Source organism: Sphingobium anseongense, assembly GCF_037725245.1.
In the GTDB taxonomy this organism is placed as follows: Bacteria; Pseudomonadota; Alphaproteobacteria; order Sphingomonadales; family Sphingomonadaceae; genus Sphingobium.
The window spans coordinates 113,492-171,162 of record NZ_JBBJUL010000006.1; the positions used below are offsets into that span (position 1 = coordinate 113,492).

At 63.2% G+C, this 57,671-nt stretch carries 43 protein-coding genes (2 of these 43 running past the window's edge); 18 read left to right on the plus strand and 25 right to left on the minus strand.

The window, feature by feature from the left end:
- The 9 genes from WG908_RS10285 to WG908_RS10325 all read left to right on the plus strand — a co-directional run.
- On the plus strand, positions 1 to 1,764 hold the 3' portion of the coding sequence (locus WG908_RS10285) for a CHAT domain-containing protein (protein WP_340186493.1). It extends 1,308 nt beyond the left edge of the window; the window shows 1,764 of its 3,072 coding nt (coding positions 1,309-3,072); its start codon lies beyond the left edge, outside the window; the stop codon is at positions 1,762 to 1,764.
- Between the two features lie 10 nt (positions 1,765 to 1,774).
- Positions 1,775 to 3,775 (plus strand): CHASE2 domain-containing protein, encoded by a 2,001-nt coding sequence (locus tag WG908_RS10290; protein ID WP_340186494.1) that lies wholly within the window; start codon positions 1,775 to 1,777, stop codon positions 3,773 to 3,775.
- Complete coding sequence (locus WG908_RS10295) at positions 3,762 to 4,520, plus strand: hypothetical protein (protein ID WP_340186495.1); 759 nt, start codon at positions 3,762 to 3,764, stop codon at positions 4,518 to 4,520. The genes WG908_RS10290 and WG908_RS10295 overlap by 14 nt, the downstream gene beginning before the upstream one ends.
- 184 nt (positions 4,521 to 4,704) lie before the next feature.
- Positions 4,705 to 6,468, plus strand: a complete 1,764-nt coding sequence (locus WG908_RS10300; protein ID WP_340186496.1) for a ShlB/FhaC/HecB family hemolysin secretion/activation protein — start codon at positions 4,705 to 4,707, stop codon at positions 6,466 to 6,468.
- On the plus strand, positions 6,468 to 12,659 hold the full coding sequence (locus WG908_RS10305; RefSeq protein ID WP_340186497.1) for a hypothetical protein: 6,192 nt from the start codon (positions 6,468 to 6,470) through the stop codon (positions 12,657 to 12,659). Before WG908_RS10300 ends, WG908_RS10305 begins: the two co-directional genes overlap by 1 nt.
- 72 nt (positions 12,660 to 12,731) lie before the next feature.
- On the plus strand, positions 12,732 to 14,126 hold the full coding sequence (locus tag WG908_RS10310; protein ID WP_445326700.1) for a multiheme c-type cytochrome: 1,395 nt from the start codon (positions 12,732 to 12,734) through the stop codon (positions 14,124 to 14,126).
- Positions 14,127 to 14,245: 119 nt separating this feature from the next.
- A complete protein-coding gene (locus WG908_RS10315) occupies positions 14,246 to 16,129 on the plus strand; it encodes a heme-binding protein (protein WP_340186593.1) in 1,884 nt (627 codons plus the stop codon).
- A gap of 2 nt (positions 16,130 to 16,131) precedes the next feature.
- Positions 16,132 to 17,964, plus strand: a complete 1,833-nt coding sequence (locus WG908_RS10320; protein ID WP_340186498.1) for a hypothetical protein — start codon at positions 16,132 to 16,134, stop codon at positions 17,962 to 17,964.
- Positions 17,964 to 21,920 (plus strand): LVIVD repeat-containing protein, encoded by a 3,957-nt coding sequence (locus WG908_RS10325; protein WP_340186499.1) that lies wholly within the window; start codon positions 17,964 to 17,966, stop codon positions 21,918 to 21,920. Before WG908_RS10320 ends, WG908_RS10325 begins: the two co-directional genes overlap by 1 nt.
- Positions 21,921 to 22,006: 86 nt before the next feature.
- Here WG908_RS10325 and lpdA read toward each other — a convergent pair whose 3' ends face one another.
- Both lpdA and WG908_RS10335 read right to left on the minus strand, forming a co-directional pair.
- Entirely contained in the window at positions 22,007 to 23,422 is a 1,416-nt protein-coding gene (gene lpdA / locus WG908_RS10330; RefSeq protein WP_340186500.1) for a dihydrolipoyl dehydrogenase, read from the minus strand.
- Positions 23,423 to 23,514: 92 nt separating this feature from the next.
- Positions 23,515 to 24,819: a pyruvate dehydrogenase complex dihydrolipoamide acetyltransferase gene (locus WG908_RS10335; RefSeq protein ID WP_340186501.1), complete on the minus strand. Its 1,305-nt coding sequence runs from the start codon at positions 24,817 to 24,819 to the stop codon at positions 23,515 to 23,517.
- 143 nt (positions 24,820 to 24,962) lie between these two features.
- On the opposite strand from WG908_RS10335, the gene WG908_RS10340 reads away from it, so the two are divergent.
- Positions 24,963 to 25,418 carry a universal stress protein gene (locus WG908_RS10340; RefSeq protein ID WP_340186502.1) on the plus strand — a complete coding sequence of 152 codons (456 nt, stop codon included), beginning with the start codon at positions 24,963 to 24,965 and terminating at the stop codon, positions 25,416 to 25,418.
- Here WG908_RS10340 and WG908_RS10345 read toward each other — a convergent pair.
- From WG908_RS10345 to thiS, 12 genes are all read right to left on the minus strand, one after another.
- Positions 25,411 to 26,223, minus strand: a complete 813-nt coding sequence (locus WG908_RS10345) for a phosphotransferase family protein (protein ID WP_340186594.1) — start codon at positions 26,221 to 26,223, stop codon at positions 25,411 to 25,413. The genes WG908_RS10340 and WG908_RS10345 overlap by 8 nt on opposite strands.
- Positions 26,220 to 28,607 (minus strand): glycosyltransferase, encoded by a 2,388-nt coding sequence (locus WG908_RS10350; protein ID WP_340186503.1) that lies wholly within the window; start codon positions 28,605 to 28,607, stop codon positions 26,220 to 26,222. The genes WG908_RS10345 and WG908_RS10350 overlap by 4 nt, the downstream gene beginning before the upstream one ends.
- Positions 28,608 to 28,628: 21 nt before the next feature.
- Positions 28,629 to 29,831: a KpsE/RkpR family capsule polysaccharide export protein gene (locus WG908_RS10355; protein WP_340186504.1), complete on the minus strand. Its 1,203-nt coding sequence runs from the start codon at positions 29,829 to 29,831 to the stop codon at positions 28,629 to 28,631.
- Complete coding sequence (locus tag WG908_RS10360) at positions 29,828 to 30,640, minus strand: ABC transporter permease (RefSeq protein ID WP_340186505.1); 813 nt, start codon at positions 30,638 to 30,640, stop codon at positions 29,828 to 29,830. The genes WG908_RS10355 and WG908_RS10360 overlap by 4 nt, the downstream gene beginning before the upstream one ends.
- A 214-nt stretch (positions 30,641 to 30,854) precedes the next feature.
- Positions 30,855 to 31,973, minus strand: a complete 1,119-nt coding sequence (locus tag WG908_RS10365; RefSeq protein ID WP_340186506.1) for a mannose-1-phosphate guanylyltransferase/mannose-6-phosphate isomerase — start codon at positions 31,971 to 31,973, stop codon at positions 30,855 to 30,857.
- An 80-nt stretch (positions 31,974 to 32,053) separates the two neighbouring features.
- On the minus strand, positions 32,054 to 33,358 hold the full coding sequence (locus tag WG908_RS10370; RefSeq protein ID WP_340186507.1) for a capsule polysaccharide biogenesis protein: 1,305 nt from the start codon (positions 33,356 to 33,358) through the stop codon (positions 32,054 to 32,056).
- On the minus strand, positions 33,351 to 35,009 hold the full coding sequence (locus WG908_RS10375) for a capsular polysaccharide export protein, LipB/KpsS family (RefSeq protein ID WP_340186508.1): 1,659 nt from the start codon (positions 35,007 to 35,009) through the stop codon (positions 33,351 to 33,353). Before WG908_RS10375 ends, WG908_RS10370 begins: the two co-directional genes overlap by 8 nt.
- A gap of 13 nt (positions 35,010 to 35,022) precedes the next feature.
- Entirely contained in the window at positions 35,023 to 36,327 is a 1,305-nt protein-coding gene (locus WG908_RS10380; RefSeq protein WP_340186509.1) for a glycosyltransferase family 4 protein, read from the minus strand.
- 70 nt (positions 36,328 to 36,397) lie between these two features.
- Positions 36,398 to 36,838, minus strand: a complete 441-nt coding sequence (locus WG908_RS10385) for an HIT family protein (RefSeq protein ID WP_340186510.1) — start codon at positions 36,836 to 36,838, stop codon at positions 36,398 to 36,400.
- 9 nt (positions 36,839 to 36,847) lie between these two features.
- Complete coding sequence (locus WG908_RS10390; protein WP_340186511.1) at positions 36,848 to 37,498, minus strand: CoA transferase subunit B; 651 nt, start codon at positions 37,496 to 37,498, stop codon at positions 36,848 to 36,850.
- A gap of 2 nt (positions 37,499 to 37,500) precedes the next feature.
- A complete protein-coding gene (locus tag WG908_RS10395) occupies positions 37,501 to 38,211 on the minus strand; it encodes a CoA transferase subunit A (RefSeq protein WP_340186512.1) in 711 nt (236 codons plus the stop codon).
- 78 nt (positions 38,212 to 38,289) lie between these two features.
- Complete coding sequence (gene thiS, locus WG908_RS10400; protein ID WP_340186595.1) at positions 38,290 to 39,291, minus strand: sulfur carrier protein ThiS; 1,002 nt, start codon at positions 39,289 to 39,291, stop codon at positions 38,290 to 38,292.
- 152 nt (positions 39,292 to 39,443) lie between these two features.
- On the opposite strand from thiS, the gene aroQ reads away from it, so the two are divergent.
- The 5 genes from aroQ to WG908_RS10425 all read left to right on the plus strand — a co-directional run bounded on the left by aroQ (position 39,444) and on the right by WG908_RS10425 (position 43,001).
- Positions 39,444 to 39,884, plus strand: a complete 441-nt coding sequence (aroQ, locus tag WG908_RS10405) for a type II 3-dehydroquinate dehydratase (protein ID WP_340186513.1) — start codon at positions 39,444 to 39,446, stop codon at positions 39,882 to 39,884.
- 74 nt (positions 39,885 to 39,958) lie between these two features.
- Positions 39,959 to 40,435, plus strand: coding sequence for an acetyl-CoA carboxylase biotin carboxyl carrier protein (accB, locus tag WG908_RS10410; RefSeq protein ID WP_340186514.1), 477 nt, complete (start codon positions 39,959 to 39,961; stop codon positions 40,433 to 40,435).
- 13 nt (positions 40,436 to 40,448) lie between these two features.
- Complete coding sequence (gene accC, locus WG908_RS10415) at positions 40,449 to 41,801, plus strand: acetyl-CoA carboxylase biotin carboxylase subunit (protein WP_340186515.1); 1,353 nt, start codon at positions 40,449 to 40,451, stop codon at positions 41,799 to 41,801.
- The gene (arsC, locus tag WG908_RS10420) at positions 41,798 to 42,142 is read left to right on the plus strand and encodes an arsenate reductase (glutaredoxin) (RefSeq protein WP_340186516.1); all 345 of its coding nucleotides are present in this window, start codon (positions 41,798 to 41,800) and stop codon (positions 42,140 to 42,142) included. Before accC ends, arsC begins: the two co-directional genes overlap by 4 nt.
- 109 nt (positions 42,143 to 42,251) lie before the next feature.
- On the plus strand, positions 42,252 to 43,001 hold the full coding sequence (locus tag WG908_RS10425; protein WP_340186517.1) for a ParA family protein: 750 nt from the start codon (positions 42,252 to 42,254) through the stop codon (positions 42,999 to 43,001).
- Positions 43,002 to 43,021: 20 nt separating this feature from the next.
- On the opposite strand, the gene WG908_RS10430 is transcribed toward WG908_RS10425, so the two are convergent.
- Complete coding sequence (locus WG908_RS10430; protein ID WP_445326701.1) at positions 43,022 to 45,343, minus strand: putative bifunctional diguanylate cyclase/phosphodiesterase; 2,322 nt, start codon at positions 45,341 to 45,343, stop codon at positions 43,022 to 43,024.
- A 120-nt stretch (positions 45,344 to 45,463) separates the two neighbouring features.
- On the minus strand, positions 45,464 to 47,197 hold the full coding sequence (locus WG908_RS10435) for a fatty acyl-AMP ligase (protein WP_340186518.1): 1,734 nt from the start codon (positions 47,195 to 47,197) through the stop codon (positions 45,464 to 45,466).
- 187 nt (positions 47,198 to 47,384) lie between these two features.
- Between WG908_RS10435 and WG908_RS10440 the strand changes: the two genes are divergently transcribed.
- Both WG908_RS10440 and WG908_RS10445 read left to right on the plus strand, forming a co-directional pair.
- Positions 47,385 to 47,921 (plus strand): regulatory protein RecX, encoded by a 537-nt coding sequence (locus WG908_RS10440; protein ID WP_340186519.1) that lies wholly within the window; start codon positions 47,385 to 47,387, stop codon positions 47,919 to 47,921.
- Positions 47,918 to 48,856 (plus strand): tetratricopeptide repeat protein, encoded by a 939-nt coding sequence (locus tag WG908_RS10445; protein WP_340186520.1) that lies wholly within the window; start codon positions 47,918 to 47,920, stop codon positions 48,854 to 48,856. Before WG908_RS10440 ends, WG908_RS10445 begins: the two co-directional genes overlap by 4 nt.
- 137 nt (positions 48,857 to 48,993) lie before the next feature.
- On the opposite strand, the gene WG908_RS10450 is transcribed toward WG908_RS10445, so the two are convergent.
- The 8 genes from WG908_RS10450 to WG908_RS10485 all read right to left on the minus strand — a co-directional run bounded on the left by WG908_RS10450 (position 48,994) and on the right by WG908_RS10485 (position 55,549).
- Entirely contained in the window at positions 48,994 to 49,605 is a 612-nt protein-coding gene (locus WG908_RS10450) for a F0F1 ATP synthase subunit B family protein (RefSeq protein WP_340186521.1), read from the minus strand.
- The gene (locus WG908_RS10455; protein WP_340186522.1) at positions 49,598 to 50,092 is read right to left on the minus strand and encodes a F0F1 ATP synthase subunit B family protein; all 495 of its coding nucleotides are present in this window, start codon (positions 50,090 to 50,092) and stop codon (positions 49,598 to 49,600) included. The genes WG908_RS10450 and WG908_RS10455 overlap by 8 nt, the downstream gene beginning before the upstream one ends.
- 69 nt (positions 50,093 to 50,161) lie before the next feature.
- Entirely contained in the window at positions 50,162 to 50,389 is a 228-nt protein-coding gene (locus WG908_RS10460; protein WP_006961951.1) for a F0F1 ATP synthase subunit C, read from the minus strand.
- Positions 50,390 to 50,434: 45 nt separating this feature from the next.
- Entirely contained in the window at positions 50,435 to 51,220 is a 786-nt protein-coding gene (locus WG908_RS10465; protein WP_340186523.1) for a F0F1 ATP synthase subunit A, read from the minus strand.
- A gap of 47 nt (positions 51,221 to 51,267) precedes the next feature.
- Positions 51,268 to 51,588: an AtpZ/AtpI family protein gene (locus tag WG908_RS10470; RefSeq protein ID WP_340186524.1), complete on the minus strand. Its 321-nt coding sequence runs from the start codon at positions 51,586 to 51,588 to the stop codon at positions 51,268 to 51,270.
- A gap of 147 nt (positions 51,589 to 51,735) precedes the next feature.
- Positions 51,736 to 52,137, minus strand: a complete 402-nt coding sequence (locus WG908_RS10475; protein WP_340186525.1) for a YdbL family probable chaperone protein — start codon at positions 52,135 to 52,137, stop codon at positions 51,736 to 51,738.
- Positions 52,134 to 52,337 carry a YnbE family lipoprotein gene (locus tag WG908_RS10480; protein ID WP_340186526.1) on the minus strand — a complete coding sequence of 68 codons (204 nt, stop codon included), beginning with the start codon at positions 52,335 to 52,337 and terminating at the stop codon, positions 52,134 to 52,136. The genes WG908_RS10475 and WG908_RS10480 overlap by 4 nt, the downstream gene beginning before the upstream one ends.
- Positions 52,334 to 55,549 (minus strand): intermembrane phospholipid transport protein YdbH family protein, encoded by a 3,216-nt coding sequence (locus WG908_RS10485; protein WP_340186527.1) that lies wholly within the window; start codon positions 55,547 to 55,549, stop codon positions 52,334 to 52,336. Before WG908_RS10485 ends, WG908_RS10480 begins: the two co-directional genes overlap by 4 nt.
- 113 nt (positions 55,550 to 55,662) lie before the next feature.
- Here WG908_RS10485 and radC point away from each other — a divergent pair, with 113 nt between their 5' ends.
- Positions 55,663 to 56,358: a RadC family protein gene (radC, locus tag WG908_RS10490; protein WP_340186528.1), complete on the plus strand. Its 696-nt coding sequence runs from the start codon at positions 55,663 to 55,665 to the stop codon at positions 56,356 to 56,358.
- Positions 56,359 to 56,365: 7 nt separating this feature from the next.
- Here the strand turns inward: radC and WG908_RS10495 are convergent, their stop codons facing one another.
- Positions 56,366 to 57,671: the 3' portion of a DEAD/DEAH box helicase gene (locus WG908_RS10495; RefSeq protein ID WP_340186529.1), read on the minus strand. Its footprint extends 62 nt past the window's final position; only the last 1,306 of its 1,368 coding nucleotides appear in the window; its start codon lies off the right edge, out of view — the gene reads right to left on this strand; the stop codon is at positions 56,366 to 56,368.

Sequence of the window (57,671 nt, forward strand, 5' to 3'; positions counted from 1 at the left end):
GCGATGAACGGGGCGCAGGCGCGGGTCGCATCCTTCCTGGTACGGCACGGGCGCAAGGATGAGGCGCTGGCGCTGTATCGCGCCATCATCGCTTCGACGGTGGAAAACCAGTCGTTGCTAACCGGCCTGACAAACCAGCTTCAGCCTTATTTCGCGCTGTTGGCGGCCGAGATTCCGGCGCGCCCGGAATTGATCGAAGACCTGTTCACGGCCAGCCAGACGCTGGTACGACCCGGTGCGGCGGATTCGCTGGAGCAACTGTCGCGTAGCCTGGCTGCCGGGCCGGGCGATGCATCGCGCCTGTTCCGCCTTTCGCTTTCGCTCGGTCGCGATATCGAGCGCACCCGGATCGCCATCGCGCAGGCCAGTGATCAGGCGAGCCGTGATCCTGCGGCGGCGGCGCAGATCCCCGGATTGCAGCAGGCATTGAGCGCGCTGACGACCGAACAGACGCAGACGCTGGCGGCGCTTGGTGCCTATCCGCAATATCGCGCCGTATCCAAGTCGATCCTCTCGCTGGCCGACCTGCGTACGACCTTGCAGCCCGGCGAGGCCTATATGAAGCTCGCGCAGCTTAGCGATGGCATCTATGCGGTCTGGGTCGATGGCGATGGCGCGACGGGGTATCGCGTGCCGTTATCGACGGCCGATATGGCAGCTAAGATCGCGGGCCTTCGCGCCACCATTTCCACCGTCGAAAATGGCGCGCGGACGACCTATGCGCTTGACGTGCCGCTGGCGCGCGGGCTGTTCGTGGATCTGTTCGCCCCGGTCGACGAACGGCTCGCAAAGGTCCGGCATCTGATTTTCGAACCGGACGGCGCGATGTTGCAATTGCCGGTCAACCTTCTGATCGCCAGTCAACCGGGCGCGGACGCCTATATCGCGCGCATCGCCCGCCCTGGATCCGACGAATTCGACTTTCGCGGGATTGACTGGCTCGGGCGCAGTCGTGCCGTCAGCACGGCGCTGTCTGTGCGCGCGTTTCGCGACAGCCGGATTGCCAGTTCTTCGGCGGCGGCCAATGCCTATCTTGGCCTGGGCGAAAACGCCCGACCGCTGCTGACGCGCCCGGCCGCGCTGACGGCACCGGCGCCGGGCACGATCGATTGCAACTGGCCGCTCGCGCAATGGAACAGCCCGGTTTCATCGCGGGAGTTGCGTACGGCAGCATCGCAATTCAGCGCTGGCCAGGCGCAATTGCTGACTGGCGGCAGCTTCACCGATACCGCGCTGCTCGGCCGTAGCGATCTCGATTCATTCCGCATCCTGCATTTTGCAACGCACGGACTGGTGACTGCGCCGCGCCCGGTGTGTCCCGCCCGCCCAGCCCTGCTCACGTCCTTTGGCGCCGCGGGCCAATCAAACGGGCTGCTCGACTTTCAGGAAATCTTCAACCTGCGGCTCGATGCCGATCTGGTCATTCTGTCCGCTTGCGACACCGCCGGCGCCGCGAGCGCGAGCGAAACGCGCGCGGCGGGCCTGTCGGGCCGGGGTGGCGCGCTCGACGGGCTGGTGCGCGCGTTCATCGGCGCCGGGGGGCGTTCGGTGATTGCCAGTCACTGGCCCGCACCGGACGAATATAGGGCGACCGAGCGGCTGATGACCGGACTGTTCGCCGCTCCGCGTGGTGCGTCGATGGGAGAGGCGCTGCGCCGTGCGCAGGTCGTGCTGATGGACCAGCCGGAAACATCGCACCCTTTCTACTGGTCGGGATTCGCTCTGATAGGCGATGGCGCGCGGCCGCTGATCGCCACCCAGTGACGCTTTCCTGATGGACTGGCTGCGCCACTGGCCCCGCCGGATCGCTCGCATCGTCAATGATGCGGGGACACTGCGGCTTGTGTTGACCGGTTTCCTGCTCGTCGCCGCGCTGATGGTAGCGCGCAGCAGCTGGGATCTGCCGGTGGCCGGCGACGCCGAGGCGGGCCTCTACGACTTTCGCTTGAAGGCCCTTGCGCCACGCGTCGATCAGGATCCACGCATCGCGATGGTCGTCTATAATGACGACACGCTGCTGGCGACGCGCAAGCGGTCGCCGCTCGACCGGGCGATACTGGCGCGGGCACTGGCGTCGCTCGACGGCATGGGCGCAAAATCGATCGGCATCGATATCCTGTTCGACCAGCCGCAGGATGAGGATGACGCGCTGATTGCGCAATTGCGAGCGATGCGTACGCCGACCTGGATCGGCTATGCCGAGATCGCGGGCAATGCTGACCAGATCAGCTGGAACCAGCAAGAATTTCTCGAACAGTTCATCAAGCGCGCGGGCACCATTCGCACCCGGCCGGCGAGCATCCGGTTGATCGCCGATCCCGACAATGTGATGCGCCGCTGGCCCGACCATAACAGCGACCTGCCGCCGATGCTGGTGTCGGCCATGTCGCCCCGGCATGCGCTGATGGGATATCAGGGCGGCATCCGCTATCGCGAGCCGCTCGATCCTGATCGCGACGTATTCCTCAAATTTCCGATAGATACGGTGGCCGATCCTGAACTCGCGCCGATCTTTACCAGCCAGTTTCGCGGGCGGCACGTACTGATCGGTGGCGACATCGTCGATATCGATCGCTTCGACACGCCGATGAGTCCCTATAGCGGCAAGACGATGATCGGGCTGGAGGTCCATGCCACGATGCTGGCGCAGGCGCTGGACGGCGCGCGGCTGCCGGACCTTCCCGGCTGGTTGCTCTGGACGATCGCGCTGTTGGTCGTCGCCCTGGCGATGCTGACCAGCCTGGCCGAATTGCGCTGGTGGCAATTGGCGCCGTTATTGTTGGTTCAGGCGGCGCTGTTCGGCATATTCCCCTTCTGGTTGCAGGCAAAAGGTTGGGACACGCTGGAACTGCCCGCGATCGGATGGGGGGCGGGATGGGTGCTGGCCTTCGCCGCGACCGGATCGGCGGCGCGCGCGGTCGGCTCGCAGCAGCGCCGGTTCGCCCAGTCGGCGCTCGGCAAATATCTGCCGCGGGCGATCGCCGAACAGATATTGGCTGACCCGGCGCAGCTTGCGCTTCACGGCGAAAATCGCGAGATCTTTGTTGTGTTCACTGATCTGGAAGGCTTCACCAAGCTGAGCCACGCCATCCCCCCGGCGCAGGTGGCAACGATCATCAATCGCTATCTCGACATCATGAGCGACATCGTCCTCAATCATGGCGGAACGATTGACAAGTTCGTGGGCGATGCGGTCGTCGCATTCTGGGGAGCACCGATCGCCGATTCGATGGACGGGACCAACGCCGCCAGGGCCGCTTGGGCGATGTACCAGGCGGGCGAAGAGTTTCGCGTCACTGCGTCGGCCGACCTGCCCGAAGGCGTGCCGCCAATCGGGAAGACGCGGGTGGGCCTGCATTTCGGGGAAGCGACCGTCGGCAATTTCGGCGGCAAGGGACGAATGCAATATACAGCGCTTGGCGACAGCATGAACACCGCGTCCCGGCTGGAGGCGGTGAACAAGATATTGGACAGCGGCATGATCGCCAGTCGCGAGGCGGCCGACCGGTCCGGGCTGGACTGGTGGCGACCGATGGGACGCATCGTCGTGCGCGGTCGCGCCAAGCCTATCGAAATCATGGAACCGGCCCCGGATTTTCCCGCCAGTGACATGGATCACTTACGCGCGCTGATGGCCGCGCTAAAAGCAGGGGACGGAACGGCGATGGCCGGTCTGGCGGCGCTGGCGGGGCGACATCCCGCTGATGCCGCGCTCCAGAATCTGCTATATCGGCTGAACGCGCAAAAGGATGGAAATGCTTATGTTACAGGGTAGAAGACTGGCGGTCTTGCTGGCCGCCCTTTCATTGGGCCAAGTTGTCCCCGCCGCCGCCGAGAGCCTGGTCGTGCGAGCGTCCGGCCCGTCGGCCAAGGCCTATCCAGCCGGCGCAAAACTTGCCGATGCCGCGCGCATCACGCTTAAGGCCGGCGATGTCCTGACATTGCTCGACGGACGAGGCACGCGCACGCTGCGCGGGCCCGGCAGCTTTGCGGTGGCCGGGCCAGTCTCCGCCGGCACCGACAGCCGCACCAGCCTGTCGTCGCTGCTGGAAACCAAGCGCGTGCGCCGCGCCCGTACCGGAGCGGTGCGCGGAACAGACGGCGCGGGCCAGCCGTCGCGCAATCCCAGCATCTGGTATGTCGACGTCAGCCAGTCGTCGACCATCTGTGTCGCCGATCCCGCCAATCTGCGCCTGTGGCGCCCCGACAGCGTAAATGCCATCACGCTGACCGCGACCCCGTTCGCCGGAGGAAAAGCTGGCTCCATCCTGTTCGGCGCGGGCGAAGCGACAACTGCCTGGCCCGCGAGCCTGCCGGTCGTCGACGGCGCAGCCTATCGTCTTGGCTGGCCCGGTGCCAAGCAAGCCGTGGCGATCCGCTTTGCCCTGATGAACTCTGCTTCGGAAGGCCTGGAGGACACCGCCGCCACGCTGATCGAACGCAAATGTGACGCTCAGCTCGACTTGCTGGTCGAAACGGTGGCGCTGCCCGATCCGGCTCCTGCATCGCCGGGCGGTTGAGCGTCCGGCTTGTCAGTCCGGCAACGGCCTGATAAGCCCGAGGGATATAATGAAACGCCGTTAAAGGGCGGTAAAAACAGGCAATCTGGTCGTATATTTAACGGCTCCGGCGCGAGCCGGTTGCACTTTACGGACGGCGGGGGCGACGCTGTTTTCATGCTTTGACGCGACCAGGGGGTTTGGAGTGTTCAACAGGCGTTCGACTTTGGCTCTGGCGATGTTGATGCTGCCGGCAGCGTTGCTCGTCCCCGCGTCCGCACTGGCGCAAGGAGCGCCAACGCGCGAGGAACTGCGCCCCGACGAGCGCTTGCCTGAACCCGCCGCCCGACCCGGCCGGTTAACGGTCGATGGCGACATGGAGCGGGCGGCCTGCCCGCTTGACGATCCGCGCTATGCGGCCGTCACCATGAATTTCGCCGATGTCCGGTTCAACGGCCTTTCGGTGCTTGATCCCGCAGCGTTGCGCGACAGCTGGACGAACGAGGCCGGCCGCGACGTTCCCGTTGCCACGGTCTGCACCATTCGCGATCGGGCGGCGACGGCGTTGCGGGCGATGGGCTATCTCGCGGCGGTGCAGGTGCCACCGCAGCGCATCGACAAGGGCGGCACGATCGTCCTCGACGTCCTGATGGCAAAGCTGGTCGCGATCGAGGTGCGGGGTGACGCCGGCAATGGCGAGCGGCTGGTCGCCGCGCATCTGGAGGCCTTGAAGGCGCAGCCGGTGTTCAACGTGCATGCCGCCGAACGCCATCTGCTGCTGGCCCGCGACCTGCCGGGCTATGACGTCCGACTGTCGCTGCGCCCGGCGGGCACGGCGCCGGGCGAAGTTGTCGGCACGGTGCAGGTGACGAGGCAGCAGGTTCAACTGGACGTCAACATCCAGAATTGGGGGTCGCGAGCGGTCGGCCGGTTCGGCGGGCTTGCGCGGCTTCAGCTGAACGATCTGACCGGGATGGGCGATGCGACCACGCTCGCCATCTTCAATACGTTCGACACGCGCGAACAGACCGTCTTGCAGGCGGGTCACAGCTTTGCGATCGGGGCGAGCGGGCTGCGCGCTTCGGGAGATTTCACCTATGCCTGGAGCCGGCCGGACGTGCTTGGCGGCGGGCTCAAGTCTGAAACGATGATCGTCACCGCCGCGCTCAGTTATCCGCTTGTCCGGCGGCAAGCGAGCAATGTGGTGCTGTCCGGCGGGTTCGACCTCATCGACCAGGATGTCGAGGCGCTGGGCGCACCGCTCAGCCGCGACCGGCTGCGCGTGTTGTTCGCGCGGGCCGAAGCTGACCTGATCGATTCCGCCAGCCTCACCAGCACCATCGGCTATTCGGCGTTCGAGCCTCGCTGGCGGCTGGGCGGTCATATCGAAGTGCGTCAGGGGATTTCCGGCCTGGGGGCAAGCGAGCGTTGCGGCCCCGCGCCTACCTTTGCCGGATGCCTGCCCCCCGCCACGCCGACCAGTCGCATCGGCGGCGATCCGAGCGCTTTCGTCCTGCGCGCGGGTGCCGCGGCGGAATTCCGACCAATCCCGAACATTACGTTCAGCCTGTCTCCTCGGCTCCAGTATAGTCCCAGCGCGCTGTTGACCTATGAAGAAGTGAGCGCGGGCAATTATACCGCCGGACGCGGCTATGATCCCGGCACGCTGACCGGCGACAGCGGCGCGGGCTACAGCTTCGAACTGCGCTACGGATCGCTGATGCCGCGTTCCATCAACGATGTGGCTCTCCAGCCCTTCGCCTTTTTCGATGCGATGTGGATATGGAATGAGGATGGGCCGGACAACCGGCTCTATTCGACGGGCGGGGGTTTACGGGCCCAGTGGGGCGCGCACGGGCGCATCGACCTGACCGCCGCGACGCCGCTTCGACGAGTTGCGGGCTACGACCGTGGCGACTGGCGCGTGCTGCTGTCGATTACCGCTCAACTCTTTCCGTGGAACCGCTGATGCCCGGCTTGCTCCCCCGCTCGACCCGCCGCCCCCTGTCCCTTCTTGGTGGCAGCGCGGTCGCCGCCCTGGCCGTGGCGCTCGCCGCCGCAGCGCCTGCCTCGGCGCAGGGACTGCTGGGCACTGGCATCGTGGTGGGCGGCGACGCGAACGCGCAGATCTTTACCTCGCCGAACCAGACCAACATCCTCGTCAACCAGAATCAGGCGATCATCGACTGGACGCCCACCGACGCAGGGTCCGCCGGCCCGATAGATTTCCTGCCTGCCGGCAACAGCGCCTTTTTCGACGCGAACAGCACAGTCAGCGACTTCACCGTTCTCAATCGCATCCAGCCCCGGGCCGGCAGCACCGGCGTCCCGGTGGACCGGCTGATCGAAGTGAACGGGCTGGTCCAATCGCGAACCGGCAATGCGATCGGGGGCAATGTCTGGTTCTACTCGCCGGGCGGCATATTGGTCGGATCGACCGGCGTGTTCGATGTCGGCGGCCTGGTGCTGACCAGCAACGCGATCGACGTGACCGGCGGCCTGTTCGGTGCCGATGGCGAGATTCGATTCCGGGGAGCAGCCGACAGTAGCGCCAGCGTCACCATAGCCGGCGGGGCGCAAATCAACGCCCCGGCAAGCGGTGGTTATGTCGCGATGGTCGCGCCGCGCGTGACGATGAGCGGGACGGTTCGGACCAACGGATCGACCGCCTATGTCGGCGCTGAGCAGGCCGACCTGCGGATCAATGGCGGATTGTTCGACATCACCATGACCGTTGGCACGACCGACGCGCATGGCGTCGTGCATGACGGTACGACCACCGGTCCCGCGTCGGCACCTGTAGGATCGCTGGCCGATCCGCAGCGCATCTTCATGGTTGCGATGCCCAAGAATCAGGCAATGACCATGCTGCTGTCCGGTGCCATGGGCTATACGCCAGCGGCTTCGGCATCGCAGGAGGGCAGCGCGATCATATTGTCGGCCGCGCATAACATCGCTGGTGGCGACATCGTCGAAACCAACGACAACTCGCAAGAACCCAGCGCGCTTGTCATAGGCACCACCGACTTTTCATCGGCGGTCACGGGCCGAGCGTCGGGGGCCATTACCATCGATCCCGGTGCAGGCGGCACGACGCTGTTCCGGTCGACCGCCGGCTTCACCGCACAAGGACCGATCAGCCTGACCACCGCGTCGGCAGAGACCGTGCGCGCGCAGGAAGGATTGTCGCTCACATCCGTCAGGCCGACCGGCGGCGGAACGATCGCGGTGACATCGGCCGGAACGATCGACCTGGGCGCGACGACGCTGACGCTCAACGCCCGTGACGACAATGCAGATCTGTCGGGCAACAGCATCGGCGGCAATATAGCGGTAACGGCTGCGGGCGGCACAATCACCGCGGGACGGATCGACGCGGATGCGACCGCATCGGGCGGCGGCGGAGTCAATACGCGGGGCGGGACGGTCGATATCGGGGCTATTTCCGGCGGATCGATCACGATCGACAAGCTGGTCGCCCGCGCCAGCGGCGATGCCCTGTTCGATACGAGTTCGATCCCGGTCAATGGCGGCAACGCGGTGGGCGGAACGATCCGCATCACCGGCGCTGGCGGCACGCTGACGCTGGGTCAGGTCGAACTGACCGCGCAGGCCACCGGCGGCCTGTCCACCTCAGGACAGGGCGGGTCCGCGACCGGGGGCAATATCCTGGTCGATATATTGTCCGGCAGCCACCAGTGGTCGAGCCTGTTCGCGGACACCAGCACGTCCGCCGGCTTTGCGGACAATGGCGGCATCAGCGGCGGCGCCGGGGGTGGCGTCGACGGCATCATCGTGAATGTTACCGGCGCGAACACTTTGCTCGACATTACCGGGTCGGTGTCGGCCTATGCCAGCGCCAATGCCTTTGGCGGCGGAGCCACCCCCACGGTCGTGCGCGGCGGAGCGGTGGCGTTCAATGCCGATAGTGGCGGCACCTTGCGCGTTGCTCGCGACCTTTATGCCGCGACGCGCGGACAGGGCGACTTTTTGAGCGCCGCCAGCACAACGCCGGTGACCCCCAACAGCTTTGGCGGAACGATCGCGGTTCATGCCCGAAATGGCAGGATAGAGGTCGGTTCGCTTTTCCTTGATGCTGGCGCGGCGGCGGGCTTTGGCGATAGCGTGGCCGGACCCGCTCAGGCTGGCTCGATCGAATTGTTCGTGCGCGGCGATACCGTTTCACCCGGTGCAGTGGTCATGGGCGATTGCGTTAATTCCGCCTGTTCTCTGCTGGCCTCAGCCGTCGGAGGGTCTGGCGCGGTCGGCTCCGACGCGACAGGCGGGACGATCACCATCCGCAACGAAGGCGGGTTGTTGTCCGCGCCCGGTACGTTCAATGTCGAAGCGGACGGTCGCGCCGGCCGCGCGAACGGATCGGGCATGGGCGGAAACGGCCAGGGTGGCGTCATCGCCATCGAACAGACGGGCGGCCAAACGCTGTTCGGCGATGTGTTCGTCCGGGCAATTGGCTCGGCGTCTTCGGTCGGCGAAGGCACATTTTTCGATATCGGCAATGGCGGCACCGGCACCGGCGGCCAGATCGACATCGGCCTGGCGAGCGGCAGCCTTCGTGCGAATATTTTGCGCGCGTCGGCGGATGGCGAAGGGGGCTATGCCGGCACGAATTGCATCGGATGCAGCGCGAGCGACATCCCCTATGTCGCGGGGGACGGCTTTGGTGGACGGACCGAATTCGCGCTGACGGGCGGCACGGCGACTGTCGATTTTGTCCGCCTGTCCGCCGATGGTTTTGGCGGGTCCGCGGGCGCTGGCAACGTCATGTCGGGCGAAATCCCCGGCGTCACCGGCGCTGCCACCGGGGGTACAGTCATTTTGACGGCACAGGGGGGCAGCATGACATCCCCCACAATCACGCTGCACGCCAACGGCATCGGCGGCAGCAGCGTGTTTACAGGCGGGAGCGGTCAACGCGGCAGCTCTGTTCCAGGCGGAACTGGACGCGGCGGATCCGCCAGCTTCGTCATGAACGCGGGCGGCGATGCAATGATCGACTCCAACGACCTGACGGTCGAGGCCGAAGGCGTGGGGAGCGTTTCTGAAAGTGGCGGCGACGGCGTTGGGGGCGCTGTCAGCATTGCCCTGCGCAACGGCAGACTGGTCGCTGCGTCCATTCAGGCAAGGGCCTCGGGGCGCGGTAGCGACGGCGCGGACCTATATGCAGGCGACGGCGGCGATGGAACGGGTGGAACGACAAACATTGTCATTGCAAATGGCAACCATGGCATCGCTTCAATCGAGACCTATGCGGAGGGAAGAGCTGGTGAGGGCGGATCTTCCTCCATCGGCGGTGTCGCGGATGACGCAGGTGGCACTGGCGGGAACGGCCTTGGCGGCGCTGCATCCGTACAAATTAGCACGGATATCGAGCTTGCTCAGCTTGCAATCAGCGCCGATGGGACAGGATTTCACGGCGGCGATGGCCTTGTCAGGGGTGGAGCCGGCGGCGACGGCCGGGGCGGCAGAGCGAATCTCGATGTTATCGGGGGGAATGTAACCATAGGGACCGTGGCGGTCGTCGCCAGGGGAACCGGCAGCCATGATCGTAACGGTTTGGGTCCCCTGTCAACGCCCCACGATTCGGCCTTGGGCATTGGCGGCGAAGCTGGTGCGCTGGTAACCGGCGCAAGTACATCTCTTGTTGTCCAGTCCCTGGAAACTTCTGCCGACGGAATGAGCGGCGTGCCAAATTCGTCCGGCGCATCTACCCAGCCGAGCGGATCGCGCGGCGGCATCGCCCGGACGGAAATCATGTCGGGCGGATCGCTATCGGCGGCGACGTTGCTTAGCGTATCCGCACAGGCCGGTCAGATGCTGGACCCGCAAAGCGCCGATTTCGAAGCGATAGGTGGCAGAGCATCTTTCGTTGTCGACGGCGGGACCGTTCGATCGCAGGCAGGCGCGCAACTGACAATCAGCAGTTGGGGATCTGGCTTTCAGGCAAGCGGGGGCACGAGCGAACTGCTGCTCAACGATGCCAATATCTCGCTACCTGCAGTTTCCCTTTACGCCAACGCGAGGGCGAATGCTTCGGGAACGGAAACGGCCGGCACCGTTCGCATACGCAATGAGGGCAGTTCATCAGTATCGCGCCAGGCGGCGTCGATCCTGGCTGAGTCCTCTGCCGTTACTCATGGAACCGCCGGCAGCATCAGCCTGGCCGACACGGCGGGCGCGCCGTTGACGCTGAGCGGCGCTTTGGTTCTGCGAAATGCCGGCACGGTCGATGCGAATGACAGCTTCATCGATGTCAGCGCGAGTCAGGGTGCAATCACGGCCGGGAATATTGCCATCGACAGCAGCGGTCCGCTGACCTTGCGCTTTGCGAACGGCGGCGGCTTGCGGACGAGCGGTGACGCCGACCTCGCAAGCAATCGCGCCATTGCGCTCACGCACGGCGACCGCACGGCAGCAAGCGATTCGCTGGCCGCTGGCGACCGGTTGCTGATCGTCGCCCAGGGTAACGTGACCGGCGGCTTGAACAGCCAGATCCGCGCGGGCGGATCAGCGGTGGTTGAATCGCAAGCAGGGTCGATCAGGCTCGCACGGCTCGCTGCGGGTGGCGACATCAACCTGCGGGCGCTTTCAGGCGAGATTTCGGTCAACGAAGACCTCGCCGCCGGCGGGCTGGTGGATGCCAGTGCGCCGCTTGGCGTGGCATTGCGCGCGCTCGGAAACCTGCGCGCGGCAACGACCGCCGGGGCGAACGGCGCGATCACCGTTCTTGCCGATGGCGCTTTGACGCTCGATCGGGCGGAAGGATCGGCGCTGGCCGCGGAAGCGGGAGGCGACCTGATCGTCCGGAACGCGACCGTTGGCACAGAGGATATCCGCGCGACCAGCCGCAGCGGCTCGGTCAGCCTGACCGATGCGACCGCAGCGAAGGACATCGTCGTCCGCGCGGGCGCCGATACAGCCATCGGCGGCTCCGTTCGTGCCCCCGCGCTGGTCGATATCGCCGCTACTGGAACGGCGAGGGTCGACGGCCAGTTGACCGGCGGCCGGGTCATCATCGGGTCAGGCGACATCATCCTATCTTCAGGCGGCGGCGTCCTGGCGGCTGTCGATGCGCCCGGCACCACCGGCGTGCTGACGCTCAACGCCACTGGCGCCGGCACGACATTTATCGGCGGCCCCGACCGCGCTGGCAGCTACAGCTTGTCGGGAACGGAAATGGCCGCGCTTCGCGGTGAGCGGATCACGATCAACGCGCCGGGCAATACAGAAGTCGGTAGCTTCACGATGGCCGGGGGCGCGAATGGCAACTTCGCCGATGGCGGTGTGCTGTCGATCATCACGCCCGACACTATACGGATCAATGGAGCGGTGCGGCTGAACGCAATGCAGCGCGAAACGAAGTTCGTGCTGGAAGCCAACGAGCGCATCACCATGGATCCCGCGACAGGTTCGATAGACTTGCGCCTGGACGACACGGGCGCGCTCGGCGGGCATCTGTCGATGCGCTCCAATGGCATTTATGTCGCCACCGACGCGGCGATTGCCGCAATAGCCGGACAGACCGACACCCGCGCGATCGACGCGCGGCTGGCGCGGAATGACGGCATCGTTCGGCCCGACAATATAGTGCGCGCAATCGATATCACGCTCGATGTAAATGAAGGGGCCTATGTCCAGAATGTCGGCGCGGGACTTGCCCATGTCGACCGCCGGGGCTTCCTGTCGACCGGCAGCACTCTTGAGATCAACACCGCCAGTGCCGCCACGCGGATCGTCATCAATGGCCAGTTGGAAGGTGACGGCACGCCTGCGCCGATCCTGAGCGGACTGGACGTGACGCCGATCATCATGGTCAACGGTGTGCGCGGACCTGTAGATGGGCTGTTCGACCAGCGATCGACCGTCAACGGCTGTCTGCTGGTCAATCCGGGCAGCTGCCGCGCGTCCTTCCGCGATGACAGGGGCGGCGGCCAGTTGGTTCGCGATACATTCGATCTGGTTTTGGATACCGATCCTTTCACCCGATTTGCGCCGCCCTTCGCGATCGCCGAGATCGAACTGCGGGATGTGGAGCCGCGCGGCTACCCGCCACTGATCGACGAACCGGTGACAGGCGCGGGCAACGACGATCTGTGGCAATGCGACCGTGACGAACCGGCGTGCCCGGCGCCCAAACCGTAACGAAAATCCTGACCATCCGCCAATATGGGGCTGTTCCTTCACAGGGCATTGGCGCAAGAAGGGTCCGGGGGCATGGACATGAGAATAGCGCGCTTGACCCGCTATACACGGATGGCGACTGCAGGCGTGCTGCTGGCGTTGATTTGCCTGTACGCGATGTCGGCTGACGTGCCGGGTCGCACGAAATCAGCCATTGCTGCCCCAACCGCAACAGCCGCTTATCAGGGTGTCGCCTCCTGCGCAGGCTCGACCTGTCACGGCAGGATGGTGGGCGACGGCAAGGCCGTTCGCCAGGATGAACTGGCGCGGTGGCAGGAGCCGTCCACGCCGGGTGGCGCCCACAGCCGGGCCTTTGCCGTGCTGGCCGGCACACGCGGTCGCCAGATCGCGGCGACGCTGGGGCTGGGCGATCCGATGCGAGCGAAGGAATGCCTGGGCTGTCACGCCTCTCCCACAGCCGGTTCGCAAGGCGCGCGCTTCCGCATAGAGGACGGCGTGGGTTGCGAAACCTGCCATGGTCCATCAGGCGGTTGGATCGCATCGCATTATGCCGCCGGCGCATCCCACGCAGCCAATATCGCAGCCGGCATGATTCCGTTGGAACGACCGCAGGCGCGCGCGGCGGTGTGCCTGGATTGCCATTATGGCAGTGCCCACGCCGGGCAGTTCGTCAGCCATGGCATGATGGCGGCGGGCCATCCGCGCATCAGTTTCGAATTGGACCTGTTTTCGACGTTGCAGGCGCATCATGCCGAAGATGGCGATTATATCGCCCGCAAGGGACGCAGCGACGGGGTCGCGCTATGGGCGGTAGGCCAGGCGATGGCGCTGGAACGGGCACTGACCCTCTATGCCGGGCCGCGCGGGACCCAAGGGGTATTTCCCGAATTTACATTCTTCGATTGCCACAGCTGCCATCGCCGCATTTATGATCAGGCGGACCGGATGATGACCTGGGAAGTCAACCCCGGTCGCCCGATCCCTGCCGGGATGCCGCCGTTCAACGACGAAAATGCGATCCTGCTGCTCGCCGCGGCAAAGGTTGTCGCGCCCGCGCTCGCGGCGCGGCTCGACAATGACAGCCGGATATTTCACGCCGCGCTCGCTCTTGATCGCCCCGCCGCTGCCGCCGCCGCCCTTCGGCTGGCGGGGACGGCACGGATGCTGGCCGACGCGCTGGCCAATGCGCGCGGCGACATGGCATTCGCGATCACCGACCAGATAGCGGGAAGCGCGATCGGCCCCCGCTTCACCGACTATGCAGGATCGGCGCAGGCGGTGATGGCGGTCGACACGCTGCTCAATGCGCTGGTGCGATCGGGCCGCGTGACGGTAGGCGCGGCAGCGGGGATCCGCGGCGATATCAACCGCGCCTATGCGGCGGTGCGTGATCCCAACGGCTATCGGCCGTCCGATTTCCGGGCGGCACTGGGCCGTGCGACGCAAGCCATAGGGGCGCTGCGGTGAGCCAGCACGGAAAGCGCGCGCCCTTCGGCCTTTCAAGCGGCCCTGTCCCGCCAGGGACGGACAAGGCTTCGAATAGCGTGGCGCGAACGGGATTCGGCTTTGTGACACTTGCCGCCCTCATGCTCGCATCTTGCGGCGGCGGCGACAGCGCTTCATCCCCTACCCCGGCACCGACGCCTGCGCCCACTCCCGCCCCCGCCGGCGTCTATGCCGTTCCGGCGCAGGAGGCGCTGAGCGTCGCCGATGTCGAGAGCATAGTCGCACGCGCCGCCGCAGAGGCGCAGATTCGCGGGATGCCCGCCGTCATCGCCGTCAGCGACCGGGTCGGCAACATTCTTGCCGTCTTCCGCATGACAGGCGCGCGCGCTACAGCGACCACCAGCGCCGCGCCCAACGGCGCCAATATGGATGCGCAAAACCTGACCGTGCCAGCCGAGGCGGGCGCGATCGCCAAGGCGATTACCGGAGCCTATCTGTCGAGCGGCGGCAACGCCTTTTCGACCCGCACCGCCAGCCAGATCGTGCAGCCCCATTTCCCGCCGGCCCCCACCACGGCCGGGTTGGAAAGCGGCCCCCTGTTTGGGGTGCAGTTCAGCCAGCTCCCCTGTTCGGACCTTGCTACGCGCTTCGTTTCGTCGGGCGCGACTGCGATGATCGGGCCGAAACGGTCCCCGCTCGGCCTTTCCGCTGATCCCGGCGGCTTTCCGCTCTACAAGAATGGCGTGCTCGTCGGCGGCATCGGCGTGATGGCGGACGGCCTCTATGGCTTCGATGCCGACACGCTCGATATCGATAATGATGCGGAGGAGCATATCGCGCTTGCCGGCACGGTCGGCTTCGAGGCGCCCGAAGCCATTCGCGCCAACCGGATCACGGTAGACGGCGCGTCGCTCCGCTACAGCGACGCCGATTATGCCGCGCTGCGTGCCGCTGGCTCACCAAGTTATGCCGCGACCACTCCGGCGCTGGGCGCTCTCGTCGCGGTGCGTGGCTATTATGGCGATCCTGCCCCGGCGATCATCGCGGGGGCAGCCTATGGCGCTGAAACATCGGGCGTCCGAAAGGCGCGCGCCGCCGAGTTCTCCAATATCGACGCCTTCATCCTGAGCGACGGTGCCGGCGGCAATCGCTATCAGGCTCGCGCCGGGACCGATGGAGGGCTGAGCGCCTCCCAATCCGCCGCATTGCTGGAAGAAGCGTTCAAGGTCATGGCCCGTGCGCGCGCGCAGATACGCCAGCCGCTCGACAGCCGCGCGCAGGTATCCATATCGCTGGTCGATACGCGCGGCGCGGTACTGGGGCTGGTGCGATCTCCCGACGCACCGCTGTTCGGCATCGATGTGGCATTGCAAAAGGCACGCACAGCCGCCTTCTTCTCTGGCCCCACCGCCGATGCCGACCTGTCCGCGCATCCGAGCGCAGATGTGCGCGGCTTCGTGCGCGCGCTCGAAGACTTTCTTGCTGAGCCCAACAGCCTGAACGGCAAATTCGCGATGACCGCGCGCAGCATCGGCAATCTCGCCCGGCCCTATTTTCCCGATGGGGAGGTTGGCAGGCCGCACGGCCCCCTGTCGCGCCCGATCGCGCAGTTCAATCCTTTTTCCACCGGCCTGCAATCGGCGCTGGTCGTCGGCGATATTGCCGCGCACCTTGCTTTCGTCACCGGCGCCTCGGCAACCGATACGGCCCAACGGTGCGCGGCCCAGGACAAACTTGCCAACGGTATTCAGATATTCCCCGGCGCGGTGCCGGTCTATCTGGGGGACCGTTTGGTTGGCGGCCTGGGCGTCTCGGGCGATGGCATCGATCAGGACGATATGATCAGCTTTCTGGGCCTGGCCAATGGCGGACAACGCGTGAATGGGCCGTCCAACGCGCCTGCCGCGATCCGCGCCGACCAGATCGTCGTTGCGGTCGGCGCCGGAGTGCGGCTGCGCTATGTCAGCTGCCCCTTCGCGCCCTTGCTCGACAGCAGTGCCAACAATGTCTGTCAGGGGCTATAGCGGTGGCCGTGAACGCTTTCCTGCCGGTGATCGCGGCATTGGCTGCCCAGCCCCCCGAACCGCCGCCCCCGCCGCCGCCCGACAATTGGGAAGAGATTCTTCAGGGCGATGAAGATGGTTCGATCGATGGCCGCCGCCGCCCCGGCTATGAAGCCGACCTGCCCGATCGGGTGACCCAGGACAATGTGGGTGCGATCATGGCCCCGCCGCCCGAAGCCTTTCCCACCGATCAGGTCCCGGTGCCCGACCGCTGGCGGCTGATCGAAAGCCTGGGCGTCGTCAAGGAACGCTGGTTCGATCCCTATAACCAGAATAGTCTCAAGGGCGATCGGCCGATCGACCGGGCGAAGGCCAAATGGTTACCGATCAAGGGCGACGACTGGTTCCTTGTCGCCAATGCGGTCAGTGACACGGTGCTGGAGCCGCGCACATTTCCGATTCCGGTAGGCGTCCAGACCACGCAGCGCCCCGGCAGCCTCGATGTGTTCGGCAAGGATGCGAGTTTCGTCGCTTCGCAAAGCTTCATCGGCGGCGTCGCGCTGATCAAGGGGGCGACCGCATTCAAACCGCCTGATATCGAATATCGCCTGACGCTCGCCCTCAATGCCTCCTATGTGAACGTTCCCGAGCGACGCGTGCTGTTCGTCGAGCCGTCAAGACCCAGTCACAGGACCGATCATTTCCTGGGCGTACAGGAAGCGTTTATCGACAAACATCTGGGCAACAGTTCGGACCGCTATGATTTCTATTCAATCCGTATCGGCATCCAGCCGATCCAGTCGGATTTTCGCGGCTTCCTGTTCAACGACCAGCAGCTTGGCATCCGCCTGTTCGGCAATCGCGACAATAACCGGTTCCAGTTCAACCTCGCGGCTTTCTGGCGACTGGAAAAAGACACCAACTCGGGTCTCAATTCGGTAGTGCAAAGCCCACGCGACGATTTCGTGTTTCTCGCCAATCTGTATCGGCAGGATTTCCTGATCCCCGGCCTCACCAGCCAGGTGACGGTAGTTTACAACATGAATCGCGAAAAGGGCGATGTGGAGATAGACGATAATGGCTTTCCGGTCAGACCGGCATTGCTCGGTACGCTGCGCGGGCGCGCCTATGACGTCGTCTATCTGGGCTACAATGCCGACGGACGGATCGGTCGGTTGAACCTGACTGCGTCGGCCTACGCCGCATTGGGACAGGATCGCGACAATTTTTTCACCGGGCGCAAGGCGGATATCCGCGCAGTCTTTGCAGCGGCGGAGTTGAGCTACGATGTCGACTGGATGCGTTTTCGCCTATCGGGCCTCTATGCCAGCGGCGACAGCAATCCCTATGACGACAAGGAAACCGGGTTCGATGCGATCTTCGAAAATCCGGTCTTTGCCGGAGCGGACACGAGCTACTGGATACGCCAGAGCATTCCCTTCGCCGGCGGCGGGCGCGTCATTGGCGTCAACGGACGCAATGGCGTGCTCAATTCGCTCCGATCGTCCAAGGAACAGGGCCAGTCCAATTTCAACAATCCCGGTACGATGCTGGTCGGCGCGGGCGCGGATTTCGACCTGACGCCAACGCTGCGCCTGTCGGCCAACGCCAACCACCTGTGGTTTCAGAACACCGCCACGCTCAAGGCGCTGCGGGTCGAGGGGAGCATTCCCAAGGCAATCGGCTGGGACCTGTCGACTGCCGCGATCTGGCGCCCCAGCGCTATTCAGAATATCGTCTTTCGCCTGTCGGCTGCCGCGTTGATGCCGGGCAAGGGATTCAAGGATCTGTTCGACAATCGCGACCGCAACCGCGCCTATTATTCGGTGCTGGCCAACATCGTGCTCAGCTACTGATGCGCTGGCTGCTCCTGATCCTCGCCGCGCTGCTGGTGCCCGCCGCAATTCTGCGTGCATCGGGCGAGGAGAAGCCCGTTTCCCGCGCATATATCACCGCTCCGCCCGCGCCGATGAGCCAGACCGCCGAACAGGTCGCGGCGAAATCCTCCGGCTGCACGTCCTGCCATGCCCAGACCGACGAGCCTTCGATGCACGCGACACCGGCGGTAATGCTGGGATGTACCGATTGTCATGGGGGCGACGCCAATGTGCGCGGCGACCCGGCGCACGGCTTTACCGATCCGACCTATGTCGCCGCACGCGACAGGGCGCATGTGCTGCCGACCTATCCCGCAAGCTGGCACTACCCGTCATCCGCAAACCCCGCGCGCACCTATGCGCTGCTTAACAAGGAAGCGCCGCAGTTCGTGCGTTTCGTCAATCCCAGCGACTATCGCGTGGCGCGCGAGGCCTGCGGATCATGCCATATGCGGACCATCGAAGCGGCGGAGCGGTCGCTGATGGCATCCGGCGCCATGCTGTGGGGCGGGGCAGCCTATAACAACGGCATCGTGCCCTTCAAAAACTATATCTTCGGCGAGGCCTATACCAAGGACGGACGGCCCGCGAAGATAGTCTCGCCCGGCGCCCCAACGGGCACCGTGACGACGGAGCAGAAGGCAAGGGGCGCTCTGGCGGAACTCTATCCCCTCCCCACCTGGCAGGTGATCCCGCCCGGAGACGTTTTCCGCGTGTTCGAGCGCGGCGGGCGCAATATCGCGACGCAATTTCCCGAGATCGGCCTTCCCAGCCCAACCGGCTCCATCCAGCGGCTGGAGGAACCGGGCCGCCCCGACCTCAAGCAATCGAGCCGTGGCCCCGGCACCGGCCTGCGCGTCGCCATCCCCGTGCTCAACATTCACAAGACCCGGCTGAATGATCCATTCATGTGGTTCATGGGGACCAATGACCAGCCCGGCGACTATCGCCATTCGGGCTGTTCGGGTTGCCATGTCGTCTACGCCAACGATCGCGAACCGCGCCACAGCCTGACCTATGCCCCCTATGGGCGCGACGGCCAGACCGCGACGATCGACCCGACCATCGCCGGCAAGATGGCGCATGGCGCGCTCAAGACGGGGCACGCGGCGGCGGATGCCCATCCGGTCGGCGCGGTCAAGGAAAGCGGCCACCCGATCCGCCACGCCTTCACCCGCGCCATCCCCACCGCCCAGTGCATGACGTGCCACATGCATCAACCCAACATCTTCCTGAACTCCTATCTTGGCTACACGATGTGGGACTATGAGTCCGACGCGCCGCTGATGTGGCCGGAAAAGCAGAAATATCCGACCGCCGCGGAGGTTCACAAGACGCTGGAGCGCAATCCGGAGGGTGCGGCGCCGCGCGGCAACTGGTCGGACCTGGATTTTCTGCGCAACGTCTATGATCTGAACGAGAAGGCCAAAGACACCCAGTTCGCCGACTATCACGGCCATGGCTGGAATTTTCGCGGCGTGTTCAAGCGGGACCGAGAGGGCAATCTGCTCGACGCCGATGGAGAGCGCGTTTCTTCCGATGATCCAGAGAAATGGCGCAAGCAGGGCGAGCCGAAATTCGTCCAACCCGGCGTCAATCCCGGCAAGACCGTCCATATGATGGACATCCATGCCGAAAAGGGACTGCAATGCGCTGACTGCCATTTCGCGCAGGACAGCCACGGCAATGGCATGATCTATGGCGAAGTCGCCAATGCGGTCGAAATCGGCTGCAAGGATTGTCACGGCACCGCCGATGCCTATCCCACGCTGCTGACGTCGGGGCCCGCTGCGCCGCCATCGGGCAACAACCTGGCGTTGTTGCGCAACCCGGACGGCAAGCGGCGGTTCGAATGGTATTATGACGCCAGCGGCAGCCGCCGTCTGATCCAGCGTTCGATCGTCGACCCCAAGCTGGAGTGGGAGGTCAGCCTGGTCAAGGACAGCGTCGACCCCGCCAATCCGCATTTCAACGCTCGCGCCGCCCGGTCGAAACTGATGAGCAAATCCGGCGCTGAGGATGGCAGCTTCGTCTTCGGTCCCGGCGTGGCGATGGACGACCGCGCCCATGACCCGGACCAGATGGCCTGCTTCACCTGCCACCTCAGTTGGACCACCAGTTGCGGCGGCTGCCATCTGCCGATCGAAGCGAACTGGAAGACCAGCGTCCACAAATATGAAGGGGGCGAGACACGCAACTTCGCCACCTACAACCCGCAGGTCGCGCGAGACGAAATGTTCCAGCTCGGTCGACACCAGACCACCAAGGGCAACCAGATCGCGCCGGTGCGCTCCACTTCCGCGCTGGTGCTGTCCTCCACCAACATCAACCGCGAGCGCATCTATATCCAACAGCCCCCGATCAGCGGGATCGGCTTTTCGAGCCAGGCCTTCGCGCCGCATTTCCCGCATACCGTGCGCAAGACCGAGACCAAGACCTGCACCGACTGCCACCTGTCCGACAAGGACGACAACAATGCGATCATGTCGCAACTGCTGCTGCTGGGCACCAATTTCGTCAATTTCGTTGGTCTGAACGCCTGGACCGGACTGGAAACGGGGTTCGAAGCGATCCGCGTGACCGAATGGGACGAACCTCAGGCGGTAATCGGTTCCTATCTCCAGAAATATGCCTATCCCGATTATTGGCGGATGCATGTCGAACAGAATGGACGCGAACTGAAAAACTGGACACGCGGCCGCTTCTTCGACGCCAAGGGGTCGGGCGAGACCCAGCCGGTCGAGGAATTTCGCAACATCGTTCAGGGCACGCGGGGCCGGGTCGGTTGCCTGCAACTGCGCGGCGAATATATGTTCGTGGCGGAGGGCAGCGGCGGCTTTCGCGCTTATGACGTGGCTTCGGTGGCCAACAAGGGCTTTTCCGAAGCGATTGTGGGCAGTCCTTTTTCCGCGCTTGGGCACGATACGCGGGTCAAGTCGCGCAATGCGACCTGCGTTGCGCTGCCCACCAACCAGCCAATCAATCCCCTGCGATCGACGCCGGAGCTGCGCGCGATCAATCAGGAACAGCCTTTCCTGCCGATCTACAATTACGCGGCCGTCACCGACAGCGTCGAAGGACTGATCCTGGTCGACATCACGACCTTGGCCGACGGGGAGTTCCGCAACAATTTCTTGCGGCGCGCCGTCACCTGGAACCCGCAAGGCGTGCTCGATGGCGCACGGCATATCCATCTGGCCGGACAGGTCGCTTATGTGACGGCAAAGGTCGGGCTGGTCGTCATCGACCTTGCCGATCCGCTTCGTCCCCGCCTCGCCGCCGTCCGCCCGATGCGCGATGCCCGCGCCAGCGCAATCCAGTTCCGCTATCTGTGGGTGACCGATGCCGATGGACTGAAGCTGTTCGACGTCACGCGGCTCGTCGATCCCGTGGCCATCCCCGCCGCGGCTGTCCCGCTGGCCGATGCTCGGCGTGTCACCATCGCGCGCACCTACGCTTATGTCGCGGCGAAAGGGGATGGACTGGTCATCATCGACGTGACCAACCCGACCAAGCCTGTCATCCTTGCCCGCGAAAGCTTCGGCGGCGCGATGAACGATGTCGAGGATGTGGCGATCGCGAGCACCAATGCCTCGCTGTTCGCTTATGTCGCGGACGGACGAAACGGGCTAAAGATATTGCAGCTGACCAGCCCTGCCAGCCAGCCCAATTTCTACGGCTTCTCACCCACGCCCAAACCCGAACTGATCGCCTGGGCGCGCACCCCATCGCCTGCCCTGTCGCTGTCGCGCGGGCTTGAGCGGGATCGTGCGGTGGACGAAACCGGCGGCCAGATGGCAGTGTTCGGTCGGCTGGGGTCCCGCCCCTTTACGCGGAGCGAAATGGAACGGCTGTTCCTCAATGCGAAGGGCGTGCCCTACAAGGTCAGCGACGGCGTGAATATGGCGGGCTGGCGACCCCCGCTTAAGCGGTGACAGGGCAGATGTCGCGCGACGTTTACAGACGGCATGACTGATCAGGCGGCGCGCCCGGACAAGCACGCCGCCCCTCGTTCAGTCGGTCAGATATGCAGCGCGCGCCCGTAGGCCGCGAGGACGCTTTCATGCATCGATTCCGAAATCGTCGGATGCGGGAATACCGTATGCATCAGTTCCGCCTCGGTGGTCTCGATCGTCTTGCCAATGGTGAAGCCCTGGATCATCTCGGTCACTTCCGCGCCGATCATATGGGCACCGAGCAGTTCGCCCGTCTTCGCGTCGAATACGGTCTTGGTGAAGCCTTCCTGTTCGCCCAGCGCAATGGCCTTGCCGTTGCCGATGAACGGGAACATGCCGACCTTTACCTCATAGCCGGCTTCCTTCGCCTTGGCTTCGGTCAGGCCGACGCTGGCGATCTGCGGATGGCAATAGGTGCAGCCTGGAATGTTGTTCGGGTCCATCGGGTGCGGATGGACGTCGCCATTGCCCAGCGCCTGCGCAATCGCTTCGGCGACGATCACGCCTTCGTGGCTCGCCTTGTGCGCCAGCCATGGCGGCGCGGTGACATCGCCGATCGCCCAGATGCCATCGACATTGGTGCGGCCATATTCGTCGGTCTTGATATGGAAACGCTTGTCCGGCTCGACCCCCACATCCTCCAACCCCAGATTCTCGACATTGGGAACGATGCCGATCGCGACGATGACATGGCTGTATTCAGCCTCGATCGCCTTGCCGGTCTTGTCCTTGATCGTCGCGGTGACGCTCGAATCGCCAGCCGCGATCGCTTCGATCTTCGCGCCTGTCAGCACGGTCATGCCCTGCTTCTTCACCGCCTTTTCAAGGAAAGCCGACACGTCGGCATCCTCTACCGGTACGATGCGGTCCAGCATCTCGACCACGGTTACGTCGGCACCCATGTCGTTATAGAAGCTGGCAAACTCGATACCGATCGCGCCCGATCCGATGACCAGCAGCTTGGTGGGCATTTCCGGCGGTGTCATCGCGTGGCGATAGGTCCACACCCGCTTGCCGTCGGCCTTCAGCTTGGGCAGATCGCGCGCGCGCGCGCCGGTGGCGATGATGATATGCTTGGCGGTCAATTCCTCGGCCTTGCCGTCGCCGGTCACGGTCAGCTTGCCGGGTGCGGTCAGCTTGCCCTGCCCCATATGGACCGTGATCTTGTTCTTCTTCATCAGGCCGGTGACGCCCTGGTTGAGCTGCTTGGCAACGCCCCGAGACCGCTGCACCACCGCCGAGATATCGGCGCTGATCTTGTCGGCGGCCAGGCCATAGTCCTTGGCATGTTTCATATAGTGGAAGATCTCGGCTGACCGCAGCAGCGCCTTGGTCGGGATGCAACCCCAATTGAGGCAGATGCCGCCCAGGCTTTCGCGCTCGACGATAGCGGTCTTGAGGCCAAGTTGGGCGGCCCGGATCGCCGCGACATAGCCGCCCGGACCCGAGCCAAGGACGATGAGGTCGTAAGTATCAGCCATGGTCACTCTCGTTTCCTGTGGAATTGGAATTCAGTCTTGGATCGGGGGCAGGCGTTGAAAGGCCATCGTCGAAGGCCTTTCCTGCCCGACCGTCAGGTCAGCATCGCAAGCGGATTTTCGACCAGCTGCTTGAACGCCGCCATCAGCTTCGCGCCGTCCGCACCGTCAATGGCGCGATGGTCGAAGCTGCCGGTCGCGCTCATGATAGTCGCGATCTGGAGCGCCCCATCGACGACATAGGGCCGCTGCTCGCCTGCCCCGATCGCCATGATCATCGCCTGGGGCGGATTGATCACGGCTTCGAACTGCTTGATGCCGAACATGCCCATATTGCTGAGCGAAGCGGTGCCGCCCTGATATTCGTCGGGTTTCAGCTTGCCGTCCTTGGCGCGTGCGGCAAGGTCCTTCATCGCGATAGATATCGCCGCGACGCTCTGGCTGTCGGCGCCGGGGATGATAGGCGTGATCAGGCCGCCGGGAATGGACACGGCGACGGAAATATCCGCGCGCTGAAATTTGAGCAGCGTATCGCCCGCGAACTGGACGTTACATTCGGGCACCTGCATCAACGCGACGCCGAGCGCCTTGATCAGCAGATCGTTGACCGACAGCTTGACCCCGCGTGCCGTCAGAGCGGCATTGAGTTCTTCGCGCAGTTTGAGCAGGCGGTCGAGACGGATGTCCACCGTCAGATAGATATGGGGCACCTGCTGCTTGGATTCGGTCAACCGCCGCGCGATCGTTTTGCGCATGCCGCTCAATTTGACCGCTTCGTGCGGGATACCGAAATCCTGTCCGGCAGAAGCAACCGGGGCTGATGCCGGCTTGGCGGCAGCGGCGGCTGGTTTCGCGGCGGCCGCAGACGGCGCTGTAGCCGGCTTTGCGACGCCTTCCTTCGCACCTTCAAGGTCCGATTTGACGATGCGCCCCTTGGGACCCGACCCGGCAATGGAACCAAGGTCGATCCCTTTGGCATCGGCCAGGCGGCGGGCAAGCGGGCTGGCCTTGATGCGATCGCCCTGCGCGCGCGCGGGCACGGGATCGGCTTTCGGCGCAGGTTCAGCCTGGGGCGCAGGCGCGGTTTCCAAGGGCTCCGCTTTGGCCTTGGGAACAGGGTCTTCAGCCTGCGAGGCCGGACCGGCTCCCGCATCCTCGCCATCCACGATCAGCACCGCTATCACCGTCCCGACCTTCACCCCCTGCGATCCCTCGGCCACCATGATCTTGCCGATGGTCCCTTCGTCGACCGCCTCGAATTCCATCGTCGCCTTGTCAGTTTCAATTTCCGCCAGCAGATCGCCCGAAACGACCTTATCGCCTTCCTTTACCAGCCATTTAGCCAGCGTGCCTTCCTCCATGGTCGGCGACAAGGCGGGCATCTGGATATTGATACTCATGCGCGTAGGGCCCCTTTCGTCTGGGTGTCGGCCGCGACCGTTACGAACGCCGTTTCCACCGTTTGGCGGAACGGGTCAAGGCCGCGACTTGCGTAAGGAGGCAGAATAGATCACATTTCCGCCACCTTTGGGGGAATGGGCGCGTGCGGACATATCTGGTCGTGGTCGACGAAACGCAGGAAGCCGAAACCGCTTTGCGCTTCGCTGCTCGCCGCGCCGCCAAGACCGGCGGGTCGGTTCGCATCCTGGCGTTGATTCCGCCGTCCGAATTCGTCCAATGGGGTGGCGTCCAGGCGACGATGGAAGATGAAGCCATTCAGCGCGCGGAAGCCCTTGTCACGAGCGCGGCAGGAACGCTTACCGAGGAATCTGGGATTCGCCCCAGCATCACCGTGCGCCAGGGCGATGCCGTCTCCGTGGTAAGGGCCATGTTGGAAGAGACCGACGATGTCGCCGCCCTGGTGCTAGGCGCGGCGGCGGTTGGGCCGCCCGGCGCCCTGGTGTCGCACTTTGCGGGCGTAGATGCGGGCCGAACCCCCTGCCCGATCATGATCATTCCCGGCGGGCTGGACGCCGAAACGATTGATCGGCTCAGTTGATGTGCCGCTCACGCGCAATTGCATCGATATAATCGGCCAGCCCTGCGGCCCGCAGATCGGCCTGCCCCTTGTACCAGGCGACAGCGACGGGCAGATGCCAGGCCCTGATCGTGCTGTCCTTGACGCCTGACAAGCGGCTATAGCAGAACCGATACCAGCGCGCCGTCAGCGCCCGCGCGAACCGCATCGGGGCGGGGGTGCCGCTTTGCCCGCCATGGCCGAAACGGATGAGCAGTTCGGTACGCGCAGCGTCAGCCGCGGGGCTGCCGATCATCGCCTTGGACCAATCGATCGCGAACAGCCCCGTTTCGCCCAGCACGATATTGGCGGGATGAAGATCCCCATGGCATAACCTCCTTTCCGTCCCCAGGCTGGCGAGGCGCATCGACGCACGTGCCTGAACATCGCGCCCGGCCCCCGACCGGGCTATTCGATGCGCCATGACCGTTGGCATGTCCGGTATCACGTCGACAGTGCCCGGCACTTGCCCGTGCAACGCCACCTGATAGCGTGCCAGCGCTCGGATCAGCGGCCACATGCGATAGGGACGACGGATCATTTCCGCGAACATGGTCGGGCCGGTCACCCGCTCGAAGATGATGCCCAGCCGGCCCTCTTCCTCCACCCTGGCGAGCGGGCGGGCCACCGCCACGCCAATGTCGGATGCCAAGCTGGCGGCCGCATATTCCAGTGCGACGGGAATTTCGATGACGCCGGGATGGAAGAGCTTGAGCACGCGGGAATCATCGATCCCCCAGACATCGGCGCTGGAGCCAGTCCCGATCAGGTCACGCCCCGCCGTTATGGCCGAGGCTCTCGGTTGAACGCGATCTGGTCCAGCGACCCGAGCGCGACCGCTTCGAGAAAATCGAGGCGCGCGTGCATGTCGTCGGCGCGGCTGAAGTAAAAGCCGGCGACGCCCAGTGCGATTACGCGAGGATCAAGACCGGCGGTGCGTTCGCGTATGTCGACAGAGTTGGAACCGCGAACGATGAGGCGCAACCCCTCCGCGGGCACAGGATGGGGCAGGTCGAAGGATATCCAGCGCTCTTCGCCAGGCTTCATGATGCCCGTGACCAGGATATCGAATTCGGGGGAAGAAACCGTAAAGTCGGAAGGGTTGTCTGGCGGCGCATGTATCCGCACAAAAGCCCGCAATGGCCCGGAGTCGGTGAAACGGAACGCCAGCTCCCCGCCCCTCGGCTTCGTCCAGCATCCCCAGTCGTCCGGCCACCACCAGCCCGTGCCGCTGCGATAGATTTCCGCCGAAGCAAGGCCCGGCCATATCCGGGTTTGAAGGTTTCGGCCAAGCGGATAATAGACGCCAAGCTTGACCGGCTCGTTCAAGGTCGTGGCCTTTGGCACTTGAGCCTGAGCGCCGCGCGCCAGAAATAGCCCGATCTCGCTCGAAATCTGGTCGGCGATATCTTCCCACTCGCGGGGTTCGAATTCCGCCGCGATCTTCGCCTCGAGCCGCTGAAGCTCCGCGTCGTCGAATATCAGCAGTTCGGCTTTGGCGATCAGGTCATCGGTCGAGCCTGCCGGAAAATAGACCGCGAAATCGCCCCCGGCCTCTGGCAGCGAAGACGAGTCCGAAATCAGCGGCACCTTGCCATAACAGAGGGATTCGGTGACCGGCAGGCCCCAGCCTTCGTAATTGCTGGGATAAAGAGTGAAGCGGCATGTGCGATACAATAAAGCCAGTTCATCGTCCGACAGCCCCTGGAGCATGACGACATGCTGGCGCAGCAAGGCCGATTGTTCGATCCGCGCATAGACCGCGTCATTGAGCCAGCCACGATTGCCCAGGCATACCAGCTTGGGCACGTTGTCGATCCCGTGGCGCTTGATCAGTTCGACCCAGGCATCCAGCGCACCAACATGGTTTTTGCGCGATTCGATCGTCGACACGAACAGTATGAATTTGCCGGGCGCCAAATTCCATCGATCCAACCGATCGACGGGTGCCGTTTTTGCCTCTGGTGATCCGAAACGCGCGTTGAGGGGGATGACCGACACCGATTGGGGATCGACATCATGCCCCAATATGCCGGCGACTTGGATCAGGTCGCGCTTGGTCGCTTCGCTGTTCGCCAGAAAGAAGTCAGCATGCTGATACACGCCCAAAGCCCAACTGATGAAGTCCTGTGTGAGTTGCTTGATGCAATGTTCGGGCGTTTTGATCGGGATGAAGTCATGGACGAAGGGCACATAGCGGATATTGTGTAGCCGCTTGGCCTCACGCACGAACATGAAATAATTCTGCAGCCACCATGACGTGCCCAGATTGATCAGAAACGCTTCGTCGGGAAAATCGAAGGGCGGTGCCAGCGCAATTTCCAGCTTAAGCTGCACATATGCGTCCAGCCATTCCGGGTCGGTCCGGTCGCCGCTGACGACCGCCAACGCGCATATTCGCTCAAAGCCGTCGACAGGCACCTGAGTCCAGCTGTCGCCCTGATCCGAAAAGCAGCAAACATACACGCTGCCGGCGGGGCGATTTTTCAAGGCGCCGGCGATTGTCGCGATCTGCACGCGCTGAATGCCGGTAGGCAGCCGCGCATTGCCAAAATAGGATATGAGATCGGAAGCGTCGAAGACCAATGCCTGATCATGTTTGGCAGAAACGCTGTGCGCGAGGGCGCCGGGCGAATGCACCACGGGATCGTCATCGCTTGCCACACCGCTCTTGAGATTGCGTCGCTCTCCGGCCGCGCCGTCGCCCTGCAATATCTTGATCAGAGATTCCCGCGACAGATCGTTGCCGCGCTCCACCAGCGCCAGCAGTTCGCGCAGTGCATTCGGGTCGTTACGGTTCTGCTTGTGCGCGCGGAGGAAATGCCGCGTCGCTTCCACGCCCAGATGCCGCAATTTCGCGACATGACCCTGCTGAACGGCCGCATCGCTGTCATCGGGATTCAAGGCCTCGGCCTGAGCGTAGGCGGCGGCGGCTGGCTCATAAAAGCCCTGCTCTTTCAAGGCATGGCCAAGCTGGATCCAGATATGGCTCAACGAATGATCCCGATCCAGCGCCTTCTGATAGAATTCAGCCGCGCGGGGCCAGTTCTCGTCTGAACGGGCTGTGTTGGCGATGGAAATGAGGCGGTGCACGTCGGCCGACACGGGCACGCCGGCCGACCGATATCGCCTCCTGAGACGGTTGAACTGCCCCACGACCCTATGCAGCACGGGAAAAGCCTTCATGCTTGATCAGGAGGCGTGTTCGCGCAGGCCCGCGATCAGCAACCAGGCCATGCCGTAGAACAGCGCCAGGACCAGGAATACCGTCAGGGTTGACTTGAAGCCCTTGGGATAGGTCGCCTTGACCGGATAATTGGGCTCGACCAATCGGACGACGAACAGCTGTTGGCGGGTTGCCTGCTCGCGGGCCGACTCTAGCGAAGCGGCAGCCATTGAATAGCGCTTCGCTTCGAATTCCTGCCGCAGTTGAAGCTCCTGATAATCGCCCAACCGCGTAGCGATGGATTTGGTATTGCCAACCAGAACGCTCTGTTGCGAATTGAGCTGAGTGCCAATTGCTGCGGCGCGCGCCTGTAATGAGCGATATTGAGGATTGTTGGTGCCGATCTGGGATGCAATCGTTTCCATTTGCGCCGCAGCCATCGACTGTTCCTTGCGCAATTCGGTCACCAGCTTCAACTGAGCTTCACCACTGCCTTCAGGATCGATATCGCCCTGACCCCGGCGAAATGCGGTCATCGCGATCTGCGCCTTGCGCAAGCCGACCTCGGCATCGGCCAATTGTCGACGCGCCAGCGCCAGCGTCGATTCATAGGAACGCTCATTGAGCGCGTTGACCCGTTCCTCGCCCAGTTTGAGCACTGCGTTGATGATGGCGTAGGAATCAACGGGCCGGTAAGACCGTGCCCTGACCGTCAAAATTGACGTATCCGTATCAAGTTCTACATTGGTGCGAGCGCGATAATATTTGACCAGCGATTCCATCGCCGGATCATCCCCATGCAGGCGGCTGATCACATCACCTTCAGGCCGCTGGTAGCGCTCGACCAGTTGATTATGCTTGCGAAGCGAAGCGACGACATCGTGCGAGCGCATATAATCGGCGAGTGGCGCTGTCTGCCGCGAGGCGTCACTGCCCCCCACCGATTTCAGCATAGCCTCGATGCCGCCGCCGCCCGCGCGCTCCCCACCGTTCGATCGCACCATGAGGTGGGCTTCGGATTCATACTGATCGGTAGCGACGAAAACGAAATAGGCGGCAACGATCATCGTCGGCAGCACGACGATCAGGAGGAAATAGCGCCATTTCCAAAGCCGCCGCTTCAAGTCCGCCACAAAGGTCGAGGTTTCATGTTCGACGTCCGACTCGGTTCGACCGGACAGGTCAGCGAGGGACGCATCGCCATGACGCATCTTCGACAATTCGTTCATTGCAAATGGACCTTACGCCGGACCACCCGGATCGCAACCAATCCGAGAAATGTGAGAAACAAACAGCAGAACGCTGTATAGGCTAAATAACGATGATCGGGCGACGCCGTTTCGAACCAACCGTAGCGCAACTGCTCGAACAGAGTCATAAATGGCCACCACGCGGTCCATTTATGCCAGCTATAGGGCAACCAGTCGACAATGACGAACGCGCCGGAGAGCGGCAACAGGATGTAGCTGATCGGATGCACGAATTTCTGCATCGCGGGATTTTCATGTGTCCCCGCGACTATCAACAGCGACCAGGCAAAAGCCCACCACCACAACAGCAGAAAGCCTATCAGATACTCATAGGGCCGCGCCGGCGGATGAACGACGTTGGCCAGCAGGCACACGCCCATCAGCACGACGAAAGCGCCGAAACAACTCACCGCTTCCAGCAAGGCACGCGTTATCACAATGTCGAAAACGGTCACCATACGGTGGTGGAGCAACGTCATGTTGGCTTCGAGCGCGCTATCGGAACGATTCCATATGTTTCTGAACAGAATGAACATCGTGTAGCCCAGGATCACGAAAGCGACCGGATCCATGCCTGCCCCGGCATGGCCGCGCCCACCCCGGATCGTAACCACGAGTCCCGCCAGGATCATCGGCTCCAGAATCAGCCATACGAAGCCAAGGCCCGTGCGCCCATAGCGCGTGTGCATTTCGCGCATGATCAGCGCGCCGATGACGCTACCTTGTACCCGCGCGCCGTTGACGTGATCCCAAAGCGTCCATCGCCGCCCGTCGATGCCCTCGCTCACAACACTGTCCACGCAGAGTTACGAATCGCCAATGCTGGACCATGGGCGCTGCTCTCAAAGGGCCGCCCGGCGAGGAACCGGCAGAATGTTGTGCGATGCGTCATCACGGTGCCCATGTACGATGCCCGTCCCGACAGGTCAAAATATTTCCCGGCCCCCTCGATATGCGCTGCGACGCAACGAACCGGTTCTGCGCCATGAAATATGTCGCGACCTATTCGGCGGCTTGCGCCAGAGGCCGCCGAAACGACACGCCTTTAAGCATTTCAACGATCGCCTTGACGTCCTGCGAACGCTCGCGCGGCATCACAAGCACGCCTTCAGCGGTCGAAACGATTACACAATCATGCATGCCCAGCGCCGCCACAGGCGGGCCGCCGTCGACATAAATGAGGTTTCCCGTGCTATCGATGGTCAGCGCCGCATCTTTGAGGCAGTTATTGTTGGCGTCCCGCTCACGCACGGCCCAGAGCGCATCCCATGATCCAACGTCGGACCAGCCCATGTCCACAGGTATGACGGCAGCCCGTCCGGTCTTTTCCATGACCGCATAGTCGATCGACATATTGGGGCTGGAACGGAACCTTGCAGGCTCCGGGCGCACCGCTGCTCCGTCATGAGCAGCATCCGCCATCGCCTCAGCGCTTGCAGCCGCAATTTCCGGGGCGTGCAGTGCCAGCTCGCGCAGATAGCTCTGCGCCGTGAAGAGAAAAATGCCGCCGTTCCAATAATGGTCACCACCAGCAACATAGCGCTCCGCCACGTCTCGCGCCGGCTTTTCCACGAACTGTGCGACTTTGTGGACGCCTGCCAGATCACTCAGGATTTCGCCTCGCTCGATATAGCCATAGCCCGTTTCTGCATGGCTGGGCCGGATGCCGAAGGTCACGAGGCAGCCTGAAAGCGCAGCCGGCGTTGCCTGTTCGATCGCAACGTGAAAGCTCGGGAGATCGGCGATCACATGGTCGGACGGCATCACCAGCATCAGGCCATCGCCTTGCGCCTTCACTATCCAATGAGCGGCTATTGCGATCGCAATGGCGGTATTGCGGCCTTCCGGCTCCAGCATGATTGCCGACGGTTCGACGCCGATTTCCGCCATCTGCTGCGCCACCATGTCGCCATGCGCTTCACTGGCAACGATCAAGGGTCCGCGGATATTCGGCAAAATCGCTGTGCGGAGTATCGTTTCCTGCATCATCGAACGATCGGTGACGATCGGCAGAAACTGCTTGGGCCGTTCGGACCGCGACAGCGGCCACAATCGCGTGCCCGATCCACCCGAAAGGATTACGGGAAACATCATCATCGCTTCGCTTTCAACCGATTCCACTGCGGATATCTCCATTTTCCGGTTCGCAATCATTTGCGCGCAAAACCCAGGCAAAGCGAAGCCTCATCTGTGTCATGCGATCATGCGGATCGCCAAAGTCCGCTCGCCAGATTCGGCTGGGGAAAGCGATAGACGCCGTCCTGTTCGTGGAGTTCGCCGTCCTCGACAACGGCCGATGCGGGAGGCTGGGTCAGACGTTCGACCGCATTATCCACGAGCATTGCCAGCCCTTCCTCACTGAGTAGTCCACCCCGGATCAGACATCTATCGATCAACACGCGCCGAAATGCGGAGTATAGGACCATATCGGGCGACCTCGGCGCGGACCAGAACCCGTCCAGCGTGCCGTCATGCACGATGCCGGGAACCTTATAGACCGCATGACCCAGCACCATGACGGGCCGACCACTGTTAAGCGCCAATGTGCCCACGGTGCTGTTAACCGTCACAACGCCCTGGGATTGTTGCACGACCTGCGCGATATCCCAGTCAGCCAGATAGAATACGCGATCCTTTACGCCATATTGCGCCGCCAGGCGACGGGTCAGCCGTCCCCACGCCACAAGCCCGGGATCGAGCGGATGGCGCTTGACCACCAGCGAGACATCCGGGGGCGCATGATGTGCGAAGCTCTTCATGACAAATCGCAAGGCCGCGCACATGTCGCCAAAGGGTGAATGAACCCGGATCTGATAGTCCGAATTGAGCTGGAGCGGCAGCGTAAAATAACGGCGCGACTGCAGCTGGTCCCATTGTATCGCAGATTGCCGGCGAGCGTCCTTCCGCATCAGCAGCTTGCAGGCCCAACCCAGCGATTCAATGGCGAAGCTGTTGGTACGATGGGTGGTGTAGAAGGGAAAATACGGCCGCATCAGCGCTGCCGCAATCCCGTTGCGCATGGTATTGCGAGCCCGGCGACGAAAGGTTGAAGGCACGGGCTGGTCCGGCGCGGGCTGCTCCTGCCGCCGCGGAACCTGAGCCAGATACCATTGCGGGTCGAGCGGCAATCGGGAATTGCCGTTCACCCCCTCTTCTTCCAACGTCAGGAAGTCGGGCCGGATATAGCCTTCCTCCAGTACATGGACACGAATACCGCGCAACCGGGCCATGCCATGGGCCGACGCATGATAAGGCCGGCAATCGCCGTAAAGGATAAGGTCCGTGATCCCGTTTCCGACGATATAATCGTCAAAGAACAGCGGCCATGCGCGAAAGGAACCACGATAGTCGGTCGCCTGGCCCGGCCAGTCGATTTTGTCGCCGCCATTAAGGTTGATCCGGCTCGCGACGTGCCCCTGTTGTTCAAGTGCGGCGGCGAGCATAGCGAAATAAGGTCCATGAGGACCCTGAAGAAACAGAAATCGCCTGAGCTGGGCATCAGCCATGAAGCTTCTCCGCAGCCAAGATGGCCAGTCTCCGTATCGTTCCCTGCACAACCCTTACTCTCGTCAGCCAGGTCGAAGGTGACATTGCGCCTGTAGCCATTCGTTCGACAATAAGTTCCGGGCGGCACGGAAGTCGAGTAACCGGATCAAGATACCGGGGATAAAGAATTAAAGTGGCCGCGACAAGTTGATCAAGAGTTAATAAACGAGCGCGTCGCGCTGGCGGCGGAGCCAGGTCTCGCGTCAATCCCCATCCGGCGAAAAACGGCATGCCGTGGACAATAACGCTCCGCTCGCGCAGCAGCGCTTCGAAACCGGTCAAAGACGAAAGAACATGTACAGCATCGATGCGTTCGATCAGGTCCATGAGCGGCGCCGTCGCATCGATCCGGTCCGCATATGCCAGAGCCTGCGCGTCGGATACATGGCCCTTGCGATGGCCGGCCCGCACGTCGGGATGGGGACGATACAATATCCATGCGTCCGGCTCCGCCTCGCGAACGCGCCGCAGGAAATCCAGGTTGCTGGTGACTCCCTTGCCGCCGAAACGCACGGACAGATCATCTTCGACCTGCCCCACGGCCAGCACGGTACGGCGGCCTGGCGGCAAATCGACGGTTTGCCCCCGTGTCGCTCCATATTTGCTTGCCCCGGTCGCGCAGATCCGTTCGCGCAATACTTGCGCTCGTTCCAGCAAGGCGGGTGAAAAATCATGGGTCGCGAGCAGCCGCTCCAAATCGCTTTCATGCCGCGCGTCATAGTAGATGCCCGCACGATCGACGACGATTGAACTGGACTTATGCATGGCCGCGCCCAGGCCCCGAGAGCGCAAGAAGCCGTCCTCAATATGTACGACAGGCACCTGCTGCGGACTCTTCTTTTCCCGAATCGCTCCCGAGACGCGCGACGGCCAGATGGCGATGGCGCCCCCCATCATACGCGCCTTTTCAATGGCGCGACCCTCAGAGAGAAAAGGAGGAGATCGGCGGCCATCCCACAGGAACCGCGCAATCGCATCGCGCTTCCACCACGCCATGCCAGTTGCAGCGGCGATATCGCGGTTGCGCTCCAGCACGTCGCGCCATTCGGCAAGCTGGGCGACTGCATCTTCGATGGCGCTCGGTTCGCCACTGAAACAGTCCCGATATCGCGCGGCGGCGATCCTGCTGCGCGCCGAACGGCGAAGTATTGCGGGCGGAATTCTTTCGCCATCCAGCCCGAATACCGGCTTGCCCAGAAGTCCGGCGACAATGGCGACGTCCGCCTCAGGGCCGGCATGAACTGACTCGGCCTGCTCGACCAATGCCCAGGGGTCGGTTTCGCGGGCCAGCAAGATAATGGCCGACGACCGGAATTTCTCGCTGCGACGCAGCAAACCGCCTGACAATAGGCCGATGCTGCCAGCAACGTCCGATGTCTCGCCCAGACCGGACAAGAATGCTTCGTCGGCAACAACGGCCCGAACGGATTTCCCGGTTTTCCCCCAAAAATCACCCCCGACACGTGCCTGGACGATAGCATCCAGCAGTGCATCGGATATCCGATCCGGGGATATAGCTCCAGCGCAGACCTCGCTGATCGCTGCATGTTGTGGTGCAACGCCCGGAAAGGGAGGCGAGCGGAGGAAAGGCGCTCTGGTCTTTCCGCTCACGATCGACCGCTTCTCAGAGAACCGACTCATCGGCGGCGACACGGTCGAGAAGGTCCGTAACGATATCGAAATAGGCAGACCATGTGGGCGCACGCCAATTTGCCAGCCGTCCCAATTGTGTCTCGCGCTCTGGCGATGCGGGTTTCCTGTAACTGTCTATCATCCGCAACCATCCAAGGCCGTCGATCGGGTCGAGATAGTCCGGGACATCGCCGCCCACTTCGCGATGAGCCGCGATATCGCTACAGATCACAGGTACGCTGGCCGCAAGCGCCTCTACGACCGGCATGCCGAAGCCCTCGGCAAAGGACGGCATCACCATCGCTCGCGCCTTGCCGACAAGTTCCGAAATCTGGCGATCGGACAATTCTCCCGCCTCGATGACATGGCTGCGTAAAATCTCGGCGCGCTCCAGAATGTCGATCACATTTTCATTTTCCCATCCGCGTCGCCCAACCAGCACCAGCACCGGGGCATCGTCGCCATGAAGTTCCACCAGCCGGCGCCACACATTGAGAAGGAGAAGGTGATTTTTCCTCGGCTCGATCGTCGCGATATACACGAAGTATGGCCGCAACGGCACCTGATAGCCTTCGATGGCGATACCATCGGCCGGGTCGGCGCCGAAATGGGCGACCGCCAGTTGGCGTCCTGCCAGACCCTTGTTCATATGCGGCGCCAAGGCGTCGAGCGTCGCCTGGCTGTTACCGATGATGCCGCTCGCGAAGCTGTCGATGCTGCGGATGCGTTTGCGATGTTCGGCAGCGCCTTGGGGCCGGACGAATTCAGGGTGCTCCAGCGGAATCACGTCATGCACCAGCGTCACGAAGCGCGCGCCTTCCGCGCGAAGGATCGCGCCCACCTGCGCCTGGTCGTCGAGATGATGGGGCGAAACCTGAAGATAGATGCGCGGCGCATCGGTTTTCGGCACGCCACGCGGCCGCATCGCGAATAGATGCCGTGCGACCGCAGCGCCGCTCTTGCGCTGGTCGGACGTATCAGCCGCGCGCCAGCGCGCCGCGGTGAACGCCAGGAATTGCCGTACTGCCGAGGAATCGAGCCGCCCGTAATAGCCGCCCGCAGGATGTACTGCCGAAAAGGAAAGTCGATCAGGAATTCGCGCCAACAGTTCGCGCGCGTAAACATATTCGACCCGGTCGATCCCGGTCGGGGTGGGATAGAAGCTGCGCCACAAAAGTCGTGACAGATCCAGAACTATCTCTGCATCGCCGCCGCCCGATGCGAAATACGCTCGCCCGGCCGGCTTTGATCGAAGCGCCAGTCTGGCTCCAGGGGCCTTGAACGGCTTTAGCGACAAAATGACAACCTATGATCAGTGAGCTATTCTCTGGACTACGGCCGACCAATTGTAAACGCCGAGCTACAGACTATAGATTGGCCCGCACCTGTTCGGCCAGCGCCTTCAGTTCGGCTTGATCGGCGAATGCGCCCTGGGCATGCGCCGAAAAGCCAAGCGGCCCGCCCGCCCAGCGCGGCACGATGTGAAAGTGCAGGTGAAATACCGTCTGCCCCGCATGCGCTCCATTGAACTGCGCAATATGGATGCCGTCTGGATTGAGCGCCTGACGCAAGGCGCGCGCCACCTTTTTGACCGTGCCCATCACCTGGGCCAGCGCCTCGTCCTCCATCTCAAGAATATTGCGCGCCTGCGACCATTTGGAAATGACCAGGCTATGCCCCTTGCTCTGCGGCTGTATGTCCAGAAAAGCGAGCGTATGCTCGTCCTCATACAGTCGCACGGCAGGTATTTGACCCTTGAGTATCAGGGCGAAAACATTTGCCTGATCATAATCGCCATCAAGGCTCATGGATGATCCTCAGCTGATATAATGCGCCGCGGTCCGGGCGGCGACATCTTCCGCGGTCACGCCGGGCGCACATTCGATCAGCCTGAACGGGCTTCGATGGTCGGGCCGCTGAAACACGCACATGTCCGTGATGATCATGTCGACCACATTTTTGCCGGTCAGCGGCAACGTGCAGGCGGGAATGAACTTCGGGGACCCGTCCTTGGACGTATGCTCCATGACGACAATGATCTTCTTGACGCCCGCGACCAGGTCCATCGCTCCGCCCATGCCCTTGATCATCTTGCCGGGGATCATCCAGTTGGCGATATCGCCATTTTCGGCGACTTCCATCGCGCCGAGCACGGTCAGGTCGATATGCCCGCCGCGAATCATGGCGAAGCTGTCGGCGCTGGAGAAATAGGCGCTCTGCGGCAGCTCGCTGATCGTCTGCTTACCCGCGTTGATAAGGTCGGCGTCCTCTTCGCCCTCGTAGGGAAAGGGTCCGATGCCCAACATCCCGTTTTCGGATTGCAACGTCACTTCGACACCCGGAGGAATGTGGTTTGCCACCAAAGTCGGAATACCGATTCCCAGGTTCACATAGAAACCGTCTTTCAATTCCTTAGCGGCGCGAGCGGCCATTTCATCGCGGGTCCAACCCGATATTGTCTCGGCCATGATTATGCAGCCTCTCTCTGGCGAACGGTGCGGAACTCGATCATCTTGTCATACGGACTGCCCAAGATCATCCGCTTCACGTAAATGCCCGGCACGTGGATGCAGTCGGGATCGAGACTGCCGGTCGGCACGATTTCCTCGACCTCGGCAACGCAGATTTTCGCGGCGGTCGCCATCGGCTGGTTGAAGTTGCGCGCGGTCTTGCGGAAGACGAGATTGCCGCTTTCGTCCGCCTTCCAGCCCTTGATGATCGCCAGGTCAGCGAAAATGCCGCGCTCCAGAATATAGTCCTGACCATCGAACGTCTTGACTTCCTTGCCCTCTGCCACCGCCGTGCCGACGCCGGTCTTGGTGTAGAAGCCAGGGATGCCCGCCCCGCCGGCGCGGCAGCGTTCTGCCAGCGTGCCTTGCGGACAGAATTCCACTTCCAGTTCGCCCGCCAGATATTGCCGCTCGAACTCCTTGTTCTCGCCGACATAGCTGGCCATCATCTTCTTGATCTGGCGCGCCCGCAGCAGCTTGCCCAGGCCGACATTGTCGATTCCGCAATTGTTGGAGGCGATCGTCAGATCCTTGACGCCATTATCGAGGATAGCGTCGATCAGCCGCTCTGGAATGCCGCACAGCCCAAAACCGCCCGAAACGATCTGCATGCCGTCGAAAAGCAGATCCTCCAGCGCCGATGCGGCATCGGGGTAGAGCTTGTTCACCATGCGGGTCTCCTCCTGTTTGTCGGCAACGCATAGGCACAAGCGGCGGGCCGGTCAATTTGCGGCGGCGGCAAAAATTCGTCAGATGAGGCCCGCGAGCGGGCTCGAAGGATCGGCATACATACGCTTGCCCATGCGCCCTGCGCGATAGGCCATGCGGCCAGCCTCCACCCCCGCCTTCATCGCGGCGGCCATCAGCACCGGGTCCTTCGCCTCGGCAATGGCGGTGTTCATCAGCACACCGGTGCAACCCAGTTCCATCGCCTGCGCCGCCTCGGAAGCCGTCCCGACACCGGCGTCGACCAGTACGGGAAGGGTCGTGCCCTCGACGATCAGGCGGATCGTCACCCGGTTCTGGATGCCAAGGCCCGAACCGATCGGCGCGCCCAGGGGCATGATCGCGACCGCACCCACATCCTCTAGCCGCTTCGCCGCGATGGGATCGTCGACACAATAGACCATCGGCTTGAAACCCTCTTTCGCAAGGATTTCCGTCGCTCGCAGCGTTTCCACCATGTCGGGATACAGCGTGCGCGCCTCGCCCAGCACTTCCAGCTTCACCAGATCCCAGCCCCCTGCCTCGCGCGCCAGGCGCAGGGTGCGGATTGCATCCTCGCCCGTGAAACACCCCGCCGTGTTGGGCAGATAGGTAATCACCTTGGGGTCGATATAGTCGGTCAGCATCGGTGCCTTGGGGTCCGACACGTTGACCCGGCGCACCGCGACGGTGACGATTTCCGCCCCCGATGCGGCGACCGCGGCGGCGTTCTGCTCGAAGCTCTTATATTTCCCGGTGCCAACGATAAGGCGCGAATTGAAGGTGCGGCCCGCAACCGTCCAGCTATCAGCGGCGACCGCCGATACGTCGCCGCCACCGACGAAATGCACGATTTCCAGCTCATCGCCATCCTCGACCGTCACATCGGCCAGAGTCGATCGCGGCACGACCTCAAGATTGCGCTCGATCGCTACTTTTTCCGGCACAAATCCCAATTCGCTTGCCAGGGTCGCCAGGGTCATGCCCTGCCGCACGCGGCGATGTTCGCCGTTAATATGAATGGATATGGTGCCGTCGACGCTCAAAGTCCTGCCTTCCGCCAATGTCTTGCCTTCCAACGTAACAAGTCTCGACTTCGCGCGACCCGAGCGGCTAAGACATTGCCCAAGGGGGATCAGCCGCTGGCCGCATATAGGGACAGCGGCCCCGCCCCCGCAACAGACAAGGTATGTTCGCGATGACCGACGCTCGCAAAATCTTCGTCCTCAACGGACCCAATCTCAACCTGTTGGGAACGCGCGAGCCGGAAATTTACGGGTTCGATACGCTGGACGACATTGCAGAGCGGATGGACGATGCCGCCCGGCGCGCCCATGTCGAACTCGATTTTCGTCAATCCAATCATGAAGGTCATCTGATCGACTGGTTGCAGGAAGCCGGTGCGGAAGGAGCGCATGCCGTTATCATCAATCCCGGCGGCCTTACCCACACGTCGGTCGCCCTGCACGACGCGATCAAGGGCGTTTCGGTGCCGGTGATCGAAGTCCACCTGTCCAATCCCCATGCACGCGAACCTTTCCGGCATAAAAGCTATGTCGGTATGGCGGCCAAGGGCACGATCGCGGGCTTTGGCGCCATGTCCTACATGCTTGCGCTCGAAGCCGCGCTGGAACTGTAGAAAAGTTGCACTTGGGCAGAAAGCCGCATAGGCGCGTGCGCCAGAACCAAAAGTCTTCTGTTTAGGGGCCGTATATGACCGACAAGCAAGAAAAAGGCGCGATGCAGGTGGACGTTCAGCTGGTGCGCGAACTCGCAGCACTGCTCGACGACACGCATCTGACCGAAATCGAAGTGGAAGACGGCGACCGGAAGATCCGTGTCGCTCGCAAGGCCGGCGGCGGCGCACCGATCTACGCGCCGATGCCCGCGCCTGTCGCCGCCGCGCCGGCCGCCATGGCCGCGCCCGTCGCATCTTCCGAACCCGCAGTGCCCGCCGGCACCCTCGTCCGCTCGCCGATCGTGGGCACCGCTTATCTGTCCGCCGAACCTGGTGCTGCGGCCTTCGTGCGCGTCGGCGCCCAGGTCAGCGCAGGCGACACGCTGCTGATCGTCGAGGCGATGAAGGTGATGAACGCGATTTCCGCGCCGAGCGCCGGGACCATCAAGGCGATCCTGGTCGATAACGGCCAGCCTGTCGAATATGACCAGCCGCTCGTCGTGATCGGCTGAGGGGCGCATCGCCATGACCATCGAAAAGCTGTTGATCGCCAACCGGGGCGAAATCGCGTTGCGTATCCATCGCGCCTGCCACGAAATGGGGATCAAGACGGTGGCGGTCCATTCGACCGCAGACGCTGACGCCATGCATGTGCGCTTGGCCGACGAAGCGATCTGCATCGGGCCTCCTGCTGCGAAGGACAGCTATCTCAACGTCGCCGCGATCATTTCCGCCGCCGAGATATCGGGCGCGGACGCGATCCATCCGGGCTATGGCTTCCTCTCCGAAAATGCGCAGTTCGCAGAGATTGTGGAGGCGCACGGCATCGCCTTTGTCGGGCCAAAGCCCGAGCATATCCGCACGATGGGCGACAAGGTGGAGGCCAAACGCACTGCGGGCGCACTTGGCCTGCCGCTCGTGCCTGGATCCGACGGCGCGGTGGAAAGTTTCGATGAAGCAAAAGGGATCGCCGCGAAGATCGGCTATCCCGTCATCATCAAGGCGGCATCGGGCGGTGGCGGGCGCGGCATGAAAGTCTGCACATCCGAAGACCAGCTCGAAACGCTGATGCAACAGGCAGGCAGCGAGGCCAAGGCGGCATTCGGCGACGCCACCGTCTATCTCGAAAAATATCTGGGCAATCCCCGGCATATCGAATTCCAGGTTTTCGGCGACGGCAATGGCAACGCCATCCATCTGGGCGAGCGCGACTGCTCGCTCCAGCGCCGTCACCAGAAGGTGCTGGAAGAAGCCCCTTCCCCGGTCATCAACGCCGCCGAACGCGATCGGATGGGCGGAATTGTCAGCAAGGCGATGGCCGACATGGGCTATCGCGGCGCGGGAACCATCGAATTTTTGTACGAGGACGGTGAATTCTATTTCATCGAGATGAACACCCGGCTTCAGGTCGAACATCCGGTGACCGAGATGATCACCGGCGTCGATCTTGTCAGGGAGCAGATCCGCATCGCCGAAGGCAAGCCGTTGTCCGTCGCGCAGGACGAACTGCGCTTTACAGGGCACGCCATCGAATGTCGCATCAATGCCGAAGACCCAAAGAGCTTTGCGCCCTCGCCCGGCACCGTCACCCGCTATCATGTCCCCGGCGGAATGCATGTTCGCGTCGATAGCGGCCTGTATCAGGGCTATAAGGTGCCGCCTTATTACGACTCGATGATCGGAAAGCTCATCGTCTATGGCCGCACGCGCGAGGGATGCATCATGCGATTGCGGCGCGCCCTTGAGGAATATGTCATCGAGGGGATGAAAACCACCATCCCCCTCCACCAGGCGCTGCTCAAGGACCCCGCGTTCCAGAATGGCGACTATACGATCAAGTGGCTGGAAGAATGGCTGGCGCGGGACGGCGCCGCGTGAAGGCGACGATCTGGCACAATCCCCGCTGTTCCAAATCGCGTGCCGCCCTGGATTTGCTGGAGGCCGCGCCGGGCGTCGAGGTGGAGGTCATCGAATATCTCAAATCTTCGCCAAAGCGCGATGAAATTGCAGCATTATTATCCAAAGCCGGCCTTGCCCCGCGAGAGGCACTGCGCAAAGGCGAGGCGATCATCAAGGAGATCGGACTCGATACCGGCGACGATGCCGCCATCCTCGATGCGATGGCGCAGCATCCGATCCTGATCGAGCGCGCGATCGTGATCACCGATAAGGGTGCGGTGATCGCCCGGCCACCGGAACGGGCGCTCGAAGTCATTTGACATTCGTTCGTTCACCGGAATCGGCTGAGCGATTTCGACCGTCACCGTCTCGTAACAATCTCGTGATTGAACGCTTGCCTTTAGGGTGCAAGGCCTTAGCCTCGCGTCCATGGCAAAGGACACGCAATTGGCGACGATCGCCGTCTACAGCCTGAAGGGTGGCGTCGGTAAAACCACCTTCGCGATCAATCTGTCATGGGCCTCGGCCAGCATTTCCAAGCGGCGCACATTGCTGTGGGATCTTGACCCGCAGGCGGCGTCGAGCTGGCTGCTGTCCACCGACAGCCAGAGCCGTGACGCAGCGCAGGCGATCTTCAGCAAGGATGTCGACATCCGCCGGCTGATCCAGCCTTCGACCGTGCCGGGGCTGGATCTGATCGCCGCCGATACGTCGCTGCGCGGCCTGGATCATCTTTTCCGCGAGCTGGACAAGAAGAAGCGGCTCGCCAAGCTGATCGAAAGCCTGGGCAAGGATTATGAGCGGATCATTCTCGATTGTCCGCCGGGCCTGACCGAAACCAGCGAGCAGGTGCTCCGCGCGGCCGACCTGATCGTCATTCCCGTCATCCCCTCCCCCCTGTCGCAACGGGCGATGGGCGAAGTCGCTCGCTATCTGATGCAGCGTGGCGGCACCCACGCCCCGATCCTGCCGGTGTATTCGATGGTCGATCGTCGCCGCAGCCTTCATCGCAGCGCGCTGGAAGGGCAGCCGGACTGGCCCGCCATCCCGATGGCCAGCGCGATCGAGCAGATGACGGTGCGCCGCAAGCCGCTGGGCGCCTTTGCGGCCACGTCACCACCGGCAAAACAGTTCGCATCGCTATGGGCCAGGATCGAACGACGACTGGCAGCGCGCTGAGGCGCTGCGCCTGAAAATTGTCAGGCGCGAGCCTGATATTGTTCCGGCCCGAACAGCAGCACCGCGTCGCGCGCCAGCATGGGCCGACCGAAATAAAAGCCCTGGACCTTCGTACAGCCCAGGCGGTTGACCATGGCGAGTTCGACCTCCGTTTCGACCCCCTCGGCGGTCGTGGTCATTCCCAGGCTGTCGGCGAGCGTGACGACAGCGCGCACGATCGCCAGGCTTTCGGGCACTTCATTGGCGGCACCGACCACGAAACTGCGATCGATCTTGATCGTGCTGAACTTGGTACGGCTAAGATAGCCGAGCGAAGAATAGCCGGTGCCGAAATCGTCGAGTGACAGACGCACGCCCAGCGCCAGCACCTGATCGAGCACCCGCAAGGCACCGGCGTCCTCATTCATGAATACGCTTTCGGTAACTTCCAGTTCGAGGCGCGCCGCATTCAATCCGCTCTGGGCGAGTATCTGGGCGACCACCGTCGGAAATTGCGGGTTGATGAGCTGTTCGGCCGAGACGTTGACGGCAATCCGCACGTCCTCGGGCCAGCGCACCGCTTCCGCGCACGCCGTCCGCAGGACCCATTCGCCGATCGGCGCGATCAGCCGGGCTTCTTCGGCGACCGGCACGAATTTGGCCGGGGAAATCGGCCCCATCTCAGGATGAGTCCAGCGCACCAGCGCTTCGAATCCCAGTACCGAGCCTTGCCGGGCATCGACGACGGGTTGGTAGAGGACGTGCAACTGGTCCTTCTCGAGCGCTTCGCGCAGCGCCATTTCCAGCTTTCGGCGCTCTTCTGCCTCGACATGGAGTTGCGGTTCATAGGCGCAATGTATGCCGCCGCCCTCGCCCTTGGCGCGATAGAGGGCAAGGTCGGCGCTGCGGATCAACGCTTCGGAGGTGCGACCATCGGTAGGCGACACTGCCGATCCGACGCATGCGCCCACATAAAGCGTATGCTGATCGATCTGATAGGGCCGCGACAGCGCGCCGATTATGGCGCCGGCAAGGTCGGCCACATCGAATTTATCGACTGCATTGGAGATCACCACCCCGAATTCGTCACCGCCGATCCGCCCGCAAAACTCCCTGTCGGAACATATCTGGCGCAGCCGCCGTGCGACCTGACCCAATAATTTGTCGCCGATCTGATGCCCCAACGTGTCGTTGACCGCCTTGAAGCGGTCGAGATCGATCATCAGGAAGACACAGCCCCGGCCTCGATGATCGGTGTCCGCCATCGCCTGATCCAGTCTCTCGTGGAGATGCGCGCGATTGGGCAGGCCGGTCAGCGGGTCGAAACGTGCAAGCAGAGCGATTTTTTCGGCCGATTCACGTTGAATCGTTATGTCCGATCCAACCCCGCGAAAGCCCTGAAAGATGCCCCGTTCGTCGAATCGGGGCGACGCCGACAGCTCCCACCAGCGCTGTACGCCGCCAATTTCCACCGGCAGGACCAGGTTGCTGAAGGCATTGCGCAGCTTCAGCTTTTCCGCCAGTTCATGCAGCCCCGATGCGAACCGCCCGCTTTCCCAGGCGCTGCCCGCCAGAACCTGGACCAACGGCGTGCCTTCCAGCGCAGCCGAATCTAAGCCCAGCATCTCGGCGAAGCGACTTGAGACGCCACTGATCCGGCGAGCGGCATCGGTCTGCCACAGCCAGTCCGAACCCTTGTCCTCAAACTCCCTCAGCAGCAGGCTTACGACCTCGCTCTTTTCCTCCAGTTGTACGCTTGTGCTGTGCTGGCGGATGAATACGCGGCAGTAGAAGAATGCGCCGATCAGCAGAGCCGCAGCATAACCGATCGCCATGGCCCGAAGCGATCCGTAAACCGGCGTCGGGAACATGAATTGCGTGGCCCATGCCACCGGCAGCAGGAATCCCATCGCCGCGACGGGAGCAGCGGCAAAGGTGATCGTGCCGCACACCATGATACAGCTCAGCAACGTCCACAGCGCCATCAATTCGCCCGGAGAATTGGCTCCGGGGAAGATCAGCATCGAGGAAGCCCACAACATGCCGTGCAGAAAGCCCGCCATGCCGAGCATCCGCACATCATGTTCCGATGGCATCGCATAATTGGCCTGTCGCCGCTGACGCGCCATGTAGAATGTCGCAATCGTCACGCACAGCATCGCGCCCGACCACGCCAACAGCCAGCCGACCGGCGCGGAATCGTCGAACACCCGCCAGATAAAGATCAGCGCAAGGATGTTGAGGGCAACCCGAACGGGCGCCACCGCGTCGGAAAATTTCAGCTGCGCGGCCACGGTGCGCGAGGCGACCGCATCGCCAGGCGGCACGGCGCCGATCATGCAGAGAAATGAAACCTTCTGCATGGCCGGGTCACGGGAGGATGATTGTCGATTGCCCACGCATCGCGTGTAGCGGCAACCCGTTATGAAACCGTAACTTCTACCAAAGCTTTGATGCTTACTCCGTAATGGAGCAAATCACCGTCACGCGGCGATGTCGTAAGGCCGAATTTCGCCGGTCAGATACAGGTTGCGCGCCTTGGATCGGCTGAGCTTGCCAGAGCTGGTTCGCGGCAATGTGCGCGGTGGCACCAGCTCGACGACGCAGTTCATGCCGGTGATCGCGCGAACCCGCTCGCGAATCTGGTCGCGCAGGCGCGAACGCTCCTCATTGTCAGACGTTCGGCAGTGCACCAGCACGGCCGGCGCTTCCTCGCCCCCCGGCGTGGTGATGGCGAAGGCGGCAATGTCGCCCTGCTTGAATCCTGGAAGCTGCTCCACTGCCCATTCAATGTCCTGGGGCCAGTGATTCTTGCCGTTGATGATGATCATGTCCTTGGCGCGGCCCACGATATAGAGGTAGCCATCGCTTAAATAGCCCATGTCGCCGGTGTCGAGCCAACCGTCGACCAGGCAGGCGGCGGTCGCTTCGGGATCCCTGAAATAGCCGACCATCAGCGAAGGACCGGTCGTCCACACCTTGCCGATCTGGCGCTCGCCAATAGGGGCGCCGTCCTCGTCGCGGATTTCCACGATCATATCCTTGGCGGGCTTGCCGCAATTGACGATCGCGCGGAAACGCTGCGGCCGCCCTTCGGCGCTGTCGCCGCCAGACAGGTCGGTTTCCTCGACCAGTTCCACCATGATGCCCTCTCCGGGAGGCATGATAGTGACGGCCAGCGTCGCTTCGGCCAGACCGTAGCTCGGCAGGAAAGCGCCGGGTGAAAAGCCGGCGTCCGCAAAGGCATCGACGAAGCTTTGCATCACGTCGGGACGGATCATGTCCGCGCCATTGCCTGCCAGGCGCCAGCGGGACAAGTCGAAGCGGTCAGCGGCCTTGGTCTGGCTGGACATGCGCCGGGCGCAGATGTCGTATCCGAACGTCGGCGAATAGCTGATCGACGTGCCTTCGTTGCGGCTGATGAGGTCGAGCCATGCCAGCGGCCGCCGCGCGAAATCCTCGGTCTTCATATAATCGGTCGACACCTGGTTGGCGACAACCGACAGGAAGCAGCCGACCAGCCCCATGTCATGATACCAGGGCAGCCAGCTGATGCAGCGGTCGCTGTCCTGAACCTCCATGCCATGGCTGTGCGCCGACAGGTTGCTGAGCAGCGCATGGTGCGTCACCGCGACCCCATGGGGGAAACGGGTCGATCCGCTGGAATATTGCAGATAGGCGATCTCGTCGCTGCTTGCCTGCGGCAACGGCCCGACGCGCGCGGGCCGCGCGATGAAGTCTTCAAAGGTGATGCTTTCCACGCCACGCTGCTTGCCCGCCTCTGCGGCCATGTCCGTCAATTCGGCCGGGAACAGGAACAGGCTGGGGTCGCAACTGGTCAGCTGGACGTTCAACTGATCAATATAGCTTTCCTTGCCGCCAAAGCTGGTAGGCAGCGGCAGCGGCACAGGCCATGCGCCCGCATAGATGATGCCGAAGAACAGCTGGGCGAAATCCGCGCCCGTTTCCGCGACCAGTGCAATCCGGTCCTTGGGCCTCACGCCATGAGCGACCAGCCGATGTCCGCAGCCCAGCGCATCGGCTCGCAGCTCGGAAAAAGTATAGGGCCGCGCAAGATTGCCGCGCGCGTCATGAAAGTTCAGCCCGCGCTTGCCGCGCGCCGCATAGTCCAGGGCCTCGCCCAAGGTCGCGAAATCGGACAGCCGCCGCGGCAGGTCGTCAAAAGTGGGCGTTGCCGCCAGATCGGTGCTGTTCATGCTGTGCGAACCCGTCATATTGGTGTCACCCAATGGTCATCTGTCGTTATCCGGCGGCCCGCTAACATCTTTGCAGTCGGGTTGCACCGGATATCGTCATCCAGCATCGACTTCTAGCGTATAAGGGACGTTCAAAATCCGGCCCGACTGTGGCATAAACATGGCGCGCGACGCCCAATGGATCGATATGACCCCGAAACGACCTCGTCCGCCCCTTGATTCCGATAAACTTCGCGACATCGCGCTTCATTATGTCGGGCGCTATGCGACCAGTCGGGCAAAGCTGCTGGCCTATCTCGATCGCAAACTGCGCGAGCGGGGATGGAACGGTGACACCGCGCCTGACCCGCAGGGACTGGTCGAACGCTTTGCCCAGATGGGCTATATCGACGACGCCGGTTTTGCGGCGATGAAAGGCGCGGCGATGGCGCGCCGGGGCTATGGCGCCCAGCGCGTGGCGCAGGCGCTGCGTGGGGCCGGTATCGCGGACAAGGACCGGGAACTGGCGGATGCGCAAGCGGATGCCGCCCGCTGGTCCGCTGCCGAGGCATTCGCCCGGCGCAAGCGAGTTGGGCCTTATGCGGCACAGGTCCCCGATCGGGCAGTCCGCGAAAAGTTGATTGCGGCGTTTCTGCGCGCTGGCCATGGATATGAAATGGCACGAAAATGGGTGGACGCGGCGCCCGGCGAGCCGCCGCAGGCGGACGATGGAGAGGGTGAATGACGACAGCGGTAAACCTGCGCGGATCGATGATCGGACGCGGCCTGCTGGCCGGCGCGGCTGCGATTGCCGCCATATCCATCGGCTATCGCCTGACGCGCGACGATGGCAAGGATCTTGCCCCAGCCGCCGCCCCCGCCCCCGGTTCAGCCGTTGCGGACGACTCAATCCCTGCGCTTCAGGCGCGCGTGGGGGCCAACCCCAAGGATGTCGAAAGCTGGCAGCGGCTGGGCTGGGTATATTTCGAGAGGGGCCGCCATGCCGACGCGGCGCGTGCCTACAAGCGTGCGGTCGCGCTCGCGCCCGGCAATGCGGCGCTGTGGTCCGCCTATGGCGAGGCGCTGGTGATGGCGGACGAGCGGGACCCTATGCCCAATCAGGCGGCGATGGCGTTCGACAAGGCGCTGGCGATCGACGCAAAAGAGCCGCGTGCGCGCTATTTCGCAGCGGTGCGGCAGGATCTGGCGGGCGGCCATGAAGCAGCGATCAAGAGCTGGCTCGCCCTGCTGGCCGACACGCCGCCCGGCGCACCGTGGGAGTTGGATTTGCGCCGCACGATCGAACAGGTGGGCAAGATCAACCGGATCGACGTTGCCGACCGCCTCGCCGCGATCAAGCCGACCGCGCATCCCGCCATCGACGCGCCGGTCGCCACCGCCGCTATTCCCGGCCCGACCCGCGAACAGATGCAGGCCGCGGCCAGCCTGCCCAAGGGTGCACAGGACCAGATGATCGCGGGAATGTTGCAGAGCCTGGAGTCCAAACTGCGCGCCAACCCCGCGAATATCGAAGGCTGGATCATGTTGATGCGCAGCCGGATGACGCTGGGCGAAGGCGCGAAAGCGAGCGATGCACTGGCTCGCGCGATTGCCGCCAATTCGGCGCAGGCGGCACGGCTCAAGGATGAGGCGCGGGTGCTGGGCGTACCGGGAGCTTGACCAACGGCGCGCGCGATGATGCGAGCCAATGGCAGGCACGCCATTCTGCGGCTGCGCGATCGACCCAGGCTTTCTGGCGCGCAACAGGAAAGGCCGGGCTGTCGCCAGCCCGGCCCCTTATATCACCTTGAGGCCGGTCAGGCCGTAGGTGCCAATCCCTTGATCGCGCTGTCGACAAGAGCCTTGTCTGCGGTGGCGCCATGGCCGTCCGCGATCAGCGTGACCGCAGCGCTCGTGGCGGCATTGACCGCCTTGGCGCGAATGTCCGCGACAGCCGCGCGTTCGGCCGCGCCGATCTTGTCCTCCGCCATCTTCTGACGGCGCACGACAAGAGCCTCGGCGTTGAGCTTTGCGTCCTCCAGCAGCGTTTCGGCCTCATGCTCGGCATGCTTGCGCATGGCCTCCGCCTCGCCAGCCGCAGCTGCCAGCTTCGCCTCATATTCAGCCTTGAGCGCTTCGGCTTCTGCGCGCAGCTTGGATGCTTCGTCCAGCTGCGCCCTGATCGCCGCGATACGACCATCCAGCACCCGTCCGATCAGCGCCGGAACACCTTTGACCACAAGGATGATGATGAAGATCGCCATCGCCAGGCTGACCCAGGCGGTTGCGTCCATCCCGACGGCGCGGGGGTCGCTGTGTGGCGCGACGCCCTCATGCTCTGCCGTGCCCGAAGGCGCCATGCCCTCGGTATGGATCGCCTCGCCAAGATGCGGGGGAGCGCTTGCTTCGTTCACTGCTGCCTCAGCCATGAGCCAATGCCGCCTTTACTGCGTTGCGGGCCTCATCTTCCGACGCAGTCACGCCGGAAATCTTGGCCACCAGGTCGCGCGCAGCCTGCGCTGCGACCGTTTCAATCTCTGCCATAGCGGCGGTGGATGCGGCCCTTATGCGTGCCTCGGCGGCACCGATCTTTTCCGCAATTTCTGCGTCAGCGACGGCAAGCTTGCCTTCGGACGCCTTGGCGGCTTCCGATTTGGCCTGCGCCACCAGCGCCTGAGCCGCAGCCCGGCTCTCCGCCTCGCGGGCGCGATAGTCCGCCTCTACCTCGTCGGCTCGGGCGAAAGCCGCTTTCGCCGCTTCCAGATCGCCTGAAATCCGGCCGTCTCGCGCGTCGACCGTCGCCTGGACCTTGGGCACCATGCCCAGGCCGATAACGAGAAAGACGAAGCCGAAGGTCAGCAGCAGCCAGAATATCTGGCTGGAATAGGTTCCGGCAATTTGCGCGATTTGAGGCATGTCTTTTATGCGTCCGATGATGGACAGGCGGGAGCGGCGCAACGCGCGCCCCCGCCTGCCGAGTCATTGTCAGGCCACGAACACCAGGATCATGGCGATAACGAACGCCAGCAGACCCAGAAGTTCGGCTGCGGCGAAACCGATGAACAGACGGCCCTGCTGGCCGTCGGCGGCACCGGGGTTACGCAGCGCACCTTCGAGGAAGGCGCTGAACACGTTGCCCACACCGAGGGCAGCGATCCCCGCACCGATCGCGGCCAAGCCAGCACCGAGCAGCTTTGCAGCTTCTGCGTCCATGATAATACTCCTTTTCTAGATCTTCTAAATGTTGGACAAAATGACTTAGTGAAGGTTCTCGGCGTCGTTGATGTAGACCGAGGTCAACAGCGCGAACACATAGGCCTGGATCACCGCCACCAGCACTTCGAGAGCGCTGATCCCGATCATCAGGATGAAACTGGCCGCGCCGACGGTCAGGCCGTAGCCGACACCGGCGTTGGAACTGTTGATGACGAAGCCGGCGAGGACCTTGAGCAGCACGTGCCCGGCGGTCATCGCAACGAACAGTCGCAGCCCCAGGCTGAACGGACGCACCATGAACGAGATCAACTCGATCGGGAAAATGACCGGGATCATCGGCAATGGCGTACCGTGCGGCACGAACAGCGAGAAGAAATGGAAGCCATGTTTGGCAAAGCCGACGATCAGAACGATCGAAAAGCTCATGATCGCCAGCACGCCGGTGGCGGTAAAATGGCTGGTGAACGTAAAGGGATGCAGGCCGACCAGACCCAGCGGCAGCAAGCCCAGAAGGTTTGCCAGCAGGATGAACATGAACAGTGAGAAGACATAGGGAATATATTTCTTCCCGCCCTCGCCCACATTGGACATCAGCAAATTCTTGATGAAGCCGGTCATATATTCGACCGCCATCTGCCAGCGGCCTGGGACCAGCTCGCGCTTCATGCCTCCGATCACGAAAATCCACAGCACCACCGCAGCGGCCACCATATACAGGGCGCTGTTGGTGAAGGCGATATTGAAGCCGCCAATCGACAAATCATCCGTACCGAACAGCGGTTCGATCGCAAATTGATGCATCGGATCGATTTTACCGGATTCTGCCACGTTGACCCCTGAATCGTAAGTGTATTCGATGTAAGACAAAAGCGCCCCTAATCACCGGAACGCTTCGTCGTCAGCCTGATGATGTTCCTGAACGCCGCCACGATCCCGAGACCGAGGAAAATGAGCAGGAGCCAAGGGGATGTGCCGAAAAGACGGTCAAGGACCCATCCCACCAGCGCACCGCCAACAAGACCCCCGATCAGTTCGGCCAGAACGCGGTTCCCCAGGCGGGACCCATCGTCCGCCTGTTGCTGCGTCGCGCCAACCCTGACCTTTTCGGCCTGCTCAGCGTGCGCAATCCGCTCCTCAAGAGCAATGATGCGCGCATCTTCACCTGCCGGGTCTTCTTCGGGCGATCCCGTGGCCATGCCATCCTCCCAACGGCCACATGGCCGACAAAAGGGGCAATGACCTGAACGGTTGCACCCGTCAAGGCGCGGCCCGTTTAGAAAGCAGATGCGGGATAGTCAACCACTCTGGCACAGTTGGGCCAGAGCGGGTTTACGACAGGGAATTCAGCCCGCCGTGGCGCAATAGGCCGGCAGGACAATGGGCCCGGATCCCTTTGTCTGCCATGCACCGGCGCCGATGCGATAGGCCTGGCCCGGCTTGACCCGGCTGCTCAGCGTCTGGCAACCCGTAGCGGCGGCGACATCCTGCACGGTCACGCCGCGCTTGCCGGCGAGATCGGTATAGGCGGCGCGGCGCTTGATATTGATGGATTCGACTTCCGCGCGCACATCGGCGCCGACGGAGCCTGCGATGCCAAGATAGCCGTCGGCTTGCTCGCCGACAGTGCCGGCGGCGATGGCGGACGCCACCGCGCCCGACTGCGCACGCGCGGGGGCGGCAATTACCAGGCCTGTCGCCAAGGCAACGGCGGCACCGGCGGCGATCATCAACAGCTTGCGTGTCATTGCGGGAACAACTCCGGGTTATTCTGTATGAGGTCCTGCGCGTCGCGTTGCAGCCGCACGACCACTTCCTGCTGCACCTTCACATTCAGGTTGATTTCGATCGGCTTGTCCGGGGCCTTCACCTGGATACAGCCCCCCAGCGGAATGATTCCCGTTGCCAAACCGGCGAAACCCGCCGTCATGATCGTTCGTCTGTTCATTTCTGCTCCCCGTTTGGCACAGTGTCGCTTTCCGCAGGCTGAACCGCAAGGCCCTCGCGCAACTTCTGCTGATACGAATCCCCGATGCTGTTGCGGATCAGGATGGTCGGGTCGATGAAGGACTTGGCGGTTCCCAGCAATCCCCGGAAGGGCGCGGATATCCGCACGTTGAAGATGAACGGCAGACCGGTGAAATTGCTCGCCAGCCCGACGGGCGCGACCCCGACCTGGCCGCGATTGACGCCGTTGAAGACGACATTCGTCACCATCTCGCCGTCGAGCGCTCCGTCCATCAGGATCGTGAGGCATTTATATTGCAGATTTTTGAGCGCGTCGAAGGCGAGCTTGCCGAACGTGCCCAGCTGTTCGTTGGATACCGGCCCGACATAGGACAAGACCCCAGATTGGCGGGCGGGGTCGCATGGTATGGTCGGCAGGACGCCTTCGGGCATCAGCAGCGGGGGCATGCCCAGCTGGCGCGCAACCAGCACGCCGCCGGCAATTCGTCCTCCGTCGGCATCGAAGATCAGCGGCATGATCCCGTCGAACGTGCCTGTCGCCGAGATATTGTCCAGTTCCATCGTCTGAATGAACGCACCGGCATCAAGCCCGACGACGCGAAAGGTCAGGTAGCGATCGACATCCGCGGCGAAATCCAGCGTCGTCGGAAGCAACGCCAGCCTTCCGCCCGAAAAGGGCCACTCGCCTCCCTCGATATGCACCTTCTGCCCCGGTTCCAGTCGATAGCGCACCACCCCGTCACGCACCTCGACGCCGGGATTGACGACGCGCATCGTGACAAGCTGTCCCGGCGCGCTGACCAGGCCGATCAGGTCGGTGAAGCGAATCTCGCCGGACAGGCCCTCCACCGGGCCGAAAGCAGCGGCCAGGTTCGCATCGCTTGTGCGGAACACACCGGTGCTGGTCACGCGATCGCCGGTCCACAGCACCTGCCCCTCGCCCGTCACCCTGCCCTCGACATTGGCGACCACGCCCAACGCCAGCCTCGTTACATCCTCCGGCTGGAGCGTCGAGTTGAAGGCCAGCCCCGGCACCTTGAGATCAGCGCTGCCTCGCCCGCTCGACAGGTCATGCACGATGTCGACCGTGGCGACAGTGGCGCTGTTGCGCGGCGTCAGCAGATTGCCCGTGGCGCGTATCCGCCCATCACTCATGGTCAGGACGAAATCGCGGCTGCTGAGCGGATTGAACCGGTCGGGCGCCTGGGAATCCTTCAGCACCAGGCTGCCGCCCAGCGTCAGCACGCCACTGGTAAAGCCCCACGCGCCTTCGGCCGCCTCGACAAGCAAAGGCACCGTGCCGATTCGCGCGCTGGCGCCGTCCAGCCGACCGTTCAGCCCGCCTGCCCCCGATCGGCCGGTCAAACCGGTGGCGGTCAGGCGAACGGGCGATGCGGCCTGCCCGATGGAAAGCGCCATATTGGCGAGCGCGAACCCGCCGTCGGCCAAGGCGAAGCGTGCGCGATCCGCTGTCAGGCGCATCGGACTGTCGCCGCTATGACCTTTGATATCCAGCGACCGGATTTCGGCTCCCCCGCGCATCCCCTGCGGGCCATAAGCAAGCAGCGCGCCCCTTTCGATCGGGCAGAGCGTCTGGCGCAGCCCGGCGACGGAAAAGTCGCCATACCGCGCCCTGGCCAGCGACAAGGGCACGCAGCGCGGATTGATTTTAACGCCCCTGCCCGCCGCGACATCCCCTTCCAGCGGGATCACCAGTCCAGCTATCGCGCCATCCGCCAGGGGACCATCGAGCCGCACGATCGTGGAAAAGCGCGTGACGCCACCGGGCGCAGCGGTAAAGCGCACCGGCTCGGCAGTCAGCCGTGCGCCCGCGGCGGCATAGGCGTCCATGAAAAGCTGCCCCCCCATGCCGCCGCCCGGCCGGCGCACCAGCCGCAACGCCGCGCGGGGCAGACCGCCGCCTTCGCTCTTGAGACTGCCATCGAGCGCCCAATCGAAACCCGCCCCGCCCCAGGCCATCGTCACCCGGCTGTCGGGAGCCATGCCCACGCGCGCGCCGCTGGCGGCATCGAACTGCGTGCCGTCCAGAATCAGGCTGCCGCTCGTTCCCTTCCGCGCGAAAGCAAATCGCGATCGCAGCAGATTGTCGCGCCCGGCTGCATCTATGGCGTCGCTCAGGCGGTCCATCAGCGGACCTACCGGCGTTCCTGCCGTCATCGCCTGCGCAGATCGCAAGGGATGCGGCCCGGTCGGCCGAACATTGCGCGCGGTCATCATACCCTTTGCCGTCATCGCCGACCCGCCGGCATAGGACCAGGCGGCATCCAGCGTCACCGTCTGCGCCAAAGCGCCCGCGATGGTGAGCGCGTGCCCCCGCAGCTTGGCTTGGCCACGGGTGACGCGGGCATCGCCTTCGAACGAGGACCGGATGGCCGGTCGACCCAGTACGACATCTTGCGCCTTTAACGCCTGTGCGTCGAATGCAAGGCTGCCCGACCAGCGATCGAGCGCCTGCCCCAGCGTGACATCGATGCGCGCATCGGGTTTCGCCAGCGCAACCCCGGCGGAGCGACAGGCAAAGGCGCCTGCCCCGACCGGCCCAGACAGGTGCGGTCGCCCGTCGCGAATGGCCACGTTCAACAGCGCGGTGCCGGAAACAAGCCCGCAATCGGCCAAGCGCGCCTTCGGCATGACCGCAGCCATCCGCCCGCGAAACCCCGAATGGAGATTGCCCTCGCCATCCAGCTTAAGTCCCACCGCGCCCGCGTCCGTATCCAGTCGCATCCGCGCGTCCTTCAGCGCCAGCACGATATCGGGCAGGCTGAACGGCGCGGTCGACGTCGAATCGCGAAACTTGTCGACTTCTCCCAGGCTCAATATTCCGTTGCGTAACGATCCCCGTATCCGCACGCCGTCCGCGCGCACCGCAGCAACGCGCGGCGTCAGTCCGGCAAAGGCTATGTCCACCTCCACCGAACGCGCCACAAGATCGGGATCGGCCGGATCGCCGAGCACGATATTCTCGATCCGCTGGGTGCGCAGGCCGATCGCGGCCAGGTCGTAACGGGCTGCGACTCCCCGGCGGTTCAGCTCGCGACCAAGGAAATTCTCGGCGATCGGCGCGCGTTGCGTCCACAGCCCAAGAATGACGAGCGTCAGAAGGCCCAGGCCTGTTCCCAACCACCGAAGCCAGCCCCGGCGAACCTCATTTTCGCCGTCAATTTCGTTCATGCGCGTGGCCAACCCCGGCTTTCGTCCTGTGTCACGATCCGTGACGCATCCTCAACGTCCATCCTGACCTAAATATCCTTGCCGCCATAATGCGCAACGCCTAGCGGTCGGCAATGGCGAATGCGGGGGACAGCAACGGGCATGATGGCGCGGGTCATCGCGCGCGGTTGCGACAGCGGCTGGCGGATGGCGGCCCCGATGCTTTGCTCGACCATGAAATTATCGAATATCTTCTCGCCCTCGCCATTCCCCGGCGGGATACCAAGCCGCTGGCAAAGGCGCTGCTGCGCGAATTCGGCGGCATAGGCGGCCTGATGTCGGCCGATTGGGCCGCGATCGCCCGCGTGCCTGGGATGGGCGACACCAGTGTCGCGGCGATCAAGATCGTCCAGGCCAGCGCCCTGCGCCTGTTACGCGCCCAAGTCGCGGAAAAGCCCGTCCTTGCCAGCTGGCAGGCGCTGCTCGACTATCTGCGTGCAGACATGGCCCATCTGGGTGTCGAACGGGTCCGCGTTCTGCACCTCAACAGCCGCAATATGTTGATCCGCGACGAACATATGGGCGACGGATCGATCGATCAGGCAGCGATCTACACGCGCGAAGTCATCCGGCGCGCCATCGACCTGGGATCGGCATCGCTCATCCTGGTGCACAATCACCCCAGCGGCGCGCCCGACCCCAGCCGGCAGGATATAGACATAACGCGGCAGATCATCGAAGCGGGCAAGCGACTCAACATCGCGGTCCACGATCACATCATCATCGGCGCGCAGGGCCATAGCAGCATGCGCGCGCTGGGCCTGCTATAGGCAAAGATCAGCCGCTGAAACCCACCGACAGAAATTCGGGCATCGGCCCGTTCCAGCCCTCGTCCGGGCCATCGTCCGCGGTTTCATGGCGGCGCGGACGCTGCGCCGGGGGCGTGTCGCGACGCGCAGGGCGAGGATCCTCGCGGGGGCGCTCCACCCGAACCGCCGGTTCCTGGTCCCTGGAGGCACGGCTTTCCTGGGCCTTTTTTGGCTCCGCCCGGCGTGGCGCCTGCACCTTCGCTTCGGCAGGTGCTGCAATCGACGGCGCTTGGAACAGGTCGATCTTGGTGCCGATCAGTTTCTGGATGTTGTCGATCGCTTCGGCGTCCTCCGCCGTGACGAAGGTATAGGCCACGCCCTTGGCGCCGGCGCGACCCGTGCGACCGATACGGTGGACATAATCGTCCGGATGCCATGGGGCGTCATAGTTGAACACATGGCTCACGCCCTTGATGTCCAGCCCGCGTGCGGCGACATCGGACGCAACAAGGATATTGACGGTTCCGTTCTTGAACCGTTCCAGCTCGGCAAGACGCGACCCCTGATCGATATCGCCGTGAATTTCGCCCGATTTGAAGCCCGCGCGCTGCAACGTCTTGTTCAGATCGCGCACCGTCGTCTTGCGATTGCAGAATATGACCGCGCTGGTCACATCCTCTGCCATCAGCATGTCGCGCAAGGCGTCGCGCTTCTTGCGCGAATCGACCTTGACCAGCCACTGCGCGATATTGATCGCCGCCGTCGCCGGGCGTGCGACTTCGATCGACTTCGGATTGGACAGAAATTTATCCGCCAGCTTCTTGATGACCGGGGGCATCGTCGCGGAAAACAGCAAGGTCTGCCGTTGCGCCGGCAATTTGGTGCAGATTTCCTCGATATCGGGGATGAAGCCCATGTCGAGCATCCGGTCGGCCTCGTCGATCACCAGCAGCGAACAGCCATTCAGCATGATCTTGCCGCGACCGAACAGGTCCATCAGGCGACCGGGCGTCGCGATCAGCACATCCACGCCCTTTTCGAGCGCGGCAAGCTGGTCGCCCATCGACACGCCGCCGATCAGCAGCGCCATCGACAGCTTGTGATACTTGCCGTATTTTTCGAAATTCTCGGCGACCTGCGCAGCGAGCTCGCGGGTCGGCTCCAGGATCAGGCTGCGGGGCATGCGCGCCCGGCTGCGTCCGTGGGCCAGGATGTCGATCATCGGCAACACGAAACTGGCTGTCTTGCCCGTGCCCGTCTGGGCAATGCCGACGATGTCCTTCATCATCAAAACGGAAGGAATGGCCTGCGCCTGGATAGGCGTGGGCGTGTCA

Excerpts from the sequence above, each read along its gene's own strand:
- WG908_RS10290 (WP_340186494.1), top strand. The coding sequence starts at position 1,775 with ATGGACTGGCTGCGCCACTGGCCCCGCCGGATCGCTCGCATCGTCAAT.
- WG908_RS10295 (WP_340186495.1), top strand. The coding sequence starts at position 3,762 with ATGTTACAGGGTAGAAGACTGGCGGTCTTGCTGGCCGCCCTTTCATTG.
- WG908_RS10305 (WP_340186497.1), top strand. The coding sequence starts at position 6,468 with ATGCCCGGCTTGCTCCCCCGCTCGACCCGCCGCCCCCTGTCCCTTCTT.
- WG908_RS10310 (WP_445326700.1), top strand. The coding sequence starts at position 12,732 with ATGGACATGAGAATAGCGCGCTTGACCCGCTATACACGGATGGCGACT.
- WG908_RS10315 (WP_340186593.1), top strand. The coding sequence starts at position 14,246 with ATGCTCGCATCTTGCGGCGGCGGCGACAGCGCTTCATCCCCTACCCCG.
- WG908_RS10325 (WP_340186499.1), top strand. The coding sequence starts at position 17,964 with ATGCGCTGGCTGCTCCTGATCCTCGCCGCGCTGCTGGTGCCCGCCGCA.
- lpdA (WP_340186500.1), bottom strand. The coding sequence starts at position 23,422 with ATGGCTGATACTTACGACCTCATCGTCCTTGGCTCGGGTCCGGGCGGC.
- WG908_RS10335 (WP_340186501.1), bottom strand. The coding sequence starts at position 24,819 with ATGAGTATCAATATCCAGATGCCCGCCTTGTCGCCGACCATGGAGGAA.
- WG908_RS10355 (WP_340186504.1), bottom strand. The coding sequence starts at position 29,831 with ATGAACGAATTGTCGAAGATGCGTCATGGCGATGCGTCCCTCGCTGAC.
- WG908_RS10370 (WP_340186507.1), bottom strand. The coding sequence starts at position 33,358 with ATGGCTGATGCCCAGCTCAGGCGATTTCTGTTTCTTCAGGGTCCTCAT.
- WG908_RS10385 (WP_340186510.1), bottom strand. The coding sequence starts at position 36,838 with ATGAGCCTTGATGGCGATTATGATCAGGCAAATGTTTTCGCCCTGATA.
- WG908_RS10390 (WP_340186511.1), bottom strand. The coding sequence starts at position 37,498 with ATGGCCGAGACAATATCGGGTTGGACCCGCGATGAAATGGCCGCTCGC.
- WG908_RS10395 (WP_340186512.1), bottom strand. The coding sequence starts at position 38,211 with ATGGTGAACAAGCTCTACCCCGATGCCGCATCGGCGCTGGAGGATCTG.
- aroQ (WP_340186513.1), top strand. The coding sequence starts at position 39,444 with ATGACCGACGCTCGCAAAATCTTCGTCCTCAACGGACCCAATCTCAAC.
- accB (WP_340186514.1), top strand. The coding sequence starts at position 39,959 with ATGACCGACAAGCAAGAAAAAGGCGCGATGCAGGTGGACGTTCAGCTG.
- accC (WP_340186515.1), top strand. The coding sequence starts at position 40,449 with ATGACCATCGAAAAGCTGTTGATCGCCAACCGGGGCGAAATCGCGTTG.
- WG908_RS10425 (WP_340186517.1), top strand. The coding sequence starts at position 42,252 with ATGGCAAAGGACACGCAATTGGCGACGATCGCCGTCTACAGCCTGAAG.
- WG908_RS10430 (WP_445326701.1), bottom strand. The coding sequence starts at position 45,343 with ATGCAGAAGGTTTCATTTCTCTGCATGATCGGCGCCGTGCCGCCTGGC.
- WG908_RS10435 (WP_340186518.1), bottom strand. The coding sequence starts at position 47,197 with ATGAACAGCACCGATCTGGCGGCAACGCCCACTTTTGACGACCTGCCG.
- WG908_RS10440 (WP_340186519.1), top strand. The coding sequence starts at position 47,385 with ATGACCCCGAAACGACCTCGTCCGCCCCTTGATTCCGATAAACTTCGC.
- WG908_RS10445 (WP_340186520.1), top strand. The coding sequence starts at position 47,918 with ATGACGACAGCGGTAAACCTGCGCGGATCGATGATCGGACGCGGCCTG.
- WG908_RS10450 (WP_340186521.1), bottom strand. The coding sequence starts at position 49,605 with ATGGCTGAGGCAGCAGTGAACGAAGCAAGCGCTCCCCCGCATCTTGGC.
- WG908_RS10455 (WP_340186522.1), bottom strand. The coding sequence starts at position 50,092 with ATGCCTCAAATCGCGCAAATTGCCGGAACCTATTCCAGCCAGATATTC.
- WG908_RS10460 (WP_006961951.1), bottom strand. The coding sequence starts at position 50,389 with ATGGACGCAGAAGCTGCAAAGCTGCTCGGTGCTGGCTTGGCCGCGATC.
- WG908_RS10470 (WP_340186524.1), bottom strand. The coding sequence starts at position 51,588 with ATGGCCACGGGATCGCCCGAAGAAGACCCGGCAGGTGAAGATGCGCGC.
- WG908_RS10475 (WP_340186525.1), bottom strand. The coding sequence starts at position 52,137 with ATGACACGCAAGCTGTTGATGATCGCCGCCGGTGCCGCCGTTGCCTTG.
- WG908_RS10480 (WP_340186526.1), bottom strand. The coding sequence starts at position 52,337 with ATGAACAGACGAACGATCATGACGGCGGGTTTCGCCGGTTTGGCAACG.
- WG908_RS10485 (WP_340186527.1), bottom strand. The coding sequence starts at position 55,549 with ATGAACGAAATTGACGGCGAAAATGAGGTTCGCCGGGGCTGGCTTCGG.
- radC (WP_340186528.1), top strand. The coding sequence starts at position 55,663 with ATGGCGAATGCGGGGGACAGCAACGGGCATGATGGCGCGGGTCATCGC.